This window comes from Nocardiopsis sp. ATB16-24, assembly GCF_030271535.1.
Lineage (GTDB): Bacteria > Actinomycetota > Actinomycetes > Streptosporangiales > Streptosporangiaceae > Nocardiopsis.
Map to the genome: position 1 here is coordinate 1 of NZ_JASCXJ010000024.1, position 57,671 is coordinate 57,671.

A 57,671-nucleotide genomic window follows, 5' to 3' on the forward strand; every position below is an offset into this window, starting at 1 on the left:
TGTTGTGTCTTCACTTTATCAGGGGTTCCGTTGCCCGCCAAATCAGCGGTTCCGGTGTCCTTGATCGGGGTGAAGCCCGTTGGGTTCTTCCGAAGCCTACCGGTCCACGACACTGCTCGAACCGGTCAGAGGAAGATCAGAAGTGGACCGGCACGTCCGCGAGTGCACGCGTCCGTCTCGCTCGGTCTTCCCCAAGACTACCCCTGTTCCTCGACTCCTCAGGACATGTTTGCCGAACCTTGCCTGTGTCGTGTCTCTCCCAAAAGAGACAGACCGTGGCACATCCGGCGAAGGGACGCTCAGAGCTTCTCGATCGGTGCGTACTTGACCAGGAAGTCCTTCTCCCCGATGTCCGCTCCGAAGTCGATGCGGGCCTTGGTCTTGTCCCCACTGCCCTCCACCAACCGTACGCGTCCCATCCCGAAGGAGTCGTGGTTGACGAGGTCGCCCACGCTCAGACTCGGAGCCTCCTTGGCCGGCTTCCTCCTCCCCGAACGCTCTCCACCACCGAAGGTGCTCCCGAAACCCCCGCCTCCGGCGAAGCCACCGGTCCCCCGGCCGCCGATACTCCGGCTGGGAGGAGCGGCGAGGGTGGACTCGGCACGTCGCCACTCCACCAGGTGTGAGGGGATCTCGTCCAGGAAACGTGACGCGGGGTTGTAGGAGGGACTGCCCCAGGCGCTGCGCACCGCGGCACGGCTCACGTACAGCAGCCTCTGTGCCCGGGTCAGTCCCACATAGGCCAGACGGCGCTCCTCCTCCAGCTGTGCCTTGTCGCCGAGCGTGCGGGTGTGGGGGAACACCCCGTCCTCCAGCCCGGTCAGGAACACCGCGGGGAACTCCAGCCCCTTGGCGGCGTGCAGGGTCATCAGCGTGACCACTCCGCCGTCGTCGTCCACGTCGGGGATCTGGTCGGTGTCCGCCACCAAGGAGATCCGTTCCAGGAAGTCGACCAGCGTGGGCGGGCCGGGGTCGACCACGCCCTCGACGTCGTCCTCCTCGTCGGGTTCCTCCGCCAGGAGCACGGCGAAGGTGTGCTCGAACTCCCTGGCCACGTCGACGAACTCCTCCAGGTTCTCCACCCGACTCTCGTCCTGGAGATCCTTGGATTCGGCGAGTTCGGACAGGTAACCGGTCTTGCTCAACACCGCCTCGACGATCTCGGCGGGCGTGCCCTCCGGGACCGTCTCCGCCAGCTCGTCCAACAACGCGGTGAAGTTGCGGACCGCCTTGACCGACCGGGCGGCCATCCCGGGGATCTCGTCCACCCGACGCAGCGCCTGGGAGAACGAGATCCGTTCCCGCGCCGCGAAGAGCTCCACGGCCTCCTCGGCACGCGCCCCGATCCCGCGCTTGGGAACGTTGAGGACGCGCCGCATGCTGACGGTGTCCTCGGGGTTGGCCAGCACCCGGAGATAGGCGAGGATGTCGCGGATCTCCTTGCGTTCGTAGAAGCGCACCCCGCCCACGATCTTGTAGGGCAGGCCGGTCCGGATGAACACGTCCTCGAACACCCGGGACTGGGCGTTGGTCCGGTAGAACACCGCGACCTGGCCGGGGGTGATCGTCCCGTCGTCGGTGAGTCGGTCGATCTCCCCGACGACGAACGCGGCCTCGTCGTGCTCGTTGTCGGCGACGTAACCGATAATGGCCGGCCCCTCGCCCTGCTCCGACCACAGGTTCTTGGCCGGGCGTCCCTCGTTCCGGTCGATGACCGCGTTGGCCGCGGACAGGATGGTCTGGGTGGAGCGGTAGTTCTGCTCCAACAGGATGGTGCGCGCGTCGGGGAAGTCGCGCTCGAATTCGAGGATGTTGCGGATCGTGGCGCCGCGGAAGGCGTAGATGGACTGGTCGGCGTCACCGACCACGCACAGCTCGGCGGGCGGCACCACGCTGGTGTCGGAGTCCTCGGCCACGCCCACCAGCTCACGGACGAACACGTACTGGGCGTGGTTGGTGTCCTGGTACTCGTCGACCATGACGTGCCGGAACCGGCGCCGGTAGTACTCGGCGACGTCCGGGAACATCTGGAACAGGTTGACGGTGACCATGATGAGGTCGTCGAAGTCCATGGCGCCCGCCTCGTGCAGGCGGTGCTGGTAGAGCCGGTAGGCCTCGGCGAGCGTCTTCTCCTGCTCGTTCTGCGCCTGTCCGGCGAACGTGTCGTAGTCGACCAGTTCGTTCTTGAGGTTGGACACCTGGGCGGAGAAGGCCTTGGGCGGGAACCGCTTGGGGTCCAGGTCCATCTCCTTGCACACCAGCTGCATCAGACGCGCGGAGTCGGCGGAGTCGTAGATGGTGAAGCTGCTCGGATAGTCGAGCCGTGAGGCCTCCCTGCGAAGGATCCGCACACAGGCCGAGTGGAAGGTCATGGTCCACACGCTGTTGGCGGCGCGTACGCCCAGCAGTGCCTGGATGCGTTCGCGCATCTCGGCGGCGGCCTTGTTGGTGAAGGTGATGGCGAGGATCTCACCGGGGCGCACACCGCGCTCGGCCATGAGGTAGGCGATGCGCTGGGTGAGGACACGGGTCTTTCCGGACCCGGCACCCGCCACGATCAGGAGCGGACCGCCGCTGTGGGTGACGGCGGCGCGCTGGGGACCGTTCAGACCTTCGAGAAGCTGCTCTTGGGAGGACACGGCATCCAGGTTACGACTGCCCGGTGACGTCCCCGTCCCTGGTCCACGGACGGTGTGGTCGGTGGCCGAACACGCCCTACCCTGTTTCGGTACGGGCCCCTTGGGGCCGTCTCGTGTTCCGGGGGGAGTTCTCTTGACCATGCGTGTGTTCGTCGACTGTGATCCGGGGATCGACGACGCCGTCGCGCTCGCCTATCTGGCCGCACGGCCGGAGGTGGAGATCATCGGTGTGGGTGCGGTGTTCGGCAACAACAGCGTGGACGTGACGGCGGACAACGCGCTGCGGCTGCTGGAGCTGTACGGCCGCGCGGACGTCCCGGTGGCGGTGGGCGCCTCCCGTCCGCTGGTGCAGCCGCCGAGCCTGGCCGCCCACGTGCACGGGGACAACGGACTCGGGGGTGTGGAGCTGCCCGAGCCCGCGGGCAAACCGGTGGCGGAGACCGCCGCCGAACTGCTGGTGCGACTGGTCCGCGAGAGTCCCGGCGAGGTCGACGTGCTGGCGGTGGGCCCGCTGACGAACCTGGCGATCGCCCTGGGGCTGGAGCCGGAGTTGCCGAGACTGGTACGGCGCCTGGTGGTGATGGGCGGGGCCGTGCGCGTGGCGGGCAACGTCTCCTCACACGCCGAGGCGAACATCCGCAACGACCCCGAGGCGGCGGAGGCCGTGTTCGCGGCCGGTTTCGACCTGGATCTGGTGGCGCTGGACATCACCATGAAGACGGTGGCGACCACCGAGTGGCTGGAGGAGTTGAAGACCGTTCCCGGCAGGCGGGCCGAACTCACGTCCTCGTTCCTGGACTTCTACGCGGACTTCTACTCGGGGATCTTCGGCGTTCGTCAGTGCGCGATGCACGACCCGTTGGCGGCGGCCGTGCTGGTGGACCCGGACCTGGTGACCGAGTCCTTCCAGACGCCACTGCGTGTGGAGTTGGCCGGGTCGCTCACCCGGGGGATGACCGTGGCCGACCTGCGTCCGCTTCCCAAGGCCCAGGACCGCAGGCCCGTGCGCGTGGTCACCCGGGTGGAGGAGGACGCGTTCCTCGGGCGGATGCTCGACTCGCTGCGCTGAGGAGTCCGCCTCAGACGAGCCTGCGAGCGGTGGCCCAGCGGCTCAGCTCGTGACGGTTCGACAGCTGGAGCTTGCGCAGGACCGAGGAGACGTGGGTCTCCACGGTCTTGACGGAGATGAACAACTCCTTGGCCACCTCCTTGTAGGCGTAGCCCCGCGCGATGTGCCGCAGGACCTCGCGCTCGCGCTGGGTGAGCCGGTCGAGCTCGGGGTCCACGGGCGGTGCGTCGGTGGCGGAGAACGCGTCCAGCACGAACCCGGCCAGGCGCGGGGAGAACACCGCGTCGCCGTCGGCCACCCGCACGATGGCGTCGGCCAGCTCCTTGCCGGAGATCGTCTTGGTGACATAACCGCGGGCGCCGCCGCGCACCACCCCGATGACGTCCTCGGCGGCGTCGGAGACCGACAGCGCCAGGAAGCGGATCCGGGGGTGTCGGGCCAGGACCCGACGCAGTACCTCCACGCCGCCCCCGCCAGGCAGGTGCACGTCCAACAGGACCAGATCGGGTTGGCACTCCCCGATCACGTGCACGGCGCTGTCGACGTCACCGGCCTCGCCGACGACGTTCACGGCATCGCCCAACTCACCGCGCACACCACTGCGGAACAGCCGATGGTCGTCCACGATCACGACGCGGGGGACCGCGTCACCGTCGCTGAAGGTCGTGTTCTCGTCTCCCACATCGTGGACTCTACCCACCTCCGAGAAGGTCGGACCAGTCTCGGGTCGGGTTCCGATCACCGTGGGGGACGGTGTTCCCGCCTCCCGGGTGAGCCTCGCACCCCCGTCGTGGCCCCTCAGGCCTCCAGGATCCGCGGCATGCGCAGCTGTACCTCGGTGCCCTCGCCGGGACCGGTACGGATGCGCGCCGAACCCCCGTGGCGCTCCATGCGGCCGAGGATGGAGCCGCGCACACCCATACGGTCCTCGGGGATGTCGTCCATGTCGAAGCCGGTGCCGCGGTCGCGGACGAACACCAGGACCTCCTCCTGGTCGACCTCTCCGAACACGGAGATGTCCTCGGTACCGGCGTACTTGGAGGCGTTGACCATGGCCTCCCGCGCGGCGCGGAGCATGGCGGCCAGTCCGTCGTCCATCGGACAGTCGCCCACGCACACGACCTCGATGGGGACTCCGTGCTCCTCCTCCACCTCGGCGGCGACACGTTCGAGCGCGGGGGAGACCGTGGTGTCGGCGTCGGCGGGCCGCTGGTAGAGCCAGCTGCGCAGTGCCCGCTCCTGGACACGTGCCAGGCGCTGCACCTCCCGGGGGTCGTCGGCACGGCGCTGGATGAGGGTGAGAGTGTGCAGGACCGAGTCGTGGATGTGCGCGGCGAGTTCGGCGCGCTCGGCGTTGCGGATGCGTTCGCGGCGTTCCTGGTCCCGTTCACGGACCAGCCCGATGATCCACGGTGCCGCGATGAGCGAGATGCCCGCGAGCACGGTGAAGGCGAAGGTGAGTCCGGCCCGGGCGTTCTGGAGCTGTTCCTGGAAGATGAGGAAGCCGATGACGCCCACCACGACGAGCAGTACCCCCGCGCTCGCGCGAAGGAGGCCCTTGGCCCCCGCTCCACCGACCGTGGACGTCATCCACTCGTCGCGCTGGGTGGGGTTGGCCTGTTGCCAGAGGATGACGCCGCCGAGGGTGCCGAAGACCACGAACCACAGCAGTGGGTCGAAGACGCCGCCGAAGAGCAGGAACAGGAAGCCGAGCCCCGCGGCGAGTCCGACGTAGGCGATGACCTGGGACAGGTCGCGTCCTTTGCGCCGGCCGTCCTTCTCGGGGGCCTCCTCCTGTTCCTCGGGGTCCACGGGGACGAAGAAGTACAGGGCGACGTAGACGGCGACGCCGATACCGCCCACCGACAGGGCCATGAACGCCAGACGGACGACCACCGGGTCGACCCCCAGGTGCCGGGCCAGTCCGGCGGCGACGCCGCCGAGGAGCCTGCCGTCCACCGCGCGGGTGAGCCGCGGAGTGTCCGTGGCCGTTGTGGTCACCGCCCGATCACCGCTTTCGTCCGTGCGGCGGGGATGCACCGCGCACCGCTTCGTAGGGTCTCCTGGTGTCCAGGATGCCCGTATCGAAGGTGTGCGGACATCGGGGGCGCGCCCCTGGCCGTGCCCCGGTCCCGGTCAGGGTGCGTTCAGGGTCGTCCCGGATGTGATGGCGGGCGGTTCCGGGCGACCATGGGTCATGTGAGAGTGCGGTGAGTGACCATGACTGACGACCCAAGGCCCGAAGGATCGGGAGGCGGCGCCTCCCCCGCCTCCGGCGCGTCGAGGACCGGACCGGACAGGACCGAGCGTGAACTGCGCAAGGGGGACGAGGACCGCGTGCTCGCCGGCGTGTGCGCCGGACTGGGGCGGTACACGGGAATCGACCCGGTGGTGTGGCGGGCCGCGTTCGTGCTGACGGCGTTCGCCGGGGCGACGGGGCTGATCCTCTACATCGCGGCGTGGATGCTGATGCGCGATCCCCAGGGTGGTCCGGCGACGTTCGAGCAGATGCTGGATCGGCGCATCCCGCCCCGTGCCGTGCCCACGCTCCTCGCGGTCGGCCTGGCCGCCGCGACGGCGTTCAGCCTGGTCGGCGGGTTGCAGTGGTCGACGTTGGTGTTGGCGGTACCGCTGGTTCTGGGGCTGCTCACGGCGCGCAGCCGCGGGGTCGATCTACGGGCGGCGTTCGTGCGACTGCGGGAGGACCTGAGGTCGAAGGAACCGCCCCCCACGACGCCGTCTCCGGAGCCCGCGCCCGCCTACTACAACCCGGCCCAGCCGTGGGCGTCGTCGCCGCACGGTCCGGTGGACCTGGCGGTGATCTCGGAGCGCTCCTCCGAGGGGTTCGAGGGAAGGGCTCCCCAGGAGGGGGACGACGAGGAAGACCCGGGGGACCACGTGTCCCCGAAGCGGGACGCGGCCTGCCGCAGGGGCGCACCGCTGGCCTCGCTCGCGTCGTGGACGATCGTGGCGGGGGCCGTGGTGTTCGGCGTGGCGTCCTTCGGGTGGTCGTCCTCTCTGTGGAGCATGCAGACGGTCGCGCTGCTGTTCGGGCCCGAAACCGGGGTGTTCTTCCTGGCCGGGGCTCTGGCCGTGGTCGGTCTGTACTCGGTGGTCGGTACCTGGACGGGCAACCCGCGAGGACTGATGTCACTGGGACTGTGCACCGCGCTGGTGCTGGTGCTCGCTTCCGCGGTGGACCTGACGCAGGTACGGATCGGGGGCGAGACGTGGCGGCCCGCCACGGTCGCGGAGGCGGAGGGCGAACATCTTTTGACGATCGGTTCGGGGACCGTGGACCTGACAGGACTGGAGGACCTGGCCTCGGGGGAGACCGTGGACGTGTCGCTACGGGTCGACGCGGGCGTCACGGAGCTGGTTCTTCCCGAGGAGGCGCGTGTGGCGGTCGAGTCACGGGTGGGCCTGGGTGTGGTGACCTTCGAGGGCTCCGGTGCCGAGGACGGCATGGCCGGCCTCTCCCTGCTCTACGAGGAGGTCCATGAACCCGTGGGGGGCGATGTGGCCGATCCCCCGGTGATCAACGTACGCACCGACTCTCTGGTCGGGGTTGTGGAGGTACGACATGGCGGAGCGTAGGACCGACTGGGGTTCGCTGATCGCGGGGCTGCTGTTCCTCGGCCTGGCCGTCGCGTTCGTCGTGCGTGGAGCGGGTGACTGGGAGTTCAACGTGTTGTGGGTGCTTCCGGTGTTGGCCGCGGGCCTGGGTGCGGCCGGTGTGGCGCGTGCGCTCACCCGTCCCGGAAGGAACCGTGTGCGTTCGGATCCTCGGATCGACCCCGGGGACTGAGGACCGCGGATCACACGTCCTTCGGGGGCGTCCGCCGTGACGGCGGGCGCCCCCGACGTTCGTGGACCCCTCAGTCCTGTGGGGGGCGGTGCTCGGCGATGGCGGCGAAGGCCCGCACGTCCAACGACTCCCCACGCGCGCCGGGGTCGACTCCCGCCGCGCGCAGGGCGGCCTCGGCGGCGGGCGCGGAACCCGCCCACCCGGCCAGGGCGGCGCGCAGGGTCTTGCGACGCTGGGCGAAGGCGGCGTCGATCACCCCGAAGACCTCCGTCCGGTCGGCCTTCGTGGCGGGCGGGGGACGGCGGATGAGCTCGACCAGTCCGGAGTCGACGTTGGGCGCGGGCCAGAACACGTTCCGGCCGACCGCACCCGCACGGCGGGCCCGTGCGTACCAGGCGATCTTGGCCGAGGGCACTCCGTAGACACGCCCGCCGGGAGAGGCGGTGATCCGGTCGGCGACCTCGGACTGCACCATGACCAGGACGCGTCGAAGACCGGGCAGTAGCTCCAGGAGGTGCAGCAGTACCGGCACGGAGACGTTGTAGGGCAGGTTGGCCACCATCGCCGTGGGTTCGGGCCCGGGCACGTCCGTGATGCGCATGGCGTCGCCGAGGACGACCGTGAGGCGGTCGGCGAGGTCGGGGGCGTGGTCGGCGACGGTGCCCGGGAGCGCGGCGGCCAGTGCCGGGTCCACCTCGACGGCGGTCACGTGGCGTACGTGCGGGAGGAGGGCCAGGGTGAGCGAGCCCAGTCCCGGACCGACCTCCAACACGACGTCCTCGTCGGTGACCCCCGCGACCCTGACCACACGGCGGACCGTGCCGTGGTCGATGACGAAGTTCTGGCCCAGGGTCTTGGTGGGCCGGATCCCGAACCGCTCGGCGAGGGCCCGCACGTCGGCGGGGGTGAGCAGGCGGGAGCGGTCGTCGGGTTCGGGTGTCTGTGTCACCCCCACATCTTGCCGGCTGCCGTGAGTGGTGGTTCGTGGCCGGGGACAATGAACAGAACGACGTTCTGGTTTATCGTCCCCACAGTCCGCACCACCATCCCGCCCCTTTGGAGACCACCTCATGGGACCCCTCAACGGAATCCGCGTCGTCGAGTTCACCGGGCTCGGCCCGACCCCGATGGCCGGAATGCTCCTCGCCGACCTGGGTGCGAGCGTCATCCGCCTCGACCGTCCCGCCGCCGCCGACGCGATGAGCGCCGGTGGCGCCGGTCCGCACATGAGCGAGGGGCGCACCGTTCTGCCCGCGGACCTGAAGTCCGACGAGGGGCGCGCGCTGGCCCTGGACCTGGTCTCACGCGCCGACGTCCTCCTGGAGGGCTTCCGTCCAGGGGTCATGGAGCGTCTGGGGTTGGGTCCCGACACGTGCCTGGAGCTCAACCCACGCCTGGTCTACGCACGGATCACCGGCTGGGGACAGGACGGCCCGTCCGCCCACACCGCGGGACACGACGTGAACTACATCTCCGTCAACGGCGCCCTGCACGCCATCGGCCGCGCGGGCGGCCCCCCGGTCCCCCCGATCAACCTCCTCGGTGACTTCGCCGGGGGCACCATGTTCGCGGTCACCGGTGTCCTCAGCGCTCTGGTCGAGCGCCAGACCTCCGGCCGGGGCCAGGTCGTGGACGCCGCGATGGTGGACGGCAGCGCCCTGTTGATGTCGATGGTGCACGAGGATCGCGCGCGCGGCTCCTGGAGCGACGAACGCGGCACCAACTACCTGGACACGGGTGCGCCCTGGTACGACGTGTACGAGTGCGCCGACGGGCGGTACGTCTCGGTCGGCTGTATCGAGCCCCGGTTCTACGCCGCGTTCCTGGAGGGGGTCGGCCTGGCCGGGGAGGACCTGCCCGACCAGTGGGACAGGTCGGGCTGGCCCCGCCTGCGTGAGCGCTTCGCCGAGGCCATGCGTACCCGCACCCGGGACGAGTGGGGCGAGGTGTTCGACGGTGTCGACGCCTGTGTGACGCCCGTCCTGTCGCTGGAGGAGGCCCCCGACCATCCGCACGTGCGTGCCCGTGGTTCGCTGGTACGCCAGGGCGGCCGGGTGGTCCCGGGGCCCGCACCGCGCTTCGGTCGCACTCCGGGCGGGGTGACCCGAGGTCGTGGACGGCCCGACACCGACGAGGTCCTCAGGGAGTGGGGCGTCACCTCCTGAACCCTCCGCTCCCGCACACGCCTGGAAGGGCGAATCCCCCTATGGAACACGGGAAATGGCTAGGGTGAGCGATCAGTCCGGCGAGTGCGCGACGGGGGGTCCGCCATGCCACGACGGCTCGTGTCAGCGGGGGCGCGCTGGGGCGTGCTCCTGTGCGCCCTGCTGCTGTCCGCGGCGACGCAGGCTTCCGCGGTGCCCGCCGTGGCCGCCACCGCCGTTCCGGATCCCGTCGCCTCCGACCCCGCCCGTCCCGACCGCGCGGGAGCGGGGGGCGTCGATCGCGATGGCGCGCCCGTGGTGCTCGTGGGGGTCCCGGGCCTGTTGTGGGAGGACGTCACCCCCGAGAAGACACCGACCTTGTGGGAGATGGCCGACAAGGGCTCGATCGGCAACGTGTCGATCCGGAGCGCCACCTCACGCACCTGCCCCACCGACGGCTGGCTCTCGGTGTCGGCCGGCGAACGCGCCTTGTCCCAGCGGGAACGCTTCACGGTGTGCGAGGCGGCACCGGAACCCGAACGAAGCGGATCGGGCGCGGTCGTTCCCGGGTTCGGGGCCCACATCCGTCAGAACGAGCGCTCCGTCTTCGGCGCGCCCGTGGGCCTGCTCGGGCAGACGGTGCGCGAGGCGGGCGGGACCACGCTGGCGGTCGGACACGGCGCCGCTCTGGGAGTGGCCGACACCTCCGGACACGTGGACCACTACGTGGACGGGGTCCGTAATCTGACCACCGGTCGGCTGGAGAACGTCTCCCTGGCGGCGGTGGAACTGCCCGAGCTCACCCGGCTCTATCCCGTCTACCCGGACTCCCTCACCAGTGGTGAGGAGGACGAGGAGGTGACGGAGGAGGACGACTCCGAGGACCCGCCCGAACCGGACCCCGACGACGTCCCCGAGTGGGAGCGGGACAACGCGCTCACCACGCTGGACGAACGGTTGCGTGTCCTTGAGGGCGTGCTCCCGGTCGGCTCGACCATGATGATCGTCGGTGTCTCCATGGACACCGGCCCCTCACAGCTCACGGTGGCCCTGTCCGGCCGTATCGACGAGGACGGCTTCGTCGGGGACGGCTCGTTCTTGGCCTCGGAGTCGACCCGCCGTGCCGGTCTGGTCGTGCTCACCGACACCACCCCGACCCTGTTGACCGAGCTGGGGCTACAGGCGATCGAGCCGACCAGCGGTCGGCCCTGGCACCTGACAGCCCGGCCTCCCCAGACCGAGCAGGCCGTGGCACGGCTGGTGGAGTTCAACACCGCGGCGATCGTGGTGGGGGCCGCCATCCCGGGGTTCTTCAGTGGGCTGGTCGCCTTCCAGCTGCTCATCTACGCGGCGGCGGCCCTCGCCCTGCACCGCTACTCCCACCGACAGCGCGGCAAACGGGCACGGGTGCTGTCGGTGACGCGGATCGTGGCGCTCGCCGCCGCGGCCTTCCCCGTGGCCAGCTATCTGGCCAACCTCATCCCGTGGTGGACCTCCTCGGTACCGCCGCTGGCGCTGCTGGCGTGTGTCCTGGTCGCGGACGCCGTGGTGGTGGCGTTGGCCATGGTGGGTCCGTGGCGCAACACCATCCTGGGTCCGATGACGGTGGTGGCGGGCGCGACCACCGTGGTGCTCTTCCTCGATCTGTGCTTCGGCGCGAACTTGCAGATGAACTCGCCCACGGGCTACTCGCCGATCGTGGCCGGCCGGTTCTACGGGATCGGCAACATCGCGTTCGCGACGTTCGCCACCGGCATGCTGATGACCGTGACCGGGATCTCCCACGAGCTGGTCTCCCGGGGCAGGCGCGGTGCCGCCGTGGTCACGACACTGGTCATCGGGTCCGCCTCGGTGCTGATCGTGGGTTGGCCGGGCCTGGGCACCGATTTCGGCGGGGTGATCGCGTTGATCCCGGGGTTGGCGGTGACCACGATGATGATCGCGGGGATACGCGTGACCCTGCCCCGTCTGACGGTGGTGGGGGTGTCCGCGGTGGCGGCCATCGCCCTGTTGTCGTGGCTGGACTATCTGAAGCCGGCTCAGGAGCGCAGTCACTTCGGGGCGTTCGCCGGGCAGGTGCTCAACGGCGAGGCGGGGGCGGTGGTGGCCCGTAAGCTCAGTGCGATGTTGGGCACACTCGGCAACTGGCAACTGACGCTGCTGGCCGCGTGCGCGCTGGTGTTCCTGTTCCTGCTGCTGCATCGTCCGATCCACTGGCGGTTCGGCGCCTTGCAGGGCGCCTACGAGTACGCGCCGACGCTGCGAGCCGGTCTGACCGGTTCCCTGGTGACCGCGCTGGTGGGTTTCGCGGCCAACGACTCGGGGGTGGCGATTCCGGCGATCGCGCTGACCGTGGCGGTGCCACTGACGTTGTCGGCGTGCGTGTGGGCGCTACAACGCCAGGACGGGGACCGGACAGTCGGCGCCGAACCCGCCGAGAACGCTCAGCCCATGTGATCCTCACCTCAGTGAGCACAGGCAGAGCAAACCGCGCGAGCACGACCTTGCGTCACTCAAGTTACGAATCGGCCACGACGCTATGGTAAAGTCCGTGGCTGGGCGGCCTCTCCAGGAGGCGTCCGACCTCCTGACGGGCGCCGGACGGACCCGTACGGGAGCACGCGAACGGCTCCGACGGCATCGCTTCGGATCTCAGGCGGGGGAATGCCCGCCCACGCGGACGGGTTTGCAGTTGCGACGACCGAGGGCGGCCCGAAGCAACACATCCGCCGACGCACCACCCGCCTTCCTTGTCACCGCGGCGGGCGCGGTACCTCCAGGAACTTCGACCCCGGTCGGCACGTTGCCTGGATAGCCGGACTCTTCGCGAAGTTTTCGACAATTCAGGCGAGAAGGGCGTTCCATCCCAGCCGAGGCACCACACAAGGACATCGATGAACCATCAGCTTGGCCACCGCGGTAACGCGAAGAACGCACTGGCCGGCACACGCTCCTGGAGCGGTGCGCGGTCTGCCGCGCCGACCTGTCGGGCGCGTCCCGAGTACGCCGGAGTCGCCATGCCCGATCTGACCATCTCCTCCACCCTGCACGAGGCCGGCCGGGTCCTGACGTTGGACGGTGAGATCGACATGGCCACCGAACAGCGCTTCCAGGAGGCGGTGATCGAGGCCCTCACCACCCAGCCGCTCGGACGCGTGGTCCTGGACTGCTCCGACCTGCGGTTCATCGACTCCAGCGGCCTGCGCGTACTGATCCGCGCCCACAAGGCGGCCAAGGAGCAGAAGGCCCTCATGGCGATCGCCTCGCCTCCTCATCGGGTCCTACAGACCCTTCGGGTCACCTCGCTCGACACGCGCATCCCCGTCTTCGAGACGGTCTCCGAGGCGCTCTCCGCGCCTCACCCGGCCTGAACGTCCCCACGTGTCCCCGGGGGGACGCCCTTCTCCCGAGTCCGTACCCGCACAGGGCCGCTCCGGAGTGCTCAGAAGAGCAACAGCCACACGCCCAGCGCGGTCACCGAGATGTTGACCAGCAGGAAGACGCCGACCCACAGGGTTCCCGGGACACCGGTGAGCCGTGCCAGTTGGTCGGCGTCGGAGTGCGGCGAGGGGCTGCGACGGCGTTGGGACTGGAGTTCGAAGACGGGTCGTACGCCCGCGAAGAGCAGGAACCAGGTGAACAGGTAGGCGAAGGCCGCCTGGACCTCCGACGGGGTGAACCAACTGACCCCGAACACGATCGCTCCGGTCACCACGATCGACACCACGCCGTAGATGTTGCGGATCATCAACAGCATGGCGGCGAGCACGACGATGCTCAGCCACAACAGCGCGGTGATGCGGTCCGACATCAACATCAGGATGCCCAGGAGACCGATGACCGACGGGGCGACGTAGCCCGAGAAGACGGTCAGGATCATCCCGATACCGGTGGACCTGCCTCGGGAGACGGTGACGCCCGAGGTGTCGGAGTGCAGCCGGATGCCGGTGAGCTGACGACCGCTGAGCAGTGCGACCAGTGCGTGTCCGCCTTCGTGGGCGATGGTGACGACGTTGCGCGCCACTCGCCACGGCGGGTTGAGCACCACCGAGGCCAGTGCCAGGACCGCAGTGGCGATGACGATCCACCTCTCCGGCTCGGGTTGCACCGACAGCACTTCCCGCCAGACATCGCCCAACGTGGTTCCCACTACCGCCCCTGACCCTGGTTCGACCGGACTGTGCGCGACCCTGCGGTCTTCGCGTCACGATTTCCGGGAAACGCGCGATTCCGGGGTCCTTGCCGAACTTTAGGGCATGTGGGCACCTCCCACATCCTCGCTGGAGACGGAGGCCACGGACCGGGGGAGGCCAGGGGGGCCGGTGCCCGCCCCACGGCGCTCTCCCCGCCGGGCGTCGCCCGTGGAGCCCGCCCCCTCGGCGGAGCCTCGGACGAGTGCCCGCCCCGTCCTCAGCCCTCGGAGGCCTCCGCCACCTTCTTGAGTCGTACCAGGGTCGCCTCGATGCCGCGCGCGTTCCTGGCGGGCATCCCCATGAGAACGTAGAAGGCGGGAAGGGCCCGAGAGTAGTCGAAGGTCTCGGTGACCCTGGTACCGCCTTCCGGCAGTTCCTCCAGTTCGTACCGCCAGCGGTGCGGACCGACGTGCCGCCAGGCGATGAGGCGGCCCTCCTCGTATTCGACCACGCGATTGGTCATCCGGTAACCGACACCGAACATCCTCATGTCCATGCCGAACTCGCTGCCCATCTCCAGTCGTCGCGGACCGGAGAGGCCGGCGAGTACCGTGCCCGACCCGTCGAACTCCGGGTGCCGGGTCGGTGTCGCGATGATGTCGAAGATCCGCTCGGCGGAGGCGTTCACGACGACGCTCCGCGAAACCCTGTGCTTGGCCATGTCCGCATCATGTCACCGGCCGACGCCTCCTTCGCACCCCTCCCGGCCGGGTGGGCGCCATCCGCCCTCCCGCTCTCGGGTACGGGGGTGCCGGATCCCCTTCCACCCGGCGAGCGTCAAAGACCCACCTGTAGGTCGGGGGGCATGAGGACCACGAACACACCGACACGCATGGACACCTGGAGCCAGGTGTTGCGAAAACACGTCCAGAGATAGCCGTAGAACAGACCGGACGTACCGTAGGTCAAAAGAGCGAGGCCGAGGTTGTACACCAGATCGTCCCCCGGCAGCTGGGCGACGGCGTCATAGGGCTGGATGACCGCGTAGGTCAGAGCGAAGAGCAGCGAGGTCGACACGATCCCGCCCCAGCGACCCGTGAGCATCTCCATGCGGGACTGCACCATGCCGCGGTAGAAGATCTCCTCGCACACGGCGATGACGATGAAGGCGAGCAGGAAGCCCACCAGGGGAAAGGACAGGGTCGGGAGTCCGGTGTACGGGATGATCAGATAACCGATCAGGCCCAGGGAGAGCGCGATGGGCACCAGCCCGAGCCACCGCCAGGGCTCGGACACCTTCAGGGCGATCGTGGGCATGGCCGTCCCCTTGCCCTCCACCGTGATCCCCGAGCGGTCCATGACCAGCAACGGCAGAGTGAACAGGAACAGCAGTCTGGCCACCAGTGAGGCGGCCATGGCCAGGTCGGCGGCTCCCATCTGGGCGCCGTAGGAGCGGAAGAACAACGCCAACAGCGCCACCGCCAGCACGAAGCAGACCAGGAACAGGATGAGCCAGGCCAGTTCGCGTCTGATGGGGTGCCCCTCCATCGCCTGGGTCAGCCGACGATCCAACCTGTCGCGGTCGCCGAAGCTCCTGACCAGGATCCACGTCAGGACACCGCCCATCAGCATCGGCGCCCAGGCGAGCAGGAGGAGAATCCCCGCGTCCCTCAAGACGTCTGTGCGCAGCACGGGGTGTGTGAGCATCGACACCATGAAGAGCAGGACGGCGGACAACACCCACAGAGTGAGCCCCCATCTTCGCACCATGGTCACAAGAGTCCCCCTTGTCTCGGAACTCTCATTCTGCCCAAGGTAATACTAAGAGCTATCTAACGACTACGGTATGTCGTCATTCACCTGGGTGCCCCCACAAGCGCCGGGGCCGCCCGAGAGGGCGGCCCCGGCGGGTGTGGAACGGTGACGGTCGTCACTCGTTGTCCAGGACCGAGCGCAGGAAGGACTTGGTCCGTTCCTCCTTCGGCTCACCGAAGATCTGTTCCGGCGTCCCCTCCTCGGCGATCTGCCCCTGGTCGAACATGAGCACCCGGTGCGACACGTCGCGGGCGAAGCCCATCTCATGGGTCACGCACAGCATGGTGATGTCCGTGGTCTCGGCGATCTCGCGCAGTACGTCCAGGACACCGGCCACCAGCTCCGGGTCCAGGGCCGAGGTGACCTCGTCCAGCAGCAGGATCTCCGGTTGCATGGCCAGTGCGCGAGCGATCGCCACACGCTGCTGTTGACCACCCGAGAGCTGGGTGGGGTGGGCGTCGATCTTGTCGCCGAGACCGACCATGTCCAGCAGCTCCACCGCACGGGCGTTGGCCTCGGCCTTGGAGGTGCCCAGCACGTGCACCGGCGCCTCGATGATGTTCTGGCGAACGGTCATGTTCGGGAACAGGTTGAACTGCTGGAAGACCATGCCCACACGCTTACGGCGCTCACGCAGGTAGCCCTCGCCGGCCGGGGTCAGGTGTCCGCCCCGCCGCATGTGGCTGTAAGGCTCACCACCCACCCAGATACAGCCCTCGGTGACCTTCTCCAAGGTCATCAGCAGACGCAGGATGGTGGTCTTGCCCGAACCACTGGGACCGATGAGGGTGACCCGCTCCCCCGGGGCGACGGAGAAGTCGAGGTGGTCGAGCACGGTGAGGTCGCCGAAGCGCTTCACCACCTGGTCGAAGACGATCAGGGGCTGATCCTTGGACCCGTCCCCGACGCCCTGAGGTCCCTCGGTGGCCGGGATATCAGACGGCGGCATAGCGTCGCTCCAGTCGTCGGATGAGGATGGCGGAGGGAACACTCACCAGCAGGAACAGCAGTCCCACCGCGGTGTAGGCCTCCACGATGCGGAAACTCGCGCTACCAACGCGTTGGGCCTCGGTGAGCAGTTCGGTCACACCGATCGCCAGGAGAAGAGGGGTGTCCTTGAACATCGCGATGAGGTAGTTGCCCAGTGCGGGGATGACCTTGCGGATGGCCTGGGGCAGCACGATGGCGCCCCAGGTGCGACGCCCCGGAAGGCTCAGCGCCCGTGCCGCCTCCCACTGCCCCTTGGCCACGCCCTCGATGCCCGAACGGTACACCTCCGCGGTGTAGGCCGAGTAGTGCACACCGATGACGATGATCCCCACCGTCAGTCCCGAGACGGTGGAGGGGGCCAGGAGGAAGACGAACACCAGTTGGATGATCAGCGGAGTCGTCCGGATGAACTCCATGACGGCGTGCAGGACGGAACCGAAGATCGGGATCCGACGGACGATGGCGATCAACAGCCCCAGGATCAGCGCGATCAGGTAACCGACCACGGTGACCTGGATGGTCACGCCCAGGCCCCTCAACAGGTCCGGCAGGACCTCGAAGGTCCACTGGAAGTCCCAGAACATGACTAGGCCACCCCCGCCTTGGTGTTGACCGCCGGAGGACGTAGGAGGGCCAGCAGACCGGTGCCGCCGGGCGGAACCCGGCCCAGCTTCCGGTTGGCGCGGCGTTCGAGCAACCGCATACCGAGGATCAGCACCTGCGCGATCAGGTAGTAGAGGATGAAGGCTCCGATGAAGGCGATCACCGTCTCACCCGTGGCCTGGCGCATCTGCTGGGCGACCGCCGTCAGGTCGGCCACGCCGATGAGGTAGGCGACCGCGGTCGCCTTCATCAGTTCGATGACGAGGTTGCCGAACGTGGGCAGCATCTGCGCCCACGCCTGGGGCAGTACCACGAGACGGAGCCGCTGGAACCAGGAGAAGTTCAGTGCGACGGTCGCCTCGACCTGTTCCTTGGGTACGGCGTTGATGGACGACCGCACGACCTCGGCGCCGTAGGCCCCCACGTTGAGGCCCAGGGCGATGATCGCGGCGAATCTGTCGTCCAGTTGGTAGCCGGTCAGCTGCGGTAGGGCGAACGCCATCCAGAACATCAGCACCAGGGCGGCGATGCCCCGGAACACCTCCACGTAGACCGTGGCGATGGCCCGGGGCAACCAGTGCCGAATCGTTCCCATGATCCCGAAGACCATGGCCAGGACGAAGGCCAGGGCGCTTCCGCCGATGGTGAGCTGGATGGTGACCCACGCGCCGTCGAGGTAGAGCGGCAGTCGCTGGATCAGGAAGTCCACTGCGGGCTCATCCCTCGCAGAGTTCGGCTGTGGTCTTCTCGTCGGGCAGGTCGGCCTCGGTGAAGCCCCACTCCTCACCCAGTTCCAGGAGGCGTCCGCTCTCCTTGAACTCGGCGATCACCCGGTTGATCTCGTCCAGCAGTTCGGTGTCCTGCTGACGGACGCACAGGCCGCCCCAGCCCTTCTCCTCCTTGCCGTCGATCTCGGGGTAGAAGGGCTCGGTGACCTCGAAGTCACCGCCGCGCTCCTGGAGGAGGAACTGGTGGGACACGTTCAGCATGGAGATCGCGTCCACACGGCCCGCCTCCAGCAGCTCGTAGCCGGTGGTCTGGTCCGGGATCAACTCCAGCTGGTCGTTCGGGACCTCGAAGTACTCGGCGTAGTTCTGCTCGACGGAGGCGTTGAGCACGGCGAGTTTGATGTCGGGGTTGTCGACGAAGTCCGTGAAGTGCTGGATGTCGTGCGGGTTGCCCTCGGCGACGAGGAAGGCCTCGGGCGAGGTCGCGGTGGGCTCGCTGAAGGCGACCTGCTCACAGCGCTCGGGGGTGATGAACACACCGGCGGCGATGACGTCGAACCTGTTGGCGTTGAGACCCGGGATGAGGCCGTCCCAACTCACGGAGGAGGCCTGGATCTCGGGAACGCCGAGCTCCTCGAAGACGGCCTGGGCCACGGCCGGGGACTGCCCGGCGGGGTTGCCTTGGCCGTCCACGAAGCCGAAGGGGATCTCGTTGGCCAGACCCACGGCCACGAACCCCTGTTCGCGCAGGCGATCCAGGGTCGAGCCGCTCGCCTCGCCGTCACCTCCGCCGCCTCCGCCGTCGACACGGCTACAGGCCGCGAGGCCGATGGTGGCCAGTCCCACGCCCCCCAGGCGGAAGGCGTCTCGGCGGCCCCAGGTTCCACGGCGTGCTGCTGGTACCTGTTTCTTCACGACTGCTCCTCGAAAGACTCGCGAGATTCGGATGGATGGGGCGCCTGGTGTGGGCGGGCCGCGGCGCGAGGCCGCGGCCGTGGCCACCGCCGGGTCAGGGAACGGCGGCCTGGTACGGGGGTCTCCCTCCCCTGGCACACTCCGCAGTAACGAGACACGTTTGGTCCGTTATGCACTGGTTATGCACGTGCAGCTCTTGAGTGATCGGTCCTTTGGCCTGCTCAGGCGTGTTACCTGTGGCTTGTGACCCTGAGTTCAGTATCCCGTCACACTGGGACGCCGCCGTGAAAGGTCACGGCGTGCCCTCGGGAAATCACCGACCGCACCGAGCCGTCCCTTCGCGACGGCCGTGTCCCGCACGACGGGTGGCGAACACGAAGGGCTCCGCGGTGGCGACCCCTTCATCAAAAGGGTGTGCCACCACGGAGCCCTGGCAAGGACGCCGTCCGGGCCGTGGCCCTGAGGATCCGCTCCGCCGCGCGGCCTCTAGGCCGGAGAGCCCGTGGACTCCTCGTCCTCGACGATGAGCGGGTAGACGCCGTTCTCGTCGTGGACCTCGCGGCCGGTGACGGGCGGGTTGAACACGCACAACACCCGGAAGTCCGTCTTCGGGCGGACGGTGTGCCTCTCGTGGCCGTCGAGCAGGTAGAGGGTGCCCGGGGTGATGATGTGCTTCTCCCCCGTCTCCTCATTGGTCAGCTCGGCCTCGCCCTCGATGCAGTGCACGAGCTCGATGTGGTTGGCGTACCACATGGTGGTCTCCGTGCCCGCGTACAGGACGGTCTCGTGGAAGGAGAAGCCCACCTTCTCCTTCGCGAGAATGACCCTGCGGCTGCGCCAGGTCGGCGTCTTGATGTCGGCGTCGGTGTCGTTGACCTCGTCCAGGCTGCGAACGATCAATGGTCTCTCCTTACGCGCCCTGAGGCGCTCCTGTGATGGTGACACGGGGCGGGGCCGGACGGCCCCCGAAGGGATCCACCGCCCGGCCCCGTACCGCGTGGGTGCGGAACCTCCTCGCCGGAGGGTTCCTAGGCGGGCTGTGCCACCTTGACCGCGGCACGGGCCGCGTCAGCCATGATGTCAAGCCCGAGCGTGAGCTCTTCCTCGCTGATGGTCAGCGGCGGCAGGAGTTTGGCCACCTCGTCCTCGGGACCGGAGGTCTCCAGGAGCAGACCCCTGTCGAAGGACTCGGCCGCGATCCGCTTGGCGATGTCGGCCTCCTCGAAGGCCAGGCCCAGCGCCAGGCCCCGACCGCGCACGTGCGCGCCGAACTCGGCGTGCTCGGCGGCGATCTCGGCCAGACGGGCGGCGACCATGTGGCCCTTGGCCCTGGTGGCGTCGGCGAACGAGGAGTCCGTCCAGTAGCGGCGCAGCGCCTCGGCCCCGGTCACCATGGCGGGGTTGAACCCGCGGAAGGTGCCGTTGTGCTCGCCCGGCTCCCACACGTCCAGCTCACGCTTGAACAGGGTGAGGGCCATGGGCAGGCCGTAACCACTGATGGACTTGGACAGCGTGACGATGTCCGGGGTGATCCCGGCCTCCTCGAAGCTGAAGAAGCCACCGGTACGACCGCAGCCCATCTGGATGTCGTCGACGATCATCAGGATCTCGTACTCACGGCACAGGTCCGAGAGTTCACGAAGCCACTGGGCGCTGGCCGCGTTGATGCCGCCCTCGCCCTGGACCGTCTCGACGATCACGGCGGCGGGCTTGTCCAGCCCACTGCCGCTGTCGTCCAGCAGGCTGCGCAGCCACAGGAAGTCCGGCGTCCTGCCGTCCAGGTAGTTGTCGAACGGCATCGTGGCGACGTGACCCAACGGCACGCCGGCTCCCCCGCGCTTCATCGAGTTGCCGGTGACGGCCAGGGCTCCCAGCGTCATGCCGTGGAAGCCGTTGGTGAAGTTGACGATGGTCTCACGGCCGGTGTACTTGCGGGCCAACTTCAGCGCGGCCTCGACCGCGTTGTTGCCCGCGGGCCCGGGGAACTGGACCTTGTAGTCCAGGTTCCGGGGTTTGAGGACTATCTCCTCGAAGGTCTTCAGGAAGTCGCGTTTGGCGACGCTGTAGGCGTCGAGGCTGTGGACTATCCGGTCATCGGTCAGATACTCGATGAGCGAGGTCTTCAGCTCCGGGTTGTTGTGCCCGTAGTTGAGCGAGCCGGCCCCCGCGAAGAAGTCCAGGTAGGCCTTACCGGACTCGTCGTAGACGTGGCTTCCTACGGCCTTGTCGAAGACGACCGGCCAGTTCCGGCAGTATCCGCGGACTTCGGACTCCAGGCGCTGGAAGGTCTCCATGGTGCTGTGCTTCCTTTCCCCAGGTTCGTGGGCTCAAGGCTTGGACGATGGGGTGAGTGGATGTTTCCGGTGACGATGCTCGGGTCACCCTTGCGGCTTGGATCCGAGAGGGCCGATACGTACGAGGTCCTCGGGGTCGTGGGGGGGATCGCCCTCGGGGAAGTGTTCCCCTCCGAAGAGCGGACTCCACACCGCTTCGGCTCCTCGGTCCCTGGCGAACGAGGCGAACAGGGCACGGGAGGCGGTGTTGTCGGCCGTGACGGTCGCTTCGAGATAGCGCAGGCCACGACGGGTGATGCTGTCTCCGATGAAGTCGAGCATCCGGCGGGCGAGCCGCTGACCGCGGAACTCCGCGTCCACGGCGACCTGCCAGAGGAAGTAGGTGTCAGGACTGTCGGGGCGGACGAAGCCGGTGACGTAGGCCGCGACGCGACCCTCGTCATCGCGGGCGATGACGCTGGTCTGGGCGAAGTCCCGGCACCAGAGCGCGTAGGCGTACGGACTGTTGACGTCCATGCCGGCCTTGCCCGCCAGCCGCCACATGTGCGGGCCGTCCTCCGCGGACGGGTGCGACAGTCGCACGTCGCCACGGCCCGCGGCTCCGGAGTTCTCGGAGCCGCGGCCCCCGTCGTCAGTCCGGTCGCGTGCTTGGAGGTTGGTGTGTTGATGTGGCACGTCGATCGAATTTAGCGAACGAACGTCAATGAAGATTCAGAGAGAAGGCGCGCAGATGTTTCGACGAACCCGGACTGGGTAGGACCTGTTTATTTAGCAGCGCTCAGAAGTTGTGAGCAGGGGGCCTTCGACCTGCTCAGAGGCGGTGCGGCGGCGCATCCAAGTCCCCTGTGTCAAGGGATTTCGCCCCTCGGCGCCCTCATCGCCACGAGGGTGTCGCCCTCACCCGCCGAGACGCCCTTCGGAGGAGAATCGCGCGCCTCAGGGTCAAACATAGATCCTGAACAAGCAATATTAAGCGTGCATTAAGTCACATCAATTCGGTGGGAACCTCGAGACATAACGCCATCGAGGAGGGTGACTCACACCTCAGGACCCATCTTGAGGCGAAAGCGGCCCCGCGCACAACGCCGTCCACGGGAGACTTCCGGACCGACCTGGAACAGCGCGTCCACCACGGCGGGGACCTCCGGAGAGCCGAGGCCCGACGTGGCGACCACCACCCCGGAGCCGGCTTGAGAAATCGCGGATTTTCTAGCAGACTGCGCGTAGTACTACAGCAAGTCGTACTACACTAAGTCGCATCGCAGCACCGCAGGTCCGCGGGTCGATCACCCGCGTGTGGTGGGCGAAGAAGTTCCCGACCCCGCCGTGATCGCACGGTGCGGGCCACTGACCACGGACCACAAGCCACGGATCGGAGGCGCCCGTGAACCGCCTGTATCACGAGAGCGAGGACTGGGTCGAGCAGGGCAACTGCCGCTCCTACGACCCGGAGATCTTCTTCCCGGTGAGCAGCACCGGGATCGGGCGCGTCGACACCGAGCAGGCCATCGCCATCTGCCGCAGCTGTACTGTTCGCCAAGAGTGCCTGCGGTGGGCCCTGCGGGCCGGAGAGGCTCACGGAGTCTGGGGTGGCACCACCCCCGAGGAGCGCCGCTACATGCGCCGCGAACTGGTTCCGGCCGGTCGGAGCTGACGAACGGAACGCCCACGGGCCACCGGTACCTCCGGTGGCCCCGTTTCCGTTGCCCTTTGGGCACCTTGCGGCTCTCCGGGCCGTCCGCCTAGGTTCTTTCTCGTGCGACCCGCTCACGGCATCCTCCGCCTCACGCGCACGGCGTTGCTCGCCGCCGCGTGTACGGGGCTTGCCTGGGGTGGACACAACCTGTGGGCCCTCTCGCCCGCCCCCGTCGGAGGTCTCGTCGCGGCGACCGCGGCCCTCCTCCCGGTGCTGTGGTGTTTCACCCGGACGATGCGCGGCTTCGGCGACATCTTCGCCGTCATGGCCTCGGCGCAGATCCTGCTCCACCTGATCTTGCAGGGCTCGGCCCTGCCCGGTCCGTCCACGGGCGCCGACCACTCCGGCCACGGCCTGCTCGTCCACGTCCTCGGCTTCACACCGGGCATGCTGTTCGCACATCTGTGGGCGGCCCTGCTCGCCTCCGCCCTGCTCGCCCACGGTGAGGCGGCCCTGTGGTCCCTGGCGGCACTGTTCCTACGCGCGCTGCCCGCGCTGCGCGTCCCCGACCTCGCCTTCGCCTTCCCTCCCCTGGCATCGCTCGCCTCCGCCCCGGTGGCGATCGGTCGCCTCGTGCTCTCGGCGCACGGGCCTCGTGGTCCTCCCCGGTGGAGCGTGCTCTTCCCGACGGCGCTCGCGTGAAACGACGGGACCGACCGACCCCTTCGCGGCACGTGGCGCGCGGCGACGGCGAGTCCGGTGAGTCCCGCGCGAGGGTCCCGAAGGAAACACGGCCCCGTACGTATCCACCCGGACGACGAATCCTGAGAGAAGACATGACGAGCACCCGTACCATCTCCGCCCCCGAGACTCCGGTCCCTTCTCGCGCGCTTTGGCGTGCGGCCGCCGTACTGCTGGCCCCACTGACCGCCGCGGCCCTGGCGCTGGCCCCCTCCCCGGCGCTGGCGCACGACGTCCTGACGGGTTCCGACCCCGAGAACGGGGCGACCCTGGACACCGTCCCCGAAGAGATCGTGCTGACCTTCAACAACACCCCACTGGAGAGCGACAGCGGTAACGCCATCGTCGTCACCGGTCCGGACGAGGAGACCACCTACGAGGAGGGCGGGCTCACCTTCGACGGCACCGAGGTGTCGGTGGCGTTGGCCCCCTTGGACCAGGCCGGTGAGTACACCATCGGGTACCGCGTGGTCTCCTCCGACGGTCACCCGATCCAGGACACCCTGACGTTCTCGGTCACCGAGGAGGCCATCGTGGCCGCGGCCCCCGAGCCCGAGCCGGAGGAGGACGAGACCGAGGAGGAGGTCGCCGAGGAACCCGCCGCGCAGGAGCCCGCGGACGAGACCGCAGCCGAGGAGGACGAGGGCGGCCTTTCCCCGGCCGCGCTGGGAGTGGTGGCGGTCGTCGCCATCGCCGCCATCGCCGCGGTCGTGCTCGTGGCCGTGCGGATGCGCAGGAGCACGGGCTCGGGCGGCGGACAGGGCTAGGACGGCACGCTCAGGGACCCGCGCCGGCCCGACCCCGATCCGGCGCCCCGGTGGAACGTTCCCGCACGGGTTCTCACCGGTTCACGGTCTCTGAAGAACGGCGAGGCCCGCACCGCGACCTTCGGGACCATCGGAGCGCGGTGCGGGCCCCTTGATCCGTGTGTCCGGGTCGTTCGGCCGGGTCGGGGGGAAGACGGGAGTGGGGAGAGCGGGGGGCGGGGGACGTCTGTGAGGGGCGCGGAGGCGGGTCGTCGAGCACGGCGCAAAGGGCGCCCTGCCCCGGAGACCCTCGTCCGGGGACGGCGTTCCGCTCACACGCGGCGGGCCAGCAGAATACTGATGTTGTCCTTGCCCCCCGCCTCCATGGCCGCCTGCCACAGGGCGTGCACGGCGGCCTCGTCGCTGCCGGCCTCGACGATCATCTTCTCCATCTCCTCGGTCAGGACCAGGTCGGACAGACCGTCGCTGCACATGAGCCAGGCGCTGGGATCGGCCGCGTCGTCCCGCCCCACGTGGGGGACCATCTTGCCGCCCGAACTACCGCCCAGCGACTGGGTGATGAAGTTCGTGGTGACCGGACGGCCGTCCTCCGACGGAGGAAGAGCCGGTGAGTCGTCCTCGGAGAGCTGCCGTAGACGGCGCCCCTCCAGTCGGTAGGTCCGGGAGTCTCCGACGTTGAACCAGAAGTTGCCGTCGTTGTTGAGCAGGACACCCGCGACCGTGGTCCCCATCCCGGAGAACTCGGTGTGCTGCGTGGCGTGGTCCTTGATCTCCTCGTCGATGTTGCTCAGCAACCGTGAGATCTCCTCGGGGCCCTTCAACCGCGGTCCCATCTCGGCCATACGGTGCACGGCGTGTTCGGAGGCGATCTCCCCGGCCGCCTGACCACCGATCCCGTCGGCGACCGCCAGGATCACGGGTTCGCTCACGGGGAGGATGCAACGCACCGGCGAGGTCATGTTCGCACTGGCGACGGTCAGGGCTCCCATGACCACGGCGTCCTCGTTGGCGGGACGGACAGCGCCCCGGTGCGTGAGGGCCGTGACGATGACTTCCCCACCAGCGACACCCATACGCCCTTCCTCCCGTTTCTTCGGCCGTGGCCGGTTGCCCGGCGCCCCGCGCCGGACCTTGGTCGAGTCCCGTTCAACGTCTGGATTCTGTCACCGTACCGAGCTGTCGCCAGAGCGGATCAAAATCCGCGTACATCATGGCGGAAAACACCCGGATACGCAGTTCCCGCCCCGGTTCGTGACACCAGAAGTGCTGTGGGGGCGAGCCGGCGGGCCGAGTGACGCCGTCCGATGTACCGCTCCGACAGTAGCGGCGGCACCGCGGCCCCGACAGGGGCCGTGCGTCAATACGTCGAAGTCGCAGGACAGAAGGGGTGAGGCGGGGTTACGGCCCTGCACGAAACCCCTTTCGTCCGCGGCACGGGAGCAGCCGTGCATTGTCGAGACCCGGACCGTCTGGCACAATGTTCTCCGTTGGGTGTCTAAGACGCAGACACACACGACCCTCCGTGCGTCCCTCGTCGGTTACGCACGGTGGCCGAAGTTCTTCTCTGCCGGTCGTTTGGTGTGGTTTCCGTGCGTCTACCCTTCCCTTTTTCTCCTGTCGCCTCGCAACAGCCGTATACGCGACCCGTGTACGGCTCTTCGTGCTGCGTGGCGTCCCGATCGGCGCGGTCCCGCACCCCGTACCCCCCTTTCAGCGTGCCCGCCCCTTTCAAGCGTCCTTGCCGCGCGGCCGTTCCACGGTCTCCATGGAAAGACGCCGGCCCACATTCCGCCCGAGGCGATTCCGATCCCCGCTCCGGAGTCACCTCGGGCCCACGACGGACACCAGACGAAACCCGTGTCCAAGGAGTAGCAGCCCTGTGAAGATCGCCATGATCGCCGAACACGCCAACCCCCTCCCCGCTCACAGGGGGGAAGCCGCCTGTCCCGCGAGCCTGCACGTGTGCGCGTTGTCCCGACAGCTCGCCAAGCGCGGGCACCGCGTGACCGTCTACGCCCGCCGTAGTGATCCCGACCAGCCGGATGGGCGCACTCGCATGGCACGCGGCGTCTCCGTCGCCTACCTGGACGCCGGTCCCGCCAGGCCGATGGGCGCCGACCAGCAGGCCGAGCACACCGGCGCCTTCGGAACCGCCCTCGCCTCCGTCCTGGACGAGGACGCCCCCGACGTCCTGCACGCCATCGGCTGGACCAGCGGCCTGGCCGCCCTGCACGCACAGGCCCACAGTGAACGCGACCAGAGCGCCACACCGATCGTCCAGACCTTCCACTCCCTCAACGCCAGTGAACAGCGCTCCGGCCTCGTCCACCGCCCCGAGCGCGCCCGCATGGAGACGATCCTGGCCTCCCGCGTCGACCACGTCCTCGTCAACTCCACGGACCAACAGGGCGAACTGGCACGCCTGGGCGTACCCCGCCATCACGTGAGCGTGGTCCCCTTCGGGGTGGACCCCGACCACTTCACCGTCGAGGGGAGCGCCTCCACCGAGCACTGGGGCTTCCGGCGTGAGGAGCGCGCCCGACTGGTGTCGGTCACCTCGCTGACCGAGGCGGGCGGCGCCGACCGGCTCGTGGAGGCCATGACGCGCCTGCCCGAGGCCGAACTCCTGCTCGTCTCCACCTCCGAGGACCTGGGGGTGGCCCTGGACGAGAACGCCCGCCGGATCGAACTGCTGGCCAAGGAGGCCGGGGTCGACGACCGTGTCCACCTGACGGGGCCGGTCGAGCGCAAGGAGCTCCCCCGCCTGCTGCGATCGGCGGACGTGTACGTGTCCGCCGCCTCCTACGAGCCCTACGGCGGTGCCGTGCTGGAGGCCATGGCCTGTGGCCTGCCCGTCGTGGCCACCGCCACCGGCGCCACCCCCGGTGCGGTCCTGCATCGCACCAGCGGCGTGCTCATGCGCTTCGGTCGTCCCGACGAGGTCGCCCGGGCGGTACGCGCGGTCCTGGGCACCCCCACGATGAGCACCGCCTACGGCATCGCCGCGGTGGATCGTGCCCGTTCCCGGTTCACGTGGCAGCGCATCGCCGTCGAGACCGAGCTGGTCTACGAGCGTTCACGTCCCCAGCAGAGTGACGACGAGGACGGCCACGTCTCCGACGACCTCCTGTTGTCCGGGACCTCACACTGACACGTGACCTCCCGACATCCGCGTCCCCGTCCCCCCGACGGCTTTGTCGGGGGGACGGGGAGGGTACACAGACCGTGGCGCCCGGACCACGGACATCCCCATCCGGACGTGGACACGACGTGACCATGACCTTCGAGCACCAGGGGCTCCTCTTCCACCGTGAGAGGGAGTTCCACGAGGTGGCCCGCGAGCGGTTGCGGTCGGCCGTACGCGAAAACGGCCTCACGGTGCTCGCGGTCACCTCGGACCGCGTGCGGGAGGTCATCGCCTCCCTGCCGCCGTCCGAGCGTGCGCTGGTGCACGTCATCGACCGGGATCGGCTCTATGACGCCCCGGGACGCACACTGGCGTTCCTGCACCGTCTGGCGCTCACCCACCACCCAGAACCCGTGACGGTGGTGACCGAGCCCCCGCTGGCCGTGTCCTCCGGGACGGAGTTGCGTGAATGGCACCGGCTGGAGTCGGTTCTGTGCACGGCGCTGGCGTCTCAGCGGCTGCGCCTGCTGTGCGCGCACGACGAGCGGGCGCTGGCCCCCTGGACACGGTCCGCGGTGCTCGCCACCCACCCCGTGCTCGTGGGGGCCGAGGGGCCTCGTTCCAACCCCGACTACCTGGGCACGGCGGCGTTCGGTGGGCGACCGGTCGCCCCGGATCCGCTTCCGGTCACCGGTCCCGTCCACCGTCTGGACATCGGCCTGTCCCTGCCCCGTCTGCGTGCCGAGCTGATCGGGTTGGGCGAGGCCGTGGGGTTCCCCGCAGAGCGTGTGGACAGCCTGGTGGTGGCGGTCAACGAACTGGCGGCCAACGTGCTGGAGCACGGCGCGGGCAAGGGGACCGTGCAACTGTGGCGTGCCCCTGGCAGGTGGGTGTGCGACGTCTTCGACGAGCGTGGAGGACTGAGCGACCCGCTGGCCGGCTACCGTCCGGCCGACGATCTGCGCTCGCGCGGGTACGGGCTGTGGATCACCCGGCAGAGTTGCGACTTCATGGAGATCAGTGGGAGCGGTGAGGGCTCCCTGGTACGACTCCACTTCGTGGACGGGGTCGTCCTCCCCGGCTCCGTGGAGGGTACGGGGATGCGCGCCCCGCTCAACCCCTGAGGGAGTCCACGGCGTCTCCCGTGCTCACCATGATCGGAATGACCTGGTCGATCCCGGCGATGACGAACAGACGATTGACCTGCTGCTGGGGTTCGGCGACCACCAGGCCGATGCCGAGGTCGCGGGCCTGCCGGTAGGCGGCGACGAGCACCCCGATGCAACGGGAGTCGCAAAAACCCACCTTCGCCAGATCGACGACCACTCCTTGCGGCGGGTCGGCGGCCAGAACGTCGTCGAGCACCTCGGCCAGTGCGGGAGAGGTCACCGCGTCCATCTCCCCCACAGGGGTGACGACGACGACGTCATCCTCACGACGGATCGGGATGTCTGACGTCACGGTCGTTTCTCCTTGTCGTTCCGGGACGGCCCCGATCCCTCATCATGGCGCTTTTCGATCACGCTGGGGACTCATCTCCCGGTGTTACCTGGCTGTTCACTCATGTTCTGGACGACACGGCGCCTCCGCGGCTGCGTTCCCGTGTTCTCCTCCACCAGGTCGCGGGCCACGTCCACCACGCGCTTGCGATGGCGTTGGGCGACCTCGCGCAGCGCGGCGAAAGCGGTGTCCGCGTCACAGCCCCTGGCGTGCATGATGATGCCCTTGGCCTGGTCGATCACCGTACGCGCCGTCATGGCCCGGCGCATGTGCGCGGTCTCCCTGGCCACGTCGGCCTGGCGTCCGACGTTGTGGAGGGAGACGGCCGCGTGCTCGGCCAACAGCGCGGTCAACGGCGCCACGACGTCCTCGTCGAAGGCGTCCGCCCGACCGGAGTGGACCCCGAAGGTGATCACCCGGTCGTCGTTCTCAGCGGGCATGGGGCTGGGCAGGGTGAGGGAGGAGCGGTCCCCGCACTGGACCGCCATGCTGGTGTAGCGGGGCCAGCGGTGGGACTCGCGCAGGATGTCGCCCACCCGGACCTGGCGCATGTCCCGGACCGCCTCCACCGTGGGCCCCTGGTCGCTGGTGTACTGGTGCTCGAAGGCGGCCGACAGGTCGGCGTGGGAGGCACCGTAGTCGGTGACGACGTGTCGGACGCTCCCGTCGGCTCCCTCCACCTCACGCCAGACCACCACGAGGGCGGCCGAACAGCCGGGCACGCCCGTGGCCGCGGCCCCGCTCATCTGGTCGAGGGCGCGCTCCAGGGTGACGCCTTCCTCCTGGCCCAGTGCACCGATGTCGCGGGCCAGACGCTCGATCCACACGTTCCGGCCTCCTTTGCACGTCCGGGCTCCGACTAACCGTAACCTTGGAGGAACCCGGAAACAGCCATCCGCCGACTTCGGGGACTACGCCATCCATGACGGGAGACCTGAGCGTGCCGGAGAACCTCGCCGGGCTACAGCGTGAGACCACCGCTCTGAGTGAGCGTATCGCCGCCCTGCGCAGCACGCACACCATGTACCCCGACGACGCCGAGAGCATCGCGGAGGCGGCTCTGGCCGAACTGGAGTACGCCGAGCGTCTGTTGGGGCAGGCCGGAGCGCAACTGGCACGGGCCCATTCCCAGTCCGAACCACGCCGTCAGGGCGACGACGGCGACCGGGCCCTGCTGCGCGCGGTGTTCCAGGAGCTGAGCGTTCCCGTGGTGTTGTTGGATCACGAGGGTTACATCCGACGGATCAACAACGCCGGAGCCACCCAGCTCGGCAGCGCACCGGGCTACCTCACCGGTAAACCCTTCGTCCACTTCGTCGACCTGCGCAAACGTGCGGCGATGCGTTCCTGGATGGCCGCTGTGCTGCGCGGTGACGGCGATGCCGCGCTGGAGTCGCGGTTGGCCCAGCGGGGCTGGGCCGAGGACGTGCACCTGACCCTGACCCGCCTGGAGTTGTCCACCGAGCCCCACCCGCTCGTGCTGGTGGCGATGTCCCCGCCGATGAACGGCGCCGAGGAGGAGGGCCCGGCTCCCCTGGAGCCGGAGGTGGAGGACCAGGTGGTGGTGCTGGCCGCCCGCAGACTGGACGTGCTGACCCGGATGACCCGGCTTCTGCTGCGCTCTTCGGGCGGTGTGGGAAGACCGCTCGCGTTGACCGACGCCGCCGAACTGCTGGCCGACTCCTACGCCGACTGGGTCGTCGTGGACGTGTGCGACCTGCCCACCGATCCGCACACGGCACGCCGTGCCGTGGTCGCCGGTCCCGCCGACGCGCCTCCGGAGCAGAGGAAGGCGGTGGCCTCGGCGGCCCCCGGAGCCTCCGACGTCCCCGGTGAGGTGTTGGGGCGGGGGCAGTCCCTGCTGTTCCCGCTGATCGAGGACGAGGCCGTGCTGGGCCACGCCGAGTCGGGCGCGCCCCTGCTGGCGATGCTCGGCGCGGGCTCGCTGTTGTCGGTGCCCTTGCGCGGTAGCAGGGGTGTGCGCGGCGCGCTCACCCTGATCCGCCGCAGCAACCGGGGAAGCTTCCGTCTGGCGGACCTTGGTCTGATCGAGGAGATCGGCGAGCACATCGGTCTGGCCCTGCCGCCCCGCCCCTCCTCCTGAGACGTCGGGGCGGCCCGCCCGGGTGCCCGCCCCCGGGCGGGCACCCGGTCACTCGGGGCCGTAGAGGGTGTCCACCAGTGTCGACAGGCGGGACACCGAGCCGTCCAACCGACGCACGCCCTCCACCAACGGCTGGTCCGCGTCCTGGTAGTTGTTCACGATGTGTTCGCGCAGATCGGCCAGGTCGGCCTGCACCTGTCGGGAACGCCGGGCCAACTGCTCGGCCAGGAGCTTCCCGGATTCGCCGGTCTCCTGACCCAGGTCCCGTTGGAGCGCGCGTGCCTGCTCCCGCATCTGCGCCTTGAGCTGGTACAGCTCCACGAACACCTCGACCTTGGAGCGCAGCACCCAGGGGTCGAACGGTTTGAGAAGGAAGTCCACGGCACGCGAGGCGTAACCGCGGAAGACCTGGTGTCGATCGAACTCCTGGGCGGTCAGGAAGATGATCGGCACGTCCTTGGTCTTCTCGCGTTGCTTGATGTGCGCGGCGGTCTCGAAGCCGTCCATGCCCGGCATGACCACGTCGAGCAGGATGACCGCGAAGTCGGTGCCCAGAAGGTGTTTGAGTGCCTCCTCACCCGAGTTCGCCCTGATCAGGTTCTGATCCAGGGAGGTGAGTGCGGCCTCCAGTGCGATCAGGTTCTCCTCGCGGTCGTCAACGAGGAGGATGTTGGCCTTCTGGGTCACTTCTGGTTACTCCACGTCCTTGTCGGGGGTGCTGGTGCCCGGGTCCCCGCTCTGGTCGTCGTCAAGGGTCTCATCGCGTTCGGGGCTGAGCCAGCGCCGCATGACGTCGAGCAGGTGGTCCAGGTCGACCGGCTTGGTCACGTAGTCCGAGGCGCCCGCCGCGAGACTACGTTCACGATCGCCCTGCATCGCCTTGGCGGTGAGCGAGATGATCGGCAGATCGGCGAACTGTGGCATCTCCCGGATGCGCTGGGTGGTCTGGTTGCCGTCGAGCTCGGGCATCATCACGTCCATCAGGACGAGTGAGATGTCCTCGTTGGCCTCCAACTTGGCGATTCCGGCGTGGCCGTTGTCGGCGTAGAGGACCTCCAGCCCCTGGGCCTCCAGGGCGCTGGTGAGCGCGAAGACGTTGCGCACGTCGTCGTCGACGATGAGGACGCGCTGACCGTTCAGGACGGCTCTGCGCTCGGGGTCGGTGCGCGCCTCCGGTTCGGGTGTCTCCTCCCTCGGTTCCCCCACGCTCTCCCTTCCCACCATGGGGGACTCGGGAACCTTGAGCACGGGGACGGTCGGCAGCGGCTCCTCGGAGAGGTCGGTGAGCGCGGCCACGGCGGCGTCGAAGTCCTCGTCGGGGATGGAGTAGCCGTCGTCGATCATGGAGGACCCGAACAATCCGGTGTCCGCGCCGCGGTCGGTCTCCAACGCGGGCACGGCGCCCATACCGCCGAGGGCCCGGACGTCCTCGGCGCGTTCGCCCGCGTCCTCGGGCAGGCGCACCGGAAGCAGCAGCGTGAAGGTGGAGCCCCGGTTGGGCACGCTCTGCACGCGGATCTCGCCGCCCAACAGACGGGCGAAGTTACGGCTGATGGACAGTCCGAGGCCGGTGCCTCCGAAGCGGCGGGAGGTACCGCCGTCTCCTTGGTGGAAGGCCTCGAAGATGACCTGGAGTTTGTCCTCGGCGATACCGATGCCCGTGTCGGCGACGCTGAAGGCGATGACCTCCTCGTTCTCCGCGAACATCTCCAGGTCGGTGTCCTCCAGGGCCCAGGCGGGCTCGATGATGAGCCTCACCTCTCCCTGCGAGGTGAACTTGAGCGCGTTGGAGAGCAGGTTGCGCAGGATCTGCTGGAGGCGCTGTTCATCGGTCCACAGTGTGCTGGGAATGTCCGGTGAGACGTCCACCGCGAACGCCAGGCCCTGGTCCACGGTGACCGGCCGGAAGGTGGCCTCGACGTAGTCGACCAGCTGGGCGATGGACACGTCGCTGGGTTGGACCTCGGCGCGTCCGGCCTCGACCTTGGACAGGTCGAGGATCTCGTCGATCAGCAACAGCAGGTCGCTACCGGCCTTGTGGATGGTCTGGGCGAACTCCACCTGCTTCGTGGACAGGTTCTGCTCGGCGTTGTCGGCGAGCAGGCGGGCCAGGATCAGCAGGCTGTTGAGCGGCGTACGCAGTTCGTGCGACATGTTCGCCAGGAACTCCGACTTGTACTTGGAGGAGACCTGGAGCTGGTGGGCGCGCTCCTCCAAGGCGTTCCTGGAGCGCTGGATCTGCTGGTTCTGGAGCTCGATGGCCCGGTTCTGGTTGGCGAGCTGGGTCGCCTTCTGGCGCAGCTCGGCGTTCTTCCCGCGCAGCTCCTCCTGCTGGCGCTGGAGCTCGTTGGACCTCTCCCTGAGCTGGCTGGTGAGCTGCTGGGACTGTTCGAGCAGGTCCTCGGTGCGGTTGTTGGCCAGGATGGTGTTGATCGTGGTGCCGAGCAGGTTCACCAGTTGCCGCAGGAAGCTCTTGTGGATCTCGCGGAACTCGTCGTAGGAGGCGAACTCGATGGCGCCCAACGAACGTTCCTCGGAGACGATCGGCAGGATGTACAGGTTGCGCGGCGGGGCCTCTCCCAGGGCCGAACCGACCTTGACGTAGCCGGCCGGAATGTTGGAGACCTCCTGCTCCACCTGCTGGGCCAGGGCCTCACCGACCAGACCGACGCCGCTGCGGACCCGCCGGCGGGCGTCTTCGGGGTCGAAACCGAAGCCCGCGTAGAACAGGAAGTTCTCCTGGTCGTCCTGGTCCTCGGGCAGGTAGCAGACACCGTGTTGGGCCCCGATGAGCGGGGTCACCTCGGTCATGATCAGGCGTGCCAGCTCCCGGAGGTCGCGGTGACCCTGGATGCGACCGGAGATGCGGGCCAGGTTGGATTTGAGCCAGTCCGCGTCACGCTGGGTTGCGGTGGTCTCGCGCAGGTTGGAGACCATCAGGTTGATGTTGTGCTTGAGCTGCTCCATCTCACCGCGGGCGTCGACCTGGATGTTGCGTGTCAGGTCGCCCTTGGCGACAGCGTTGGCGACCTCGGCGATCGCCCGCACCTGGGTGGTGAGGTTGCCGGCCAGACCGTTGACGCTGTCGGTGAGCTGCTTCCACGTGCCGGTCACGCCCTCGACCTTGGCCTGACCGCCCAGCTGGCCCTGGCTGCCCACCTCGTGGGCCACACGCGTGACCTCAGTGGCGAAGTCCGAGAGCTGGTCGACCATCGTGTTGACCGTCGTCTTGAGTTCGAGGATCTCCCCTTGGGCGTTGACGTCGATCTTCTTGGTCAGGTCGCCCGCGGCGACGGCCGTGGTCACCTGGGAGATGTTGCGGACCTGGGTGGTGAGGTTGTGCGACATCGAGTTGACGTTCTCGGTCAGGTCCTTCCAGATGCCCGACACGCCCTTGACGTCGGCCCGACCGCCCAGCTTGCCCTCCGTACCGACCTCACGGGCCACCCGTGTGACCTCGTCGGCGAACGCGGACAACTGGTCCACCATGACGTTGATGGTGTCCTTCAGTTCCAGGATCTCGCCCTTGGCGTTGACCGTGACCTTCTTGGTCAGGTCGCCCGCGGCCACCGCCCGCGTGACCATGGAGATCTGCCGCACCTGGTAGGTCAGGTTGTTGGCCATGGAGTTGACGTTGTCGGTCAGGTCCTTCCACACCCCCGACACGTCGCGGACGTGGGCCTGTCCGGCCAGCTTGCCCTCGGTGCCCACCTCGCGGGCCACCCGTGTCACCTCTCCGGCGAAGGAGTCCAGCTGGTCCACCATCTTGTTGATGGTGTCCTTCAGGTCGAGCATCTCGCCCTGGGCGTCCACGGTGATCTTCTTGGTGAGGTCACCGGTGGCGACCGCCGTCGTGACCTGGGAGATGTTGCGGACCTGGTACGTGAGGCTGTTGGCCATGGAGTTGACGTTGTCGGTCAGGTCCTTCCAGATGCCCGACACGCCCTTGACGTTGGCCCGACCGCCGAGCTTGCCCTCGGTGCCCACCTCGCGCGCCACGCGCGTGACCTCGTCGGCGAAGGAGTCCAGCTGGTCGACCATGGTGTTCACGGTGTTCTTCAGGGCCAACATCTCGCCCTGCACGTCCACCTGGACCTTCTGTGTGAGGTCGCCCCTGGCCACGGCGGTCGTCACCTGGGAGATGTCGCGCACCTGGTTGGTGAGGTTGTCCGCCATGGAGTTGACGTTCTCGGTCAGGTCCTTCCAGATGCCCTCGACACCGCGGACGTTGGCCCGGCCGCCCAACTTGCCCTCGGTGCCCACCTCGCGGGCCACCCGCGTGACCTCGTCGGCGAAGGTGGACAACTGGTCCACCATCGTGTTGACGGTGTCCTTGAGCTCGTGCATCTCGCCCTGCACGTCCACCGTGATCTTGCGGCTCAGGTCGCCTCGGGCGACCGCTGTGGTCACCTCGGAGATGTCGCGCATCTGGTCGGTGAGACGGGAGGACATCTGGTTGACCGACTCGGTGACCTCACGCCAGGCGCCGGAGACCCCCTCGACCCTGGCGGTACCGCCGAGCTTGCCCTCGGTGCCCACCTCGCGGGCCACCCGCGTGACCTCGTCGGCGAAGCCGCTCATCTGGTCGGCCATCCGGTTGACGGTGGTGGCCAGGCGCAGCAGGTCCCCCTTGAGCTCGCCCCTGCGCCCCTCCATGGAGGCGCGTCGGTTGAGCCGTCCCTCGGCGACCGAGTCCAGGACCCGGGCGACGTCGGTGACGGGTTCGGCGACCTCGTCGAGCAGGACGTTGAGCGCGTGGGCGCTCTCGCCCCAGGCTCCGCGAGCGGGGTTGACGTTGACGCGCTCGTTGAGCCTGCCCTCGTTACGGACGACGTCGCCCACACGCTTGAGTTCGTCGCTGAGCTGCTCGCTGTGGTCGAGCACCTCGTTGAAGACCGAGGCGATCTCCCGGATGGTTCCGTTCCCGCGTTTTCTGAGGCGGACGCTGAAATCGCCGTCGCGCATGCGGTACAGGGCACGCAGAATCTCGTCCAGTTGGTCGTCAGCCACCGATTCCTTGGCCGCCTCGGACATCGAACCCCTCCTCAGCCTGCTCCGCCACCTCGGTCTCTCCGTCCGGGTGCGCGGCCGGACGGTTCGGCCGCCGTGGGACGGCGGACACGAACGTGCGCACGGGACAGCGGGCACGCGGTGATCGCCACGTACCCTTGGTGACACCCGTCACGCTACCTGCGCGAAGTACCACCCGAAAGAAGCGGATGTGTCGGTGACTCACACTAACCGGCCGAGCCGAGCCGCACAGGAGGGTCGGCCATGTCATCCCCTCGCTCTTCCGGACCCTCCATGGTCGCACACGCGTGCTCGGGTCCACCGGCGTCCGCGGAACACGCGTCCGGTGGTCGGCCGGGGTCGCGGCCATCACTCCGCCACCGGCACGGGGCGCCCTCGGCCACGGCACGCGTATCGTGGCACCGACCCCCGTTTTCCGCGCACGTAACCAGTGACGAAGGACACCGACGTTGTGCCAGCACAAAACGCGTTGAAGGTCGCTCGACGAGAGTTCCCTCCCGCCCCCGAGACCGCGGCGGCGGCCCGCGACTTCGTTCACGGCACCCTCCTGGCATGGGAGGCGTCCGGCCCCATCGACGATGTGATCCTGCTGGTCAGCGAACTGGCGACCAACGCGGTCATCCACGCCAGGTCCGCCCTGGAGGTGACGGTGCGTCGGGACAGGACGTCGACCGAGGTGACGGTGACCGACTCGGCCCCCGAACGCGCGGTTCCGCAGGCGGGACCGCTCTCGGTGGACGCCTCGGCCGTCTCTGGGAACGAGCGCGGTGGCGGCCTGGGGCTGGCCCTGGCCTCGGCGATCGCGTCGAGCTGGGGTGTGAGTTACGGGCGTGGTGACAAGGCCGTGTGGTTCCGGATCGAGGACACCCCGGAGAAACATCCGTCTCTGGAGGCCCCACCACTGCGTAAAGGCCTCTCTCGCCCCTCCCGTCCCACACCGTGGGCGCCCCTGGACGCGGCGCTGAGCTCGCGGCTGCGGTTGCCGCAGCTGCTGGAGCGTACCGTGGAGTACGCGGCCTCGGCCCTGGGCGGGGACGCCGCCTACATCACCCTGGCGACGTCGGACGAGACCATGTGGGAGGTGCGCGCCGCCGTGGGGCTGACCCGGGGCGGGGCTCCGTGGCGTTCGTTGCGGGTGCGCACCGAGGAGATCTTCCCGTCGGCGGCGCCCGAGCCCATCGCGGTGATCAACGACGACCTGATGATCGCCCGCACGGGCCGGGGGCGTCTGTCACGCGCCGGCATGCGTTCGCTGGTGACGGCTCCGCTGATCGTGGACGGGCGGGTCACCGGCCTGCTGGGAGTGGCCTCGAAGCGGGCTCGGCACTTCGGTCCCTCGGCCGCCAAACGGCTCCAGGAGGGCGCGGACCTGATCGCGCTGCCGGTGGAACGGTCCCGCCTGGCCGAGGTGGAGCTGAGCAGGCGTGCCTCGTTGAGCTTCCTGGCCGAGGCCAGCGACCTGCTCGCGGGCACGCTGGACGAGCGGATGACGGGCGCCCTGGCGGCGCAGCTGATCACCTCCAGGCTGGGACGGTGGTGCGCGATCGAGACCATCAACGAGATGGGCGTGTCCCGGCTGACGCACGTGGTGCACGGCGACGAGAACTACAACGACATCCTGCGGGCGCTGCTGACCGGGCTGCCTCCGCACGAACAGCGCGAGCCCCAACCGCTGTGGTCCCCGGCGGAGCTGGCCAAGGAGGGACTGGACGAGCAGCTGGTCCGTGACCTGGCGAGCGGTCCGGCCATCTGCATCCCGTTGGTGGCCCACGGGCGCACGCTGGGCCGGATGACGATCGGCAAGAACGAGACGGACGACTTCACCCGCGAGGAGGTGGACGTCGCCGACGACCTGAGCCGCCGGGTGGCCTCGGCGATGGAGAACGCGCGACTGCACGAGAAGCAGGCCGCGATGAGCCAGGCGCTGCAACGCAGCCTCCTTCCCGCGAAGGAGAAGGAGCCGGTGATCCCGAACGTGGACCACGCGGTGTTCTACCGCCCGGCCGACGAACGCAACGTGGTCGGCGGAGACTTCTACGACGTGTTCGCGGCGAGCGGCCGGTGGTGCTTCGCGATCGGCGACGTGTGCGGAACCGGCCCGGAGGCGGCGGCCGTGACCGGGTTGGCACGGCACACCCTGCGTGCTCTGGCCAAGGAGGGGTTCACTCCGTCGCACATCATGCAGCGGTTGAACATGGCGATCCTGGACGAGAACACCTCGACCAGGTTCCTGACGATGCTGTACGGAGAGATGACTCCGGCCACGGACGGTGGAGGAGGGATGCGACTGCGGATGGTCTCCGCCGGGCATCCCCTGCCGCTACGGCTGAACCAGAAGGGCGAGGTGGCGCAGTTCGGGGCCTCCCAGCCCCTGCTCGGCGCCTTCGAGGACGTGGAGTTCACGACCGAGAACGTGGACATCCGGCCCGGGGAGGTGGTGTTGGCGGTGACCGACGGGGTGACCGAGCGACGCAACAACACCGACATGCTCGGCGACGAGGGGCTGGAGCGGATCTTCTCCGGCTGTGCCGGGCTGACCGCCCAGGCGGTGATCAGCCGTATCGACAGGGAGCTGGAGGAGTACGCCCCGGGCGGACGCGGCGACGACACCGCGATGCTGGTGCTGCGCTTCCTCTAGGTCGTCGGAGCGTGCTCTTGGGGGCTCCGAGCCTTCCGACCTTCGCCGACCGGGGCCCTTCCGGGTTCAGAGCCAGCCCATGTCCTGGGCGGTGCGGATGGCGGACATACGGTTGTCGGCACCGATCTTGCCGATGGCGTTGGAGAGGTAGTTGCGCACGGTCCCCTCCGTCAAGTGGAGAGTGGCGGCGATCCTGGCGACGGTGGCCCCGTCGGAGGCGATGCGCAGGACCTCCGTCTCGCGGTCGGTGAGGGGGCTCTCGCCTCCGATCATGGCCGCGGCGGCGAGGTCGGTGTCGATGTAACGCCCGCCTTCGTGAACGCGGCGGATGGCACCGGAGAGCTGGTCGACGGGGGCGTCCTTGGCCAGGAAACCGCGTGCACCGGAGGCGAGCGCGCGACGCAGGTAACCGGGGCGACCGAAACTCGTGAGGATGACGACACCGCAGTCGGGGACCTCCCGCTTCAGTCGTGCGGCGACCTCCAGGCCGGTGGCGCCGGGCATCTCGATGTCCAGCACCGCGACGGCGGCGCCGTGCCCGATGACGGCGTCGACCACCTGGTCACCGCGACCGACCTCCGCGACGACCTCCAGGTCCTCCTCCAGGCCGAGCAGAGCGGCGATGGCGCCACGGACGAGATGTTGGTCATCGGCCAGCACGATCTTGATCAAGGACGACTCTTCTCCGGTGTCTCGCTTTGACTTCGGCACGGTATCGTTTCGGACATTGTGGTGCACAAGGCGCAACAGCATTCGGGGGCACTCGGTCGTTCCGGGACTCGAAACCCTGGTACATCGGGCTCTCACCCTGTTCTAACCCGTGCGCCGCATGATGGAGCACATCACTGAACATCGTCCCGCCAGTCGGAGGATGCGTTGAACACCAACGAACCGAACGCAGGTAACGAGTCCGGGAACGAGCGTCCCGAGGACCGGACCGCAGACCGACCGGTGGACACCCCCGACGCGCAGAACGCCGAACAAGGCCCCACGGACTCCGGCCCCCACTTCTCACCGCCCCGACACCCGCCGCGCTGGGCCACCGGTCCCAACGCCCCCGAGCGGGCCTCCTACACCTTCCCTCCCTCCGAGGCGGGCTACGGCCCCCCGCACGGAGGGCAGGGCTCCTCCCCCGGGGGAGAGCGGTTCGCCGACCAGGGCGGCCCTCCGCACGGGGCGGGAGCCCCCGGCCGACCCCCTCAGGGCGGGCAGCCGTACGGCGGTGGATTCGGACCGGGAGACCCCGGCGGACAGTTCCCGTTCTCCGGTCCGCCCCCCGGCCCGGAGAAGAAGGGCGGCTCCGGCAAGATCGTGACCGTGGCCGCGATCACCGCCCTGATCACGAGTCTGATCGTGGGACCCGTGGCGGCGCTGGGGGCCGACTACCTGTTCCCCCACGGGCTGGGCGGCCCGGTCAGCTCGCTCGGTGAGGCCCCGGAGGGGACCGAGACCGAGGGGGCCGTGGGCGAGGTCGCCGAGACCGTCCTGCCGAGCGTGGTGTCCATCCAGACCGCGAGCGGTGGCGGCAGCGGTGTGATCATCTCCTCCGACGGCCAGATCCTGACCAACGCGCACGTGGTGAACGCGGCCCAGAACGGTCCGTTGGAGGTGCTGTTCAACGACGGCAGCTCCGCCCGTGCCGAGGTCCTGGGCTCGGACCCGGTCTCCGACATCGCCGTGATCCAGGCCGAGGGCCGAGCCGATCTCGAACCCGCCAGGCTCGGTGACTCGGAGAAGATCGGGGTGGGTGCCGAGGTCGTGGCGATCGGCTCTCCCCTGGGCCTGAGCGGCACGGTGACCACGGGCGTGGTCAGCGCGCTGAACCGGCCGGTGAACACCGGGACGACCGGGCAGACCTCCACGGTGATCAACGCGATCCAGACGGACGCGGCGATCAACCCGGGCAACTCCGGCGGTCCGCTGGTGAACATGAACGGCGAGGTCGTCGGAATAAACACCGCGATCGCCGGTATCTCGCAGGACAGCGGTTCGGTGGGGCTGGGCTTCGCCATCCCGATCAACCAGGTCCGCCCGACCGCGGAGCAGCTGATCGAGCACGGCAGCGCCAGCTATCCGGCGATCGAGGCGACCATCACCGACTCGCGCGAGGGCGGCGCGGAGATCGTGGAGGTGACCGACGGAGGGGCGGCGGACGAGGCGGGGCTCCGTCCCGGTGACGTGCTGGTGTCCGTGAACGACGAGTCGGTGTCCACACCGGACGAGCTGATCGCGAAGATCCGGACCCACCAGCCCGGTGACGAGATACGGCTCGGGGTGCGCTCCGGCGGAGGCTCCGAGGAGCAGGTGACGGTCACGCTCGGGGAGCAGAGCGCCACGTCGGCCCAGGACGAGGCCGAGGAGGACTGAGCGGTCCCGGGCGGGCCGGCCGTCGCGATCACGTCCGGTCGGCCGGCCCGCCGGGACCGGTCTCGTCGGAGGGTGTGAGCAACGGCAGGCGGATGCCGATCACGGCACCGCCGCCCTCCCTGTTGCGGGCGAGGACCTCGCCCCCGTGGGCGTGCACGATCTCTTTGACCATGGACAACCCGAGCCCGGATCCGGGGAGTCCGCGGGCGGAGGCGGACCGGTAGAAACGCTCGAAGACGTGGTCGAGTTCGGCCGGATCGATGCCGGGCCCGCGGTCCAGGACCTCCACCACACCCTCGCGCACACGGATCTCGATGGGCGCGGTGCCCTCGGGGTCGAACTTGGCGGAGTTCTCGACCGGGTTGGCCACGGCGCGCTCCACGGCCCCGGGGCGTCCCCACACGACGCTGTCGTCGGCGTCCACGACGATGTCGCGACCGGTGCGGCGCCGGGTGCGCACGGCGACCCTCTCCGCCACCTCGGCGAGGGAGAGGGCGCTCATCGGCTCGTCCTCGTGGTCCCCGGTGGCCAGGCCGACCAACTCGTTGACGAGTGCGGTCAGCTCACGGGTCTCGCTGCGCAGGTCCTCGATGAGGTCCTCCCGTGCCTGCGGACTGAGCCGGTCCACCCTGTCGAGCACCTGGACGTTGGTGTACAGACTGGTCAACGGAGTGCGGAGTTCGTGTGCCGCGTCCTGGACGAGGCGGCGTTGCTCCTCCTTGGAACGGGCCAGACGGGCGAGCATGGCGTTGAAGGCACTGCTGAGCCGGCCGACCTCGTCGCGTCCGGCCTCCTCCCGGCCCTCTCCCCCGCCTCCCGGATCGACCGGGTCGAGCCGACCGGTGGAGCTGACGTACTCGGCGGCGTCGGTGAGGCGCACCAGACGGCTGGTGGTCCGCTGTCCCACCAGCCGGCCCACGGCGGCGGCGCACAGGGCGACGAGCAGGCCCGCCCACAGGATCTGGGTGGCGAGTCGATCGAGCATCGACTCGGTGGGCGACAGCGCCTGGAGGAGTTGGAGGGCCCCCGAGCCGTCACCGATCGACACCGTGGCCAGCCGGTACCCCTGGCCGTGGATCTCCTGCTCGCGCATCTCGACGAGCCCGGGAGCGTCCTCCGCCGCGATCTGCATGTCCCGCTCCGACGGGGGGAAGAGGATGACGTCGGCCGGATCGGTGACGGTGACCGTCCTGCTGCCGTCCGCTCCGAGGAACTGCAACTGGATGTTGTGTCCGGACAGGAAGAGCCCCTGCCCGGGGGAGGAGGCGCCTCCACGTCCGTGGAGGGTGACGAGCTCGTCGGAGAGGTCGGTGACGGTCTTTTCGAACTCGCTCTCGACGTCGGCACGGATGAGCCCGGCGGCGGTGGTGTAGGCGAGGGTCCCGACCAGGGCGATGACGATGGCGGCGACCAACGCGAAGATCACCGCGAAACGTGTGCCCAGACGCCAGTCCCGCGCCCTCGGCGGTACACGCCGCCACCAGGTTCCGGTGCGGTGGTCCGCTCTCACGAGGTCCGGCCCCGCGGGCGGAGCGTGTAGCCGACCCCGCGCACGGTCTGGATCAGCGGCGGGTCCCCGTCCCCCAGCTTCCGTCGCAGGTAACTGATGTAGACGGCGAGGTTCTTGGATTCGGGACCGAAGTCGTAGCCCCAGATGCGGTCGTAGATGGTGGAGTGGTCCAGGACGATCCCGGTGTTGCGGATCAGGAGTTCGAGCAGGTCGAACTCGGTCTTGGACAGTTCGATCTCGCGCTCGCCGCGCCAGACGCGACGCGCGCGCGGGTCCAGGCGCAGGTCCCCCGCCCTCAGAGGGCCCTCGTCCGCGGCCTCACCGGAGACCGGTGCGGCGCGGCGCAACAGGGCGCGCAACCGGGCCAGGAGTTCCTCCAGTTCGAAGGGTTTGGCCAGGTAGTCGTCGGCGCCGGCGTCGAGTCCCGCCACACGGTCGGGTGTCTCCACGCGAGCGGTGAGCATGAGGATGGGGGTGCGGTCGCCTTCCGCGCGCAGCACCTTGGCCACGCCGAGCCCGTCCACTCCCGGCATCATCACGTCGAGGATGAGCAGGTCGACGGGTTCGGCGTGGACCGCGGCCAGCGCCTGGACCCCGTCCGGCACCGTCCGCACCTCATAGCCCTCCAGGTGGAGCGCGCGTTCCAGTGAGTTCCTGATCGCGCGGTCGTCGTCGGCGATCAGGACCGTGGCGGTGGCTTCCATGGCGCTCATCGTTCCGTATCGGGGTGAGAGCTCGGTAAGAGCCCGGTGCCTCGCGTGTCGACTCCGCACCGGTCATGTCCCGGGTTCGAACCTCCGGGTGCGCACGAGGCCCGCCGCGCGCCCCTTGCCCGCGATCACGAGCGCCATCTTGCGCGAGGCCTCGTCGAGCATCTCCTCACCGAGCATGACGGCGCCCCGGCGGTCCACGGTGGTGGCGTGCTCGTAGGCGTCCAGGATCAGTTCGGCGTGGTCGTAGTCCTCCTGGTCGGGCGCGAACACCTCGTTGGCGGCCTCCACCTGGAGAGGGTGCAGGACCCACTTGCCGTCGAAGCCCAGTGCGGCCGAGCGCGCGGCGGAGCGGCGGAAGGCCTCCACGTCGCGGATCTGTAGATAGGGGCCGTCGATGGCCTGGAGTCCGTTGGCCCGGGCGGCCATGAGGATACGCATGAGCACGTAGTGGTAGGCGTCCCCGACGTCGTAGCCGGGCGGTTGTTCGCCGACGACCAGGCTCTTCATGTTGAGGGAGGCCATGAAGTCGGCCGGTCCGTAGACGAGGGCCTCCAGACGGGGTGAGGCCGCGGCGATCGCGTCGACCTCGACCAGGCCGCGGGCGTCCTCGATCTGCGCCTCGATGCCGATCCGACCGACCTCCAGGCCGACGGCGCGTTCGATCTGGGTGAGGAGGGTGTCGAGCCACTGGACGTCGCGGGGTCCGGTGACCTTGGGCAGGACCAACGCGTCGAGTTCGGCTCCGGCCCCTTCGACGACGGTGATGACGTCCCGGTAGGCCCACGCGGTGGTGACGTCGTTCACGCGGACCGTGCGGACCCTGCCGTCCCAGCCTCCCTCGTTGAGGGCGTGGACGACGGTGTCGCGGGCGGTCTCCTTCTCCAGGGGAGCGACCGCGTCCTCCAGGTCGAGGAAGAAGGCGTCGGTGTCCAGACTCCGCGCCTTCTCGACGAACCTCGGGTTGGACGCCGGGACGGCGAGGACCGATCGCCGCGATCTGAGTGTGCCCATGGTCATGTGCTCCGTTCGACCGTGCCTGTGGGTTGCACATCATCGCACCGTGCGGTGCGTACGCTGAGGGGTGGCCCCGCCCCGCCCTCAGGAGGAAGCACCTCATGTCCACCACCTCGTACCCCACCAGCGCCCACTGGGGCAGCTACAGCGTGGTCGTCGACGACGGGCGTGTGGTGGGGGTGCGGCCGGATCCGGACGACCCGGCGCCCTCCCCCCTGATCGACAACACACCAGTGGCCCAGCACCACGTGTCACGGGTGGCGCGCCCGGCGGTACGACGGCGATGGCTGGAGAACGGGCCCGGGCCGGATCCGCGCCGGGGCGAGCCCGACGACGACTACGTCGAGGTGGAGTGGTCCCGGGTGCTGGACCTGCTCGCGGGCGAGTTGGACCGGGTCCGTGGCGAACACGGCAACGAGGCGATCTTCGGCGGGTCCTACGGGTGGGGCAGCGCGGGCCGGATCCACCACGCGCAGAGTCAGTTGCACCGTTTCCTCAACACCATCGGCGGCTACACGAGTTCGCGCACCACCTACAGCCACGGCGCGGTGGAGGTGCTCTTCCCCCACCTCCTCGGCGCCCCGGGGACCAGCCGGCTTCTTCACCGGGCACCCGCCTGGACACAGATCCGCCGGCACACCGAACTGTTGGTGACCTTCGGCGGGCTGCGGGTGTCCAACACCTGGATCGCCGCGGGCGGCCGGACGGCGCAGACCGCGGGGCCACAGATGCACGCGGCCTCGGAGGCCGGTGTGGAGTTCGTGTCCCTGTCTCCGCTGCGCGACGACGTTCCGGAGGGGGTGAAGTCCGAGTGGTTGTCGTTGGTCCCGGGGACCGACACCGCGGTGATGCTGGCGTTGATGCACGTCCTTTTCACCGAGGGGCTGGCCGACACGGACTTCCTGGACCGGTACACGGTGGGCGCCGACGTGGTGCGCGCCTACGTGCTGGGAGAGCGTGACGAGCGCGGGGGACCGCGAGGGACGGAGCGCACCCCCGAGTGGGCGGAGCGGATCAGCGGGGTCCCCGCCGGGGAACTGCGAGCGCTGGCCCGGCGCATGGCCCGCGGCCGCACCCTGGTCAACGTGGGCTGGTCGGTACAGCGCGCCCGTTACGGCGAGCAGCCGCTGTGGGCGGGTCTGGCGCTGGCCTGCTGTCTGGGGCAGGTGGGGCTGCCCGGTGGCGGGTTCGCGTCGGGATACGGGTCGATGGGCAACTACGGCGGCGGTGCCACCCCGGTGGGGCTGCCGCGGATGCCGCAGGGCGCCAACCCGGTGGACGCGTTCATCCCGGTGGCCAAGATCGCCGACATGCTGTTGAACCCGGGAGGCCGCTACGACTACGACGGCGAGGAGCGCCGTTATCCGGACATCCGGCTCGTGTACTGGGCCGGCGGCAACCCGTTCCACCACCACCAGGACCTGGCGCGGCTGTCGCGGGCCTTCGGTCGGCCCGAGACCGTGGTGGTGCACGAGACCCACTGGACGGCGACGGCGCGCCACGCCGACATCGTCATCCCGGCGACGACCGTGCTGGAGCGCGACGACCTGACCGGAAGCCGCGGCGACCTGGCGTTGCGGGCGATGCGGCGAGCGGTGGAGCCGCACGGCCAGGCGCGCGACGAGTACGACACCTACGCCGACCTGGCCGAACGTATGGGGGTGCGCGAGAAGTTCACCGAGGGACGCACCAGCGGCGAGTGGATGCGCCTGGCCTACGGACGCTGGCGTTCCCTGGCCGCACGGCACGGACTGGACGTCCCGGATTTCGACGAGTTCTGGGAGCGCGGCCGGGTGGACATGCCAGGGCGGGTGGAGGACGAGGCGCTTTTGGCCGAGTTCCGCGCCGACCCGGAGGCGCATGCGCTGCGTACGCCCAGCGGTCGCATCGAACTGTTCTCGGAGACGATCGCCTCGTTCGGCTACCAGGACTGCCCCGGCCACCCGGTGTGGTCGCCCGGTCCGGTGCTGTCCGACGACGAGGACCACCCGCTGGTGCTCGTGGCCAACCAACCACGCGGGAGCATGCACAGCCAACAGGAGATGGGAGCCCACAGCATGGCGCAGAAGGTCGCCGGGCGGTCTCCGTTGAGGATGCACCCCACCGACGCGCGGGCCCTCGGGGTGGCCGACGGGGACGTGGTGCGGGTGTCGAGCCCCCGGGGCTCGTGCCTGGCGGGCCTGGTGGTGAGCGACGCCCTGCGCCCGGGTGTGGTGCAGTTGTCGACGGGGGCCTGGTACGACCCCTCCGCGCCGGGGGTGACGTGCGCGCACGGGAACCCGAACGTCCTGACGGAGGACGTGGGCACGTCCTCGCTGAGCCAGGGATGCACGGGTCAGCTCGTACGGGTGCGCGTGGAACCGTTCCGGGGCGAGGTGCCGCCGGTGCGCGCGTTCGCACCACCGAGGGGGACCACCCCGGCGTGAGCCCGGCGGGGAACGCCCGACCGCCTCCGGCCGTGCGCCGTCGTCTCAGCGGGTCAGAAGACGGTCCACCCGGCGGGGCAGCGTCGCTCCCACCAGGCCGAGGATCGCGTATCCCACCTGACCGGGGGCGAGCATCCCCAGGATCGCACCGGTGTTGGCGGTGGGCGCGCGCAGGAACTCGCGCATGCGCGGGTGGGCGTGCGGTACGCCGTTGCCCGACAGCAGCAGGGTGAGCACCGCGGTCAGGGCCATGGCCGCCCAGAACGTCTCCACGGAGGTCAGACCGCCGAGCCAACCCTGGACCCGGTCCAGAGCCACGTAGGCGTAGGCGGATTCCCCCGTCGTCACGGTGGCGGGAACGGAGAACGCGGGGAGCATCGCGGCGGCGCCCATGGCACCCATGGCCGCCATGGCCCCGGTGACCCCGCCGGTGGCGGCCAGCCCCAGCCGCCCGGCCAGGTCACGGGCCTGTCGGGTGAGCTCCTCCTGAGAGGGGTGGTGGCGCCAGGGCCGTCCGGCCGACCGTGCCTCGCCCATGGCGTTGGCCCTGCGCCGACGCAGGAACCGCCAGGTGTCGCAGAGCACCCCGGGCCCGCGTCGCGCGGCGATGGTGGCGACGGCGAGTTCGTGGACGATCATGGACAGGGTGGTGGCCAGGGTGACCGGCAGATCCACCCAGGACAGCGCCGTCCTGCGGAACAACGGTGCGATGTCGGCGGGCACCCGGACGCGCATGGCCACGGAACGCCCCCTGGCCCGGCGACGCAGGCGCACCAACGGGGGTCGTCCGGGCAGTGGAGGCGTGGACTCGGCCGCGGTCGCGATCATCCGGTAGTCCATCGCGACCGCGCACACCAGCGACAGCACCAACAGCCAAGGGGTGAGGACCCCACCACCGAGGAGACCGTGCACCAGCTCCGAGGCGGGGTGGAGTTCGGCGCCGGCCAGCCTCGCGTTGAGGTTCAGATGCTCCAGGACCGCCAGGAGCATCGCGCTCGGGGGCAGCAGCCACAACCATCTTCCGTGGTGACGGCCCACGATCGCCAGCCCGAGGGCGGCGCCGACCAGCCCCGTGGTGACGGCGTGACCGGAGAAGACCGCCAGCACGTCGCCCGCCGGATCGGTGACGGTGGTCCCGCCCGGCAGGAACAGGCCCGTGTCGGCGGAGAGGTCGGGACCACCGAGGGACACCTCGGTGAACAGGCGTTCGGCGAGTTGGAACCCGGCTCCGGAGGCGGCGGCCAGCAACAGGAAGTCCACGGCGGCCAGGCGGCGCAGCCTCCGGCGGGCCACCAGGGGCAGGAGCAGCAGCGGGAGCAGTTTGCCCGGCTCCTCCACGAACACCGCGACGTAGGTGTAGCCGAGCACGCTGTAGGGGTCGACGTCGAGAAGCCGGGCCACGGCCGCCTCGGCGAGGGCGAGGGGCCACACCAGCAGCGCGCCGACCGCGGCCACGCGCAGGAGGGTGGCGAAGGAGACGGTGCGGGAGCGCGCCGGCCAGGCCAGTTGGAACAACAGCACGAAGGCGGCGATCAGGGCGGACGGTACGACGCCCAGACCGGGGACGAGCAGAGGGGCGACGAGCAGTGCCGCCACCATGAGCCATCCCCAGGCTCCGCGCATGGCGCGCAGGAAGCGGATCGTGCGCGCGGAGCGCTCACGGGCACGGTCCACTCCACGCGACAGACGTTCGACCAGGTCGGGCCCCGGGCCACGGGGAGCGCGGGCGTGGCGGGCGCCGGTCTCGGCACAGCGGTAGAGCTGGGCCGCGCGGGTGAGCACGGCCCCGCCCTCGGCGCGGGCGCGCGCGCCGAAGTGGGCACGGGCCTGGGGGATGTCCGCGCCGACGAGTTCGCGGACGAAGTCGGCGGGACCGGCGGCGACGGTGAGTTCGTCGGCGGTGACCAGGACCGCCGCGGAGAAGTCCTCGACGCAGACCAGGAAGTCGGTGGGCGTGGGCCCCCATCCGCGGATGAGGTCGATGAGCGTGTCGGTGTCGAGCGGGACTTCGGTGACGGGAGCGTAGGAGAACTCGGCCCTGGTCCGGCAGACCAGGAGCCGGTCGACGCCCATGGCCCGCCCCGCGGCGACGATCGCGCGGATGAGGTTGCGGTCGCGCGGCACGAGGAAGGGGGTGGTGACCTTGCCGTCGATCCTGATCCAGTGGGGATCGAACTCGGTCGCTCCGGCACAGACGCGCAGCACGAGGTCCCGTGCGAGCATGGCCTGTTCTTCCATGGGGTTTCCTCGTGCCTTGCGGGGGGCGAACACGTGAGGCCGTCTCGTCGCCTCCGGACGGTCCGGCCCCGACCGAGCATAACGGTGGCACCCTCACTCGGACGAGGGCGCGGCCCCGGAGGCTTCCGCCGTCTCCCTGGAGGGGCGGGGACCGGCGCCGAAGGCGTCGGCGCACAGCTGCGCGAAGTGCCGGACGCCGGGAAGGTCGAGGGCCCACCCGGCGAAGGCCCACCCCAGGTGAAGGTGTTCGAGTGCCCTGGCCAGCGCGGACACCCCGCTCCAGCGTGACCCGTCGGGGGTCTGGTAGGTCAGGCGGTACAGCACCTCGGGATGTTCGGCGGCGGGTTCGAGTTCCAGTGCCACGGGCGAGCGGGCGGCCAACCAGCGGCCCAGCCCTCGACACATGTCACAGTCCGCCGCGACGTAGAGCAGGCCCGGTGTGCGGCCGTGCCACGGACGCCACCGCGGCAGCCACGACCGCACACCCGACCGGTAGGTCTCCCAGTCCCGCCCGAAGGTCTCGCGCAACCGCCCGGTCTCGTGCCATCCGGCGAACCCGACACCGTAGACGAAGGAGACCACAGCGCCGATCAGCAGCCACGGGTCGCCCGTCACCAGGGACAGGAGCGGGTAGGCCACGGCGAGGGTGGCCTGCATCGGGTTCCGTAGATAGGCGTAGGGGCCGCTGGTGACCAGTCGTGGCCGACGCCAACTCGGCGCTGGTCTTCTACCACTTCGGCGGAGTCGACCAGTTGTTGCTGGCCGCGTTGGACCGCTCCGGTTCCGAACGCATGGCCATGTACCGCGAGGTCGCCGCTCGGGCGAACACCCTGGAGGAACTGGTGGAGGCGGCCATGCACATCTACCGGACCGACCTGGAGCGCGGCTACATCACCGAGTTCTCCGAGCTGGTGGCCGCCGCCGTCACCAAACCGGAGCTGCGCCGGGAGATCCGGGCCCGTTCCGAACCCTGGATCGCGTTCATCGAACAGGAGTGGAACCGGGTGCTGGCCGGTTCCGCTCTGGGAAGGCTGCTTCCCGCCCGCGAGGTGGCCTACGGCGCGATCACGTTCTACCTCGGCGTGAACCTGTTCTCGGTGTTGGACGAGGACCACTCGCGTACCGAGGCGGTCTTCGACCTCGCCGCGGGGCTGGCGCCCCGGGCCCGACTGCTCACACTGCGCCTCCCCCGCCGGGACCGCGACGTAGGCTCGCCTCCGGACGAGAAAGAGGAAGGCGCATGAGCGGCGGTATCACGGTGACACCCGGGATCGAGTTCCCGGACACCTCCGACGGACGGACCCACGTGGCGGGCGCGGCCATCGCGGACGACCGGGGCAGGATCTTCGCGCAGCGCCGGTCCGCCACGCGCAAGGTGTTCCCCTACTGCTGGGACATCGTCAGCGGACACGTCGAGCGAGGGGAGGACATGCTCGACACCCTGGCCCGCGAGGTGGAGGAGGAGACCGGATGGCGGTTGACCACCGTGCTCGCGGAGCTGTTCCGGATCGCCTGGGACCCCGGTGACGGCCTCACCAGACACGAGGTGGACTACCTGGTACGGGTGGAGGGCGACCTGGACGCCCCTCGTCTGGAACCGGGCAGGCACACCGAGTTCATGTGGGTGGACGACTCCCTGGTGCACCGACTGCGCGACCCTCGCGACCCGGCCGACTACTTCGTCACCGACATCGTGCGACGGGGCCTGGACGCGGTGCGCGTCCACTGAGTCCGCGCCGGACGCCAGGGAGCTCCTTTCGGCGGTGACGCCCTCACCCCGCTCGGCGGACCTCCTCGACCGCCAGCGACAGAGCGTCCATGAGGTCGGAGGCCCCGATCGGCGCGCCGTCCCGGGCCAACACGGCGGCGCGCCCGTGCAGATAGGCCCCGCACATCGCGGCCTCCCGTGCGGGCACCCCGGAGGACAGCAGCGCGCCGATCGCACCGGACAGCACGTCACCGGTTCCGGCCGTGGCCAGCAGCGGCGTACCCGTCGGATTGGCCACCACCGGAGCACCGGGGTGCGCGATCAGCGTGGTCGAGCCCTTGAGCAGTACCGTGCATCCGAAATGGTCACGCGCTCGGGTGACGTGCTCCAGACGCCGCGCCTCGACCTCCCCGCGGTCCACACCCAGCAGTCGGGCCAACTCCCCCGCGTGCGGTGTCAGCAGGGTGTGCGCGGTCCGCTCTCGGAGCAGTTCGACCGAACGCCCCTCCTCGTCCCCCGCGAGCAGGGTGAGTCCGTCCGCGTCGACGAGCACGGGCAGGTCGCTGTCCAGGACCGCGCGGAGTTCGTCGGCGTTGGCCGGGTACGTGCCGCGTCCGGAGCCGATGACGACGGCCGAGGCGCGTGCGGGCGAAAGGTCGGTGCTGCTCTGTGGATCAAGGAGACTCGCGACGGTCTCCGGCCAGCGGGAGAGCACCTGGTCGACGACGGCGGCCCCGCCCCCGTAGCGGACCATGCCGACCCCGGTCCGCAGCGCCCCACCGACGCACAGGACCGCGGCCCCCCGGTACCGGTCCGACCCGGCCCGCACGTCCAGCACGCCCCGCCGGTACTTGTCGGTCTCGGCGTCGGGGACGGGCAGGAGCGAGGCGATGTCCACAGCCTGTGGACGGACCAGGGCCGGTCCGGGAAGTTCGGGGGCCAGTCCGATGTCCACGAAGCGAATCCGGCCCGCGTGTTCGGCGCCCGGGTCGACGAACAGGCCCGGCTTGTGCGTACCGAAGGTGACGGTGACATCGGCCCGGACCGCGTGACCGGGGACCTCTCCGGTGTCGGCGTCCACCCCGCTGGGCAGGTCGACCGAGACCACGGGAGCGGGCGCGTTCGCCGCGAGCAGGGCCAGGGTGGAGTGCGGCTTGCGCAGTCCTCCGCACCCTCCGATGCCGACGAGTCCGTCGACGATGAGGTCGGCGTCGAACAGGTCGGTCTCGTCGACCTCGGCGTCACTGAACCACCAGGCCCGCCCACCCGCGGCGCGCAGAGCGGCGATACCGTCCTGGTGGGCTCCCCTTCCCGCGAGCAGGGCGTGCACGGTGGCCCCTCGGGTCGCGAGGTCCGCACCCGCGTAGAGTGCGTCGCCCCCGTTGTCGCCGCCGCCGACCATGAGCAGGATCCGCGCCCCGTAGACCCGGGGCAGGAGCCGGGCGCACTCGACGGCGAGCCCCGTCGCGGCCCTGCGCATGAGGGCTCCGTCGGGCAGACGTGCCATGAGCACCTGCTCGGCTTCGCGTACGACGCTGACGGTGTGTGCGGAGCGCACCGGTCACCTCCCGGGAGTCGGTCACCCCCATCGTGCCGCAGCCTCGACGGCGCGATGCCCCTGCGCCACACGGTGAGCCCGTGACCAGAGAAAATCACTTCGCGCCATCGAACCACTACCCTTCGCAGTGTCGGCTTGACACAATGGAGGCATGCCTCGACCGAGCAAATACGTCTCTCGGTCCGACCTCGGGTGGGGCTCCTCACCCGCGGACGCGGCCGACCCTCGTTCCGGACTGGTCATCCATTACGACAGCGTCGATCAGGGGCTCGCCGGCAAGGAGCACTCGGCCTGCCTCTCCTACTGGCGCGACACCCACGCGTTCCACACCGGCCCCAGCCGTGGTTGGGTGGACATCGGATATTCCTTTATGTCCTGTTCTCACGGATATGTCATAGAAGGTCGGGGTCTGCGAAGAACCCAGGCCGCGCAGCCGGGCGGCAACTCCTCCCATTACTCGGTGACCCTGGCCACCGGGCCCTCGGACCCGATCACCCCCGAACAGATCAACGCGGTCCGCGCGCTGCGCCAATGGTTGATGGAGCCCGACACCTCCATCGCCGGAACGGTACTCGGCCACCGCGACTTCGTCTCCACGTCATGCCCCGGCGACAGGGCCTACGCCCTCGTCCGCGACGGCACGTTCGCACAGCCCCCCGGCCCGGTCACGGAGGTACACGACATGCTCGGACTACGCATCGGCAGCACGGGGGAGGCGGTCAAGCTCCTCCAACTCAGGGTCACGCGGGCGGGCTTCGGCGACGCCCTGGGCGAGAGCGGCGTGGACTCCGAGTACGGTCCCGCCACCGCCGAGGCCGTGCGGCTGTGCCGGGAGTACGTCGGAAGTCGGGCACTACCCGGCTACGGTGACAAGATGACCGCCCACGCGGTCGACCAGGTGGAAGCCGCCGTCACCAAGCGCGCCTTGGAGGGGGCCGTGGGGGACGCCGGCCAGAACGCCCCCGACGACCCGTCCCGGTCCTGAGTCGCGGGCCCGGGCCCCGGCCGCGGGCGTCCCGCGACCGGGGCCCGTTGAGTCCCGGTCGGCCCGGGAACCTCAACCGACCGGGACGACGATCGGATCCCCCACGCCGAAGATCGGCTCGTACCGCAACTCGGTGACCGAGACCTCGCCCACCACGGCGATCTGGCCGGAGGTGCTGTCGCCGGGGGCGAGGTCGCCGGTGGCGAAATGGGTGATGTCGGCGAAGATCGCCTCGCCCCAGTCGTTGCGCTCGGTCCCGTCGGAGAGCACCGTCGTGAAGTACATCGGGTTGACGTCGAAGGGCTCGTCGCCGTTGTTGGTGATCTCCACGTCCACCACCGTGTAGACGGTGTCGTCGATGACGTCGCCCGTGGTGCCCGACTGGGTGGCGGTCATGCTGACGCCCTGTTCTTCGGCCGCGGGCTCCTCCTCGTCCTCCGTCACCTCCTCCTGCGCGCTCTCCTCCACCGTCGTGGGGGCGGAGGAGGCGGCATCATCGTCGGCGGACAGGAAGGCCGCGAACACGATGACGGCGACCACGAGGAGGATGACGCCGAAGCACGCGCCGACGCCGAGGACGACCTTGGCGAAGGTGGACATGCCCTTCTTCGGCGGCGGGCCGTACGGGAAGCCCCCGCCGGGGGGACCCGGGGGCGTTCCGTGGGGAGGCTGTCCACCGTACGGGGGCCGTCCGTCATGAGGCCCTCCATACGGAGGAGGACCTCCGTGGGGAGGGTGACCGCCGGGCGGAGGTCCGGGAGGGCCGCCGTAGGGAGGCTGTGGGGGGCCGGAAGGGGGCTGGGGGTAGGACACTCGTGTGCTCCGGTCTCTCGTACACGACGGGCGGGGGTGTGACGTACCGCGGCCTGGAGGCCCGTGCACCGGACGGAGCACGCGCGGCCGTCAGGACATTATCCGACGGGAGGGACCCGTCGCGCGTGCCGGTGCCCACCCGGCCCACACGGGAACAGACGCCTCCCCTGGTCGACGGGTTCCGTTATCCCACCGTGGCCGGTACCGGTCCGTTCTGGTCGACTTCGGGTACTACGCTGTGTCGTAGAAGCCGCCCCGTCACGGCCGGGGCGGACCGCCACACGGCGGGCGGACGGCAGGCACGGCGAGCGGAGGCGGCGTGGTCGACTGGCTGACCATGACGGTTCAGATGGTGTCGCTGGCGATGGCCGGCTGGTGTCTCGTCTCCACCTTCCGTGACCAGCCCATGGTGGTCCCCCACCTGGTCGGCATGGGAGTGCTGTGGCTGCTCGTCCTCGGGCAGGTGGTCGTCTCCGTCGTCGCCATGATCGGTGGCGACATGCCCGCCGAACCGGTCATGTTCGTGTCCTACCTGGCCACCGTGGCCCTGTTGCCACCCGCGTGCGCGGTGTGGGGCTTCATGGAACGCAGCAAGTGGGGCCCCGCCGTGATCGCCTTCGCCTGCCTGATCCTGCCGGTCCTGTTCGTCCGGCTCGAACAACTCTGGAACCCCGTTGTCTGAGACCTCCGCCGCCAGGACCCTTCGTACCGGTCCCGGACGCGTCCTCGTCGCCGTCTACGCGGTGTTCGCGCTCGCCGCGACCGCACGGGGCGGCTTCCAACTGGCCACGAAGTTCCACGAGGCTCCGCTGGCCTACACCCTGTCGCTGATCGCCGGGGTGATCTACCTGGTGGCCGCGATCGGCCTGGCGCGGGCCGGACGGACCTCCCGTCTGGTCGCCCTGGTCTCGTGCACCATCGAGGCGGTCGGTGTGCTGGTGGTGGGCGCCGCCAGCGTGTTCTGGCCCGCGGTGTTCCCCGATGACACGGTGTGGTCGAACTTCGGCGGCGGCTACCTGTTCATCCCGCTGGTCCTGCCGGCGCTCGGACTGTGGTGGATCCTTCGGGTGCACCGCATGGACCGGAACTGATCCTCCACGAGCGGGCACGGAGTTAGGGTGTCACCCATGTCCGCACCTTTGACGCTTCCGGTGGCCGTCTCCGCCGACTGGCTCATCGAACACCGTGACCAGGTCGTCGTCGTCGACTCCCGTTGGTACCTCGACGGCCGCTCGGGCCGTGACGCCCACCGCTCCGGTCACCTCCCGGGCGCGGTCTTCACCGACCTGGACACCGATCTGGCCGCGCCGGCCGGTGCCGAGGTCGGCCGCCACCCACTTCCCTCCCCCACCGACTTCGCCGAAGCCCTCGGCCGTCTGGGCATCGGCGACGACGCCCGTGTGGTCGTCTACGACGACGCGGGGGGATCGGTCGCGTCCCGCCTCGTGTGGATGCTGCGTGTCATCGGCACGCCCGCGGCCTTCCTGGACGGCGGGATCCAGGCGTGGACGGGTGGACTGGAGGAGGGGGACGTCGTCCCCGAACCGGTCGACCGCACCCCCGTCCCCTGGCCGCCGGACCGGATCGCCGACACCGACACCGTACGGGACCGGCTCGAAGACCCCGCGCACCTGCTGCTCGACGCCCGTGTCCACGGCCGTTACACCGGTGAACGACCCGCGCCCGTCGACGCCCGCCCAGGGCACGTTCCGGGTGCCCGCAGCGCGGAATGGGTCCAGAACCTGGACGGCGACGGGTTCCTGGCCGACCCGCGAACCCTGCGCGAACGCTTCGCCGCCCTGGGCGCGGACTCCGCGGACACCATCACCGCCTATTGCGGATCCGGCGTCACCGCGTGCCACGACCTACTGGCCCTGGAACACGCCGGATACACCGGCACACGCCTGTACCCCGGTTCGTGGAGTCTCTGGGGAGGCGACGACTCCCTGCCGGTGGAGACGGGTGATCCCCACGCATGAGCGGTCCGGGGACCTCTCCCACCACGGCCGTTCAGAGGCAAGGCCCCTCTGAACGGCCGTTTTCCTGTTCTCCTCCGGTCATATTCGGAACCCCGCGTCCGAAATCCGCATCAGAAGAATCAGTAGGATTGCCGCCCCAGGGGACAAGAGAGGTATCACTCCCCCGTACCGCACACCCCGATCCCCCCGTCCCAGAGCGAAACGAGGAACATGGCCATCGAACTCCTGCTGCTGCTCATCGTCGTCATCGTCGTCATCGTCGTCGGCGTCATCGTCTACGCGCAGCGCGCCAAGAACCAGGCGACCCCCTCCCAGAGTCCGGCTCCGCCCCAGGACCCCTTCGCCAACGACGGCGGCGGCACCACGGGCGATCCCCGTTCCCTCAAAGCGGGCGACATGATCGACTGGGGCAACGAACGCACCTGGATCCGCGGCACCCTGCGTCTTTCCGAGGGCGGCTTCACCTGGTCGGAGCACTTCCTGGAGGTGGAGGGCGGCAAGCGCTGGCTCTCCGTGGAGGAGGACCCCGACGTGGAACTGGCCCTGTGGACCGGTCGCCCCGATCTCGAACTCATCCCTCAAGGCAAGTCCATCGAACTCGAGGGAGTCGTCTACAAGCTCCAGGAGAAGGGCACCGGCTCCTACCGCTCCGAGGGCACCACCGGTCTCAAGGCCACGGGCGGTCTCGACTACGCCGACTACGAGTCCGACGACGGCAGACTGCTGTCCTTCGAGCGCTTCGACCACGGTGGTTGGGAGGCCAGCACCGGCACCAAGGTCACCCCCGGGACCTTCACCATCTACCCAGGGAGCTGATCCGGACGTGCGCGCGAGCATCAGCGTCCCCTTCGTCGACACCTGCGCCGACGATCTGGTCTGGACCCTGGGCCACCCGCCGGTCGACCCCCTGGCCTCCCGCACGCTGCGGGTCGCCGGCGCCCGGATCGAACTGCGCGTGCTCGGAGCCTCCCACCAGGTGGTCGTCACGCCGGAACCGACGGATGCGGCGTTGATCTCGCCGGGTTCCTCTCCGGCGGGCGAACCGGTGGAGGCGGCCGGCACGACGACGAAGGACCTTACGGCGGACGAGCCGCTGGTGGAGACCGTGGCGTGTCTGCCCGGCCTGCCCGGTGGGCTGCCCTCCAGCACCGAACGTCCCCACATGGGCGGTTACCGTTTCGACTCCTCGGTGGAGTCGCTGTCCCCCACGGAACTGGCCCACCGCGTGGACCGGCTCCACCGCGAGGTCTCCGGTTCTCCGAGTGGGTTGCTCGTCACCTTCCCCGGTGACCACCTCGCGATCACCGCGCTGCACCTGACCCTCGGCAGCGGAGAACAACTCCATTGGCGCACCTGGCACGCCTATCCCCAAAGCGGCGAACTGGTGACGACCATGTCGACCGTGACACCCTGACCCCGAGGAAGACACATGGCCCCTTACTCCGGTGGAGCCACGGCTCCCAGAAACCGCGGCGCGGCGACCATGCTCATGCTGGCCGGTGTCGTCGTACTGCTGCTCCTGCTGACGGCGTGCTCCAACGACAACAGCGCGGACTGTCGGCCGTCGAACGAACCCACGAGTTCCACCCACAGCGCCTCACGCCTGTCCACTCCGAGCCCCTCCCCCACCGAGGAGTGCCGCAACCGCAGCGGCGGCGGAGGCGGAGGCGGTGGTTTC

Annotated in this window: 50 protein-coding genes and 1 pseudogene (1 of these 51 running past the window's edge); 24 read left to right on the top strand and 27 right to left on the bottom strand. The window is 69.4% G+C overall.

The genetic code is table 11. From position 1 onward, the window contains the following. Nucleotides 1-299 precede the first annotated feature (299 nt). Nucleotides 300-2,639, bottom strand: a complete 2,340-nt coding sequence (pcrA, locus tag PFX91_RS20660) for a DNA helicase PcrA (RefSeq protein WP_285734368.1) — start codon at nt 2,637-2,639, stop codon at nt 300-302. Between the two features lie 139 nt (nt 2,640-2,778). Between pcrA and PFX91_RS20665 the strand changes: the two genes are divergently transcribed. After that, nucleotides 2,779-3,708, top strand: a complete 930-nt coding sequence (locus PFX91_RS20665) for a nucleoside hydrolase (RefSeq protein WP_285734513.1) — start codon at nt 2,779-2,781, stop codon at nt 3,706-3,708. Nucleotides 3,709-3,718: 10 nt separating this feature from the next. Here the strand turns inward: PFX91_RS20665 and PFX91_RS20670 are convergent, their stop codons facing one another. Continuing rightward, nucleotides 3,719-4,390 carry a response regulator gene (locus PFX91_RS20670; RefSeq protein ID WP_285734370.1) on the bottom strand — a complete coding sequence of 224 codons (672 nt, stop codon included), beginning with the start codon at nt 4,388-4,390 and terminating at the stop codon, nt 3,719-3,721. A gap of 116 nt (nt 4,391-4,506) precedes the next feature. After that, the gene (locus PFX91_RS20675) at nt 4,507-5,709 is read right to left on the bottom strand and encodes an ATP-binding protein (RefSeq protein ID WP_285734372.1); all 1,203 of its coding nucleotides are present in this window, start codon (nt 5,707-5,709) and stop codon (nt 4,507-4,509) included. A gap of 213 nt (nt 5,710-5,922) precedes the next feature. On the opposite strand from PFX91_RS20675, the gene PFX91_RS20680 reads away from it, so the two are divergent. Beyond that, on the top strand, nt 5,923-7,305 hold the full coding sequence (locus PFX91_RS20680) for a PspC domain-containing protein (RefSeq protein ID WP_285734374.1): 1,383 nt from the start codon (nt 5,923-5,925) through the stop codon (nt 7,303-7,305). Continuing rightward, nucleotides 7,292-7,516, top strand: coding sequence for a hypothetical protein (locus tag PFX91_RS20685; protein WP_285734376.1), 225 nt, complete (start codon nt 7,292-7,294; stop codon nt 7,514-7,516). Before PFX91_RS20680 ends, PFX91_RS20685 begins: the two co-directional genes overlap by 14 nt. Before the next feature lie 70 nt (nt 7,517-7,586). Here PFX91_RS20685 and rsmA read toward each other — a convergent pair whose 3' ends face one another. After that, on the bottom strand, nt 7,587-8,471 hold the full coding sequence (rsmA, locus tag PFX91_RS20690; protein WP_285734378.1) for a 16S rRNA (adenine(1518)-N(6)/adenine(1519)-N(6))-dimethyltransferase RsmA: 885 nt from the start codon (nt 8,469-8,471) through the stop codon (nt 7,587-7,589). Nucleotides 8,472-8,586: 115 nt separating this feature from the next. Here rsmA and PFX91_RS20695 point away from each other — a divergent pair, with 115 nt between their 5' ends. The 3 genes from PFX91_RS20695 to PFX91_RS20705 all read left to right on the top strand — a co-directional run bounded on the left by PFX91_RS20695 (nt 8,587) and on the right by PFX91_RS20705 (nt 13,031). Further along, nucleotides 8,587-9,681 carry a CaiB/BaiF CoA transferase family protein gene (locus PFX91_RS20695; RefSeq protein WP_285734380.1) on the top strand — a complete coding sequence of 365 codons (1,095 nt, stop codon included), beginning with the start codon at nt 8,587-8,589 and terminating at the stop codon, nt 9,679-9,681. Between the two features lie 105 nt (nt 9,682-9,786). Then, the gene (locus tag PFX91_RS20700) at nt 9,787-12,117 is read left to right on the top strand and encodes a hypothetical protein (RefSeq protein WP_285734381.1); all 2,331 of its coding nucleotides are present in this window, start codon (nt 9,787-9,789) and stop codon (nt 12,115-12,117) included. Between the two features lie 560 nt (nt 12,118-12,677). After that, entirely contained in the window at nt 12,678-13,031 is a 354-nt protein-coding gene (locus tag PFX91_RS20705; RefSeq protein ID WP_285734514.1) for an STAS domain-containing protein, read from the top strand. Nucleotides 13,032-13,102: 71 nt separating this feature from the next. Here the strand turns inward: PFX91_RS20705 and PFX91_RS20710 are convergent, their stop codons facing one another. From PFX91_RS20710 to ectA, 10 genes are all read right to left on the bottom strand, one after another. Beyond that, the gene (locus tag PFX91_RS20710; RefSeq protein ID WP_285734516.1) at nt 13,103-13,798 is read right to left on the bottom strand and encodes a M50 family metallopeptidase; all 696 of its coding nucleotides are present in this window, start codon (nt 13,796-13,798) and stop codon (nt 13,103-13,105) included. Between the two features lie 272 nt (nt 13,799-14,070). Continuing rightward, on the bottom strand, nt 14,071-14,514 hold the full coding sequence (locus tag PFX91_RS20715) for an SRPBCC family protein (protein ID WP_285734383.1): 444 nt from the start codon (nt 14,512-14,514) through the stop codon (nt 14,071-14,073). 116 nt (nt 14,515-14,630) lie between these two features. After that, a complete protein-coding gene (locus PFX91_RS20720; RefSeq protein ID WP_285734385.1) occupies nt 14,631-15,563 on the bottom strand; it encodes a CPBP family intramembrane glutamic endopeptidase in 933 nt (310 codons plus the stop codon). A 160-nt stretch (nt 15,564-15,723) separates the two neighbouring features. Next, nucleotides 15,724-16,557: an ectoine/hydroxyectoine ABC transporter ATP-binding protein EhuA gene (gene ehuA, locus PFX91_RS20725; RefSeq protein WP_285734387.1), complete on the bottom strand. Its 834-nt coding sequence runs from the start codon at nt 16,555-16,557 to the stop codon at nt 15,724-15,726. Continuing rightward, nucleotides 16,544-17,182, bottom strand: a complete 639-nt coding sequence (ehuD, locus tag PFX91_RS20730; RefSeq protein WP_285734389.1) for an ectoine/hydroxyectoine ABC transporter permease subunit EhuD — start codon at nt 17,180-17,182, stop codon at nt 16,544-16,546. The genes ehuA and ehuD overlap by 14 nt, the downstream gene beginning before the upstream one ends. A gap of 2 nt (nt 17,183-17,184) precedes the next feature. Continuing rightward, nucleotides 17,185-17,910, bottom strand: coding sequence for an ectoine/hydroxyectoine ABC transporter permease subunit EhuC (gene ehuC, locus PFX91_RS20735; protein ID WP_285734391.1), 726 nt, complete (start codon nt 17,908-17,910; stop codon nt 17,185-17,187). Between the two features lie 7 nt (nt 17,911-17,917). Beyond that, complete coding sequence (ehuB, locus tag PFX91_RS20740) at nt 17,918-18,775, bottom strand: ectoine/hydroxyectoine ABC transporter substrate-binding protein EhuB (RefSeq protein WP_285734518.1); 858 nt, start codon at nt 18,773-18,775, stop codon at nt 17,918-17,920. A gap of 555 nt (nt 18,776-19,330) precedes the next feature. Further along, a complete protein-coding gene (locus PFX91_RS20745) occupies nt 19,331-19,744 on the bottom strand; it encodes an ectoine synthase (protein WP_285734393.1) in 414 nt (137 codons plus the stop codon). Between the two features lie 128 nt (nt 19,745-19,872). Continuing rightward, entirely contained in the window at nt 19,873-21,138 is a 1,266-nt protein-coding gene (gene ectB, locus PFX91_RS20750) for a diaminobutyrate--2-oxoglutarate transaminase (protein WP_285734395.1), read from the bottom strand. A gap of 84 nt (nt 21,139-21,222) precedes the next feature. After that, a complete protein-coding gene (ectA, locus tag PFX91_RS20755; protein WP_502888349.1) occupies nt 21,223-21,681 on the bottom strand; it encodes a diaminobutyrate acetyltransferase in 459 nt (152 codons plus the stop codon). An 841-nt stretch (nt 21,682-22,522) separates the two neighbouring features. On the opposite strand from ectA, the gene PFX91_RS20760 reads away from it, so the two are divergent. The 3 genes from PFX91_RS20760 to PFX91_RS20770 all read left to right on the top strand — a co-directional run bounded on the left by PFX91_RS20760 (nt 22,523) and on the right by PFX91_RS20770 (nt 24,282). After that, nucleotides 22,523-22,792: a WhiB family transcriptional regulator gene (locus PFX91_RS20760; protein ID WP_285734397.1), complete on the top strand. Its 270-nt coding sequence runs from the start codon at nt 22,523-22,525 to the stop codon at nt 22,790-22,792. A 102-nt stretch (nt 22,793-22,894) separates the two neighbouring features. Next, nucleotides 22,895-23,476 carry a copper resistance protein gene (locus PFX91_RS20765; RefSeq protein ID WP_285734399.1) on the top strand — a complete coding sequence of 194 codons (582 nt, stop codon included), beginning with the start codon at nt 22,895-22,897 and terminating at the stop codon, nt 23,474-23,476. Between the two features lie 134 nt (nt 23,477-23,610). Next, complete coding sequence (locus tag PFX91_RS20770) at nt 23,611-24,282, top strand: copper resistance CopC family protein (protein WP_285734401.1); 672 nt, start codon at nt 23,611-23,613, stop codon at nt 24,280-24,282. A 311-nt stretch (nt 24,283-24,593) separates the two neighbouring features. Here the strand turns inward: PFX91_RS20770 and PFX91_RS20775 are convergent, their stop codons facing one another. Next, nucleotides 24,594-25,355 (bottom strand): PP2C family protein-serine/threonine phosphatase, encoded by a 762-nt coding sequence (locus PFX91_RS20775; RefSeq protein WP_285734403.1) that lies wholly within the window; start codon nt 25,353-25,355, stop codon nt 24,594-24,596. Between the two features lie 806 nt (nt 25,356-26,161). Here PFX91_RS20775 and PFX91_RS20780 point away from each other — a divergent pair. Both PFX91_RS20780 and PFX91_RS20785 read left to right on the top strand, forming a co-directional pair. Then, nucleotides 26,162-27,433: a glycosyltransferase gene (locus tag PFX91_RS20780; RefSeq protein WP_285734405.1), complete on the top strand. Its 1,272-nt coding sequence runs from the start codon at nt 26,162-26,164 to the stop codon at nt 27,431-27,433. Nucleotides 27,434-27,558: 125 nt separating this feature from the next. Continuing rightward, entirely contained in the window at nt 27,559-28,533 is a 975-nt protein-coding gene (locus PFX91_RS20785; protein WP_285734521.1) for an anti-sigma factor RsbA family regulatory protein, read from the top strand. Here the strand turns inward: PFX91_RS20785 and PFX91_RS20790 are convergent. Further along, a complete protein-coding gene (locus PFX91_RS20790; RefSeq protein WP_285734407.1) occupies nt 28,523-28,870 on the bottom strand; it encodes an STAS domain-containing protein in 348 nt (115 codons plus the stop codon). The genes PFX91_RS20785 and PFX91_RS20790 overlap by 11 nt on opposite strands. A 71-nt stretch (nt 28,871-28,941) precedes the next feature. After that, the gene (locus PFX91_RS20795; RefSeq protein ID WP_285734408.1) at nt 28,942-29,736 is read right to left on the bottom strand and encodes a GAF and ANTAR domain-containing protein; all 795 of its coding nucleotides are present in this window, start codon (nt 29,734-29,736) and stop codon (nt 28,942-28,944) included. Nucleotides 29,737-29,849: 113 nt separating this feature from the next. On the opposite strand from PFX91_RS20795, the gene PFX91_RS20800 reads away from it, so the two are divergent. Continuing rightward, nucleotides 29,850-31,013: a GAF domain-containing protein gene (locus PFX91_RS20800; protein ID WP_285734522.1), complete on the top strand. Its 1,164-nt coding sequence runs from the start codon at nt 29,850-29,852 to the stop codon at nt 31,011-31,013. Between the two features lie 48 nt (nt 31,014-31,061). Here the strand turns inward: PFX91_RS20800 and PFX91_RS20805 are convergent, their stop codons facing one another. After that, nucleotides 31,062-31,700, bottom strand: a complete 639-nt coding sequence (locus tag PFX91_RS20805; RefSeq protein ID WP_285734409.1) for a response regulator — start codon at nt 31,698-31,700, stop codon at nt 31,062-31,064. Nucleotides 31,701-31,706: 6 nt separating this feature from the next. Then, nucleotides 31,707-36,047 carry a HAMP domain-containing protein gene (locus tag PFX91_RS20810; protein ID WP_285734410.1) on the bottom strand — a complete coding sequence of 1,447 codons (4,341 nt, stop codon included), beginning with the start codon at nt 36,045-36,047 and terminating at the stop codon, nt 31,707-31,709. Nucleotides 36,048-36,513: 466 nt separating this feature from the next. Between PFX91_RS20810 and PFX91_RS20815 the strand changes: the two genes are divergently transcribed. Beyond that, complete coding sequence (locus tag PFX91_RS20815) at nt 36,514-38,682, top strand: SpoIIE family protein phosphatase (protein ID WP_285734524.1); 2,169 nt, start codon at nt 36,514-36,516, stop codon at nt 38,680-38,682. A 66-nt stretch (nt 38,683-38,748) separates the two neighbouring features. Here the strand turns inward: PFX91_RS20815 and PFX91_RS20820 are convergent, their stop codons facing one another. Then, on the bottom strand, nt 38,749-39,354 hold the full coding sequence (locus tag PFX91_RS20820; RefSeq protein ID WP_285734411.1) for a response regulator transcription factor: 606 nt from the start codon (nt 39,352-39,354) through the stop codon (nt 38,749-38,751). Nucleotides 39,355-39,558: 204 nt separating this feature from the next. Between PFX91_RS20820 and PFX91_RS20825 the strand changes: the two genes are divergently transcribed. Continuing rightward, nucleotides 39,559-41,049, top strand: coding sequence for a S1C family serine protease (locus PFX91_RS20825; RefSeq protein ID WP_285734413.1), 1,491 nt, complete (start codon nt 39,559-39,561; stop codon nt 41,047-41,049). 28 nt (nt 41,050-41,077) lie between these two features. Here the strand turns inward: PFX91_RS20825 and PFX91_RS20830 are convergent, their stop codons facing one another. The 3 genes from PFX91_RS20830 to PFX91_RS20840 all read right to left on the bottom strand — a co-directional run bounded on the left by PFX91_RS20830 (nt 41,078) and on the right by PFX91_RS20840 (nt 44,283). Next, the gene (locus PFX91_RS20830) at nt 41,078-42,559 is read right to left on the bottom strand and encodes a sensor histidine kinase (protein WP_285734414.1); all 1,482 of its coding nucleotides are present in this window, start codon (nt 42,557-42,559) and stop codon (nt 41,078-41,080) included. Then, entirely contained in the window at nt 42,556-43,263 is a 708-nt protein-coding gene (locus tag PFX91_RS20835; RefSeq protein ID WP_285734525.1) for a response regulator transcription factor, read from the bottom strand. Before PFX91_RS20835 ends, PFX91_RS20830 begins: the two co-directional genes overlap by 4 nt. 72 nt (nt 43,264-43,335) lie before the next feature. Further along, the gene (locus PFX91_RS20840) at nt 43,336-44,283 is read right to left on the bottom strand and encodes an HpcH/HpaI aldolase/citrate lyase family protein (RefSeq protein WP_285734416.1); all 948 of its coding nucleotides are present in this window, start codon (nt 44,281-44,283) and stop codon (nt 43,336-43,338) included. Between the two features lie 104 nt (nt 44,284-44,387). Between PFX91_RS20840 and PFX91_RS20845 the strand changes: the two genes are divergently transcribed. After that, nucleotides 44,388-46,712 carry a molybdopterin-dependent oxidoreductase gene (locus PFX91_RS20845; protein WP_285734418.1) on the top strand — a complete coding sequence of 775 codons (2,325 nt, stop codon included), beginning with the start codon at nt 44,388-44,390 and terminating at the stop codon, nt 46,710-46,712. Nucleotides 46,713-46,757: 45 nt separating this feature from the next. On the opposite strand, the gene PFX91_RS20850 is transcribed toward PFX91_RS20845, so the two are convergent. Together PFX91_RS20850 and PFX91_RS20855 are read right to left on the bottom strand one after the other, a co-directional pair. Beyond that, a complete protein-coding gene (locus PFX91_RS20850) occupies nt 46,758-48,950 on the bottom strand; it encodes a PrsW family intramembrane metalloprotease (RefSeq protein ID WP_285734419.1) in 2,193 nt (730 codons plus the stop codon). A 93-nt stretch (nt 48,951-49,043) separates the two neighbouring features. Further along, a pseudogene (locus PFX91_RS20855) lies at nt 49,044-49,673 on the bottom strand (methyltransferase family protein); the annotation flags it as partial. Between PFX91_RS20855 and PFX91_RS20860 the strand changes: the two are divergent. Both PFX91_RS20860 and PFX91_RS20865 read left to right on the top strand, forming a co-directional pair. Further along, complete coding sequence (locus PFX91_RS20860) at nt 49,649-50,194, top strand: TetR/AcrR family transcriptional regulator (protein WP_285734421.1); 546 nt, start codon at nt 49,649-49,651, stop codon at nt 50,192-50,194. The pseudogene PFX91_RS20855 and the gene PFX91_RS20860 sit on opposite strands and share 25 nt — an antisense overlap. Next, nucleotides 50,191-50,679 (top strand): NUDIX hydrolase, encoded by a 489-nt coding sequence (locus tag PFX91_RS20865; protein ID WP_285734423.1) that lies wholly within the window; start codon nt 50,191-50,193, stop codon nt 50,677-50,679. The genes PFX91_RS20860 and PFX91_RS20865 overlap by 4 nt, the downstream gene beginning before the upstream one ends. Before the next feature lie 43 nt (nt 50,680-50,722). Here PFX91_RS20865 and PFX91_RS20870 read toward each other — a convergent pair whose 3' ends face one another. Continuing rightward, a complete protein-coding gene (locus PFX91_RS20870) occupies nt 50,723-52,216 on the bottom strand; it encodes an NAD(P)H-hydrate dehydratase (protein ID WP_285734425.1) in 1,494 nt (497 codons plus the stop codon). Nucleotides 52,217-52,367: 151 nt separating this feature from the next. Between PFX91_RS20870 and PFX91_RS20875 the strand changes: the two genes are divergently transcribed. Further along, entirely contained in the window at nt 52,368-53,201 is an 834-nt protein-coding gene (locus tag PFX91_RS20875) for a peptidoglycan recognition protein family protein (RefSeq protein ID WP_285734427.1), read from the top strand. Between the two features lie 72 nt (nt 53,202-53,273). Here the strand turns inward: PFX91_RS20875 and PFX91_RS20880 are convergent, their stop codons facing one another. Next, a complete protein-coding gene (locus tag PFX91_RS20880) occupies nt 53,274-53,801 on the bottom strand; it encodes a DUF4352 domain-containing protein (RefSeq protein WP_285734428.1) in 528 nt (175 codons plus the stop codon). Nucleotides 53,802-54,333: 532 nt separating this feature from the next. Between PFX91_RS20880 and PFX91_RS20885 the strand changes: the two genes are divergently transcribed. The 6 genes from PFX91_RS20885 to PFX91_RS20910 all read left to right on the top strand — a co-directional run. Continuing rightward, a complete protein-coding gene (locus PFX91_RS20885) occupies nt 54,334-54,696 on the top strand; it encodes a hypothetical protein (RefSeq protein ID WP_285734430.1) in 363 nt (120 codons plus the stop codon). Further along, on the top strand, nt 54,689-55,105 hold the full coding sequence (locus PFX91_RS20890; protein WP_285734432.1) for a hypothetical protein: 417 nt from the start codon (nt 54,689-54,691) through the stop codon (nt 55,103-55,105). Before PFX91_RS20885 ends, PFX91_RS20890 begins: the two co-directional genes overlap by 8 nt. 36 nt (nt 55,106-55,141) lie before the next feature. Beyond that, nucleotides 55,142-55,993, top strand: a complete 852-nt coding sequence (locus tag PFX91_RS20895) for a sulfurtransferase (protein ID WP_285734433.1) — start codon at nt 55,142-55,144, stop codon at nt 55,991-55,993. Between the two features lie 210 nt (nt 55,994-56,203). Next, on the top strand, nt 56,204-56,809 hold the full coding sequence (locus PFX91_RS20900; RefSeq protein ID WP_285734435.1) for a DUF4178 domain-containing protein: 606 nt from the start codon (nt 56,204-56,206) through the stop codon (nt 56,807-56,809). 7 nt (nt 56,810-56,816) lie between these two features. Then, nucleotides 56,817-57,407, top strand: a complete 591-nt coding sequence (locus PFX91_RS20905; RefSeq protein WP_285734437.1) for a DUF2617 family protein — start codon at nt 56,817-56,819, stop codon at nt 57,405-57,407. A 15-nt stretch (nt 57,408-57,422) separates the two neighbouring features. Continuing rightward, nucleotides 57,423-57,671 carry the 5' portion of a hypothetical protein gene (locus PFX91_RS20910; RefSeq protein WP_285734440.1) on the top strand. It continues 90 nt past the right edge of the window, so only the first 249 of its 339 coding nucleotides appear in the window; its start codon is at nt 57,423-57,425; its stop codon lies off the right edge, out of view.

Excerpts from the sequence above, each read along its gene's own strand:
- PFX91_RS20665 (WP_285734513.1), top strand. The coding sequence starts at position 2,779 with ATGCGTGTGTTCGTCGACTGTGATCCGGGGATCGACGACGCCGTCGCG.
- ectB (WP_285734395.1), bottom strand. The coding sequence starts at position 21,138 with ATGGAGACCTTCCAGCGCCTGGAGTCCGAAGTCCGCGGATACTGCCGG.
- PFX91_RS20695 (WP_285734380.1), top strand. The coding sequence starts at position 8,587 with ATGGGACCCCTCAACGGAATCCGCGTCGTCGAGTTCACCGGGCTCGGC.
- PFX91_RS20845 (WP_285734418.1), top strand. The coding sequence starts at position 44,388 with ATGTCCACCACCTCGTACCCCACCAGCGCCCACTGGGGCAGCTACAGC.
- ehuD (WP_285734389.1), bottom strand. The coding sequence starts at position 17,182 with ATGTTCTGGGACTTCCAGTGGACCTTCGAGGTCCTGCCGGACCTGTTG.
- PFX91_RS20810 (WP_285734410.1), bottom strand. The coding sequence starts at position 36,047 with ATGTCCGAGGCGGCCAAGGAATCGGTGGCTGACGACCAACTGGACGAG.
- PFX91_RS20865 (WP_285734423.1), top strand. The coding sequence starts at position 50,191 with ATGAGCGGCGGTATCACGGTGACACCCGGGATCGAGTTCCCGGACACC.
- ehuA (WP_285734387.1), bottom strand. The coding sequence starts at position 16,557 with ATGCCGCCGTCTGATATCCCGGCCACCGAGGGACCTCAGGGCGTCGGG.
- PFX91_RS20850 (WP_285734419.1), bottom strand. The coding sequence starts at position 48,950 with ATGGAAGAACAGGCCATGCTCGCACGGGACCTCGTGCTGCGCGTCTGT.
- PFX91_RS20770 (WP_285734401.1), top strand. The coding sequence starts at position 23,611 with ATGACGAGCACCCGTACCATCTCCGCCCCCGAGACTCCGGTCCCTTCT.
- PFX91_RS20785 (WP_285734521.1), top strand. The coding sequence starts at position 27,559 with ATGACCTTCGAGCACCAGGGGCTCCTCTTCCACCGTGAGAGGGAGTTC.
- PFX91_RS20895 (WP_285734433.1), top strand. The coding sequence starts at position 55,142 with ATGTCCGCACCTTTGACGCTTCCGGTGGCCGTCTCCGCCGACTGGCTC.
- PFX91_RS20705 (WP_285734514.1), top strand. The coding sequence starts at position 12,678 with ATGCCCGATCTGACCATCTCCTCCACCCTGCACGAGGCCGGCCGGGTC.
- ectA (WP_502888349.1), bottom strand. The coding sequence starts at position 21,681 with ATGTGGCGGCTGGCGGGCAAGGCCGGCATGGACGTCAACAGTCCGTAC.
- PFX91_RS20700 (WP_285734381.1), top strand. The coding sequence starts at position 9,787 with ATGCCACGACGGCTCGTGTCAGCGGGGGCGCGCTGGGGCGTGCTCCTG.
- PFX91_RS20875 (WP_285734427.1), top strand. The coding sequence starts at position 52,368 with ATGCCTCGACCGAGCAAATACGTCTCTCGGTCCGACCTCGGGTGGGGC.
- PFX91_RS20835 (WP_285734525.1), bottom strand. The coding sequence starts at position 43,263 with ATGGAAGCCACCGCCACGGTCCTGATCGCCGACGACGACCGCGCGATC.
- PFX91_RS20775 (WP_285734403.1), bottom strand. The coding sequence starts at position 25,355 with ATGGGTGTCGCTGGTGGGGAAGTCATCGTCACGGCCCTCACGCACCGG.
- PFX91_RS20900 (WP_285734435.1), top strand. The coding sequence starts at position 56,204 with ATGGCCATCGAACTCCTGCTGCTGCTCATCGTCGTCATCGTCGTCATC.
- PFX91_RS20720 (WP_285734385.1), bottom strand. The coding sequence starts at position 15,563 with ATGGTGCGAAGATGGGGGCTCACTCTGTGGGTGTTGTCCGCCGTCCTG.
- PFX91_RS20715 (WP_285734383.1), bottom strand. The coding sequence starts at position 14,514 with ATGGCCAAGCACAGGGTTTCGCGGAGCGTCGTCGTGAACGCCTCCGCC.
- PFX91_RS20880 (WP_285734428.1), bottom strand. The coding sequence starts at position 53,801 with ATGTCCACCTTCGCCAAGGTCGTCCTCGGCGTCGGCGCGTGCTTCGGC.
- PFX91_RS20685 (WP_285734376.1), top strand. The coding sequence starts at position 7,292 with ATGGCGGAGCGTAGGACCGACTGGGGTTCGCTGATCGCGGGGCTGCTG.
- PFX91_RS20840 (WP_285734416.1), bottom strand. The coding sequence starts at position 44,283 with ATGGGCACACTCAGATCGCGGCGATCGGTCCTCGCCGTCCCGGCGTCC.